51 protein-coding genes, 3 tRNA genes and 3 pseudogenes (1 of these 57 running past the window's edge) are annotated in these 57,019 nt (G+C 55.0%); 38 read left to right on the plus strand and 19 right to left on the minus strand.

The window, feature by feature from the left end; all coding sequences use genetic code 11:
* Both mhpE and mhpT read left to right on the plus strand, forming a co-directional pair.
* Positions 1-681, plus strand: the 3' portion of a protein-coding gene (gene mhpE / locus ABK821_RS18055) for a 4-hydroxy-2-oxovalerate aldolase (protein ID WP_395034007.1). 336 nt of this gene lie to the left of the window's left edge; only the last 681 of its 1,017 coding nucleotides appear in the window; the start codon falls outside the window, past its left edge; it ends in the stop codon at positions 679-681.
* A gap of 74 nt (positions 682-755) precedes the next feature.
* Entirely contained in the window at positions 756-1,952 is a 1,197-nt protein-coding gene (mhpT, locus tag ABK821_RS18060) for a 3-(3-hydroxy-phenyl)propionate transporter MhpT (protein ID WP_395034008.1), read from the plus strand.
* Between the two features lie 43 nt (positions 1,953-1,995).
* Here mhpT and ABK821_RS18065 read toward each other — a convergent pair whose 3' ends face one another.
* Together ABK821_RS18065 and ABK821_RS18070 are read right to left on the minus strand one after the other, a co-directional pair.
* Entirely contained in the window at positions 1,996-3,576 is a 1,581-nt protein-coding gene (locus ABK821_RS18065; RefSeq protein ID WP_395034009.1) for a rhodanese homology domain-containing protein, read from the minus strand.
* A 1-nt stretch (position 3,577) separates the two neighbouring features.
* Positions 3,578-4,174: a cysteine dioxygenase gene (locus ABK821_RS18070; protein ID WP_138358767.1), complete on the minus strand. Its 597-nt coding sequence runs from the start codon at positions 4,172-4,174 to the stop codon at positions 3,578-3,580.
* A 313-nt stretch (positions 4,175-4,487) separates the two neighbouring features.
* Between ABK821_RS18070 and ABK821_RS18075 the strand changes: the two genes are divergently transcribed.
* The 7 genes and pseudogenes from ABK821_RS18075 (at position 4,488) to ABK821_RS18105 (ending at position 11,526) form a co-directional block, all read left to right on the plus strand.
* Positions 4,488-5,381, plus strand: a complete 894-nt coding sequence (locus tag ABK821_RS18075) for a LysR family transcriptional regulator (protein WP_138358769.1) — start codon at positions 4,488-4,490, stop codon at positions 5,379-5,381.
* 145 nt (positions 5,382-5,526) lie between these two features.
* Positions 5,527-6,631 (plus strand): annotated as a pseudogene (locus tag ABK821_RS18080) (LLM class flavin-dependent oxidoreductase).
* Between the two features lie 34 nt (positions 6,632-6,665).
* A complete protein-coding gene (locus ABK821_RS18085) occupies positions 6,666-7,754 on the plus strand; it encodes an acyl-CoA dehydrogenase family protein (RefSeq protein ID WP_395034017.1) in 1,089 nt (362 codons plus the stop codon).
* 11 nt (positions 7,755-7,765) lie between these two features.
* On the plus strand, positions 7,766-8,734 hold the full coding sequence (locus ABK821_RS18090) for an ABC transporter substrate-binding protein (RefSeq protein ID WP_138358773.1): 969 nt from the start codon (positions 7,766-7,768) through the stop codon (positions 8,732-8,734).
* Positions 8,731-9,768, plus strand: coding sequence for an ABC transporter substrate-binding protein (locus tag ABK821_RS18095; protein WP_138358775.1), 1,038 nt, complete (start codon positions 8,731-8,733; stop codon positions 9,766-9,768). The genes ABK821_RS18090 and ABK821_RS18095 overlap by 4 nt, the downstream gene beginning before the upstream one ends.
* Positions 9,749-10,744: an ABC transporter permease gene (locus ABK821_RS18100; protein ID WP_395034010.1), complete on the plus strand. Its 996-nt coding sequence runs from the start codon at positions 9,749-9,751 to the stop codon at positions 10,742-10,744. Before ABK821_RS18095 ends, ABK821_RS18100 begins: the two co-directional genes overlap by 20 nt.
* On the plus strand, positions 10,738-11,526 hold the full coding sequence (locus tag ABK821_RS18105) for an ABC transporter ATP-binding protein (protein ID WP_395034011.1): 789 nt from the start codon (positions 10,738-10,740) through the stop codon (positions 11,524-11,526). The genes ABK821_RS18100 and ABK821_RS18105 overlap by 7 nt, the downstream gene beginning before the upstream one ends.
* A 60-nt stretch (positions 11,527-11,586) precedes the next feature.
* Here the strand turns inward: ABK821_RS18105 and ABK821_RS18110 are convergent, their stop codons facing one another.
* A complete protein-coding gene (locus ABK821_RS18110) occupies positions 11,587-13,659 on the minus strand; it encodes a TonB-dependent siderophore receptor (protein WP_142501860.1) in 2,073 nt (690 codons plus the stop codon).
* A gap of 505 nt (positions 13,660-14,164) precedes the next feature.
* Between ABK821_RS18110 and ABK821_RS18115 the strand changes: the two genes are divergently transcribed.
* The 8 genes and pseudogenes from ABK821_RS18115 (at position 14,165) to ABK821_RS18150 (ending at position 21,321) form a co-directional block, all read left to right on the plus strand.
* Positions 14,165-14,983: an ABC transporter ATP-binding protein gene (locus ABK821_RS18115; RefSeq protein ID WP_138358781.1), complete on the plus strand. Its 819-nt coding sequence runs from the start codon at positions 14,165-14,167 to the stop codon at positions 14,981-14,983.
* A complete protein-coding gene (locus tag ABK821_RS18120; RefSeq protein ID WP_142501402.1) occupies positions 14,980-16,008 on the plus strand; it encodes an iron ABC transporter permease in 1,029 nt (342 codons plus the stop codon). The genes ABK821_RS18115 and ABK821_RS18120 overlap by 4 nt, the downstream gene beginning before the upstream one ends.
* Complete coding sequence (locus ABK821_RS18125; protein WP_343178295.1) at positions 16,005-17,057, plus strand: iron ABC transporter permease; 1,053 nt, start codon at positions 16,005-16,007, stop codon at positions 17,055-17,057. Before ABK821_RS18120 ends, ABK821_RS18125 begins: the two co-directional genes overlap by 4 nt.
* Positions 17,048-18,024, plus strand: a pseudogene (locus ABK821_RS18130) (iron-siderophore ABC transporter substrate-binding protein); the annotation flags it as partial. The gene ABK821_RS18125 and the pseudogene ABK821_RS18130, both read left to right, overlap by 10 nt.
* Positions 17,990-18,920 (plus strand): annotated as a pseudogene (locus ABK821_RS18135) (MurR/RpiR family transcriptional regulator). The pseudogenes ABK821_RS18130 and ABK821_RS18135, both read left to right, overlap by 35 nt.
* 95 nt (positions 18,921-19,015) lie before the next feature.
* On the plus strand, positions 19,016-19,783 hold the full coding sequence (locus tag ABK821_RS18140) for a basic amino acid ABC transporter substrate-binding protein (RefSeq protein ID WP_138358791.1): 768 nt from the start codon (positions 19,016-19,018) through the stop codon (positions 19,781-19,783).
* A 64-nt stretch (positions 19,784-19,847) separates the two neighbouring features.
* On the plus strand, positions 19,848-20,612 hold the full coding sequence (locus tag ABK821_RS18145) for an amino acid ABC transporter permease (protein WP_138358793.1): 765 nt from the start codon (positions 19,848-19,850) through the stop codon (positions 20,610-20,612).
* Entirely contained in the window at positions 20,599-21,321 is a 723-nt protein-coding gene (locus ABK821_RS18150) for an amino acid ABC transporter ATP-binding protein (RefSeq protein WP_138359015.1), read from the plus strand. Before ABK821_RS18145 ends, ABK821_RS18150 begins: the two co-directional genes overlap by 14 nt.
* A 53-nt stretch (positions 21,322-21,374) precedes the next feature.
* Here the strand turns inward: ABK821_RS18150 and ABK821_RS18155 are convergent, their stop codons facing one another.
* On the minus strand, positions 21,375-22,580 hold the full coding sequence (locus tag ABK821_RS18155) for an MFS transporter (protein WP_138358795.1): 1,206 nt from the start codon (positions 22,578-22,580) through the stop codon (positions 21,375-21,377).
* A gap of 280 nt (positions 22,581-22,860) precedes the next feature.
* On the opposite strand from ABK821_RS18155, the gene ABK821_RS18160 reads away from it, so the two are divergent.
* Positions 22,861-24,012: a M20 aminoacylase family protein gene (locus ABK821_RS18160; protein ID WP_395034012.1), complete on the plus strand. Its 1,152-nt coding sequence runs from the start codon at positions 22,861-22,863 to the stop codon at positions 24,010-24,012.
* Positions 24,013-24,145: 133 nt separating this feature from the next.
* Here the strand turns inward: ABK821_RS18160 and fdhF are convergent, their stop codons facing one another.
* Positions 24,146-26,296, minus strand: a complete 2,151-nt coding sequence (gene fdhF, locus ABK821_RS18165) for a formate dehydrogenase subunit alpha (RefSeq protein ID WP_138358799.1) — start codon at positions 26,294-26,296, stop codon at positions 24,146-24,148.
* A gap of 234 nt (positions 26,297-26,530) precedes the next feature.
* Positions 26,531-27,610 (minus strand): malate/lactate/ureidoglycolate dehydrogenase, encoded by a 1,080-nt coding sequence (locus ABK821_RS18170; protein WP_142501398.1) that lies wholly within the window; start codon positions 27,608-27,610, stop codon positions 26,531-26,533.
* A 235-nt stretch (positions 27,611-27,845) separates the two neighbouring features.
* Here ABK821_RS18170 and ABK821_RS18175 point away from each other — a divergent pair, with 235 nt between their 5' ends.
* The gene (locus ABK821_RS18175; protein WP_138358803.1) at positions 27,846-27,971 is read left to right on the plus strand and encodes a small membrane protein; all 126 of its coding nucleotides are present in this window, start codon (positions 27,846-27,848) and stop codon (positions 27,969-27,971) included.
* A 22-nt stretch (positions 27,972-27,993) separates the two neighbouring features.
* On the opposite strand, the gene ABK821_RS18180 is transcribed toward ABK821_RS18175, so the two are convergent.
* Positions 27,994-28,959: a helix-turn-helix domain-containing protein gene (locus ABK821_RS18180; RefSeq protein ID WP_138358805.1), complete on the minus strand. Its 966-nt coding sequence runs from the start codon at positions 28,957-28,959 to the stop codon at positions 27,994-27,996.
* 174 nt (positions 28,960-29,133) lie between these two features.
* Here ABK821_RS18180 and ABK821_RS18185 point away from each other — a divergent pair, with 174 nt between their 5' ends.
* From ABK821_RS18185 to ABK821_RS18245, 13 genes are all read left to right on the plus strand, one after another.
* Entirely contained in the window at positions 29,134-29,265 is a 132-nt protein-coding gene (locus tag ABK821_RS18185; RefSeq protein WP_260607786.1) for a hypothetical protein, read from the plus strand.
* A gap of 7 nt (positions 29,266-29,272) precedes the next feature.
* Positions 29,273-30,034, plus strand: a complete 762-nt coding sequence (nqrC, locus tag ABK821_RS18190) for an NADH:ubiquinone reductase (Na(+)-transporting) subunit C (protein WP_138358807.1) — start codon at positions 29,273-29,275, stop codon at positions 30,032-30,034.
* 242 nt (positions 30,035-30,276) lie between these two features.
* The gene (locus tag ABK821_RS18195; protein WP_142501395.1) at positions 30,277-32,220 is read left to right on the plus strand and encodes an FTR1 family protein; all 1,944 of its coding nucleotides are present in this window, start codon (positions 30,277-30,279) and stop codon (positions 32,218-32,220) included.
* A gap of 27 nt (positions 32,221-32,247) precedes the next feature.
* Entirely contained in the window at positions 32,248-32,775 is a 528-nt protein-coding gene (locus tag ABK821_RS18200) for an iron transporter (RefSeq protein WP_138358811.1), read from the plus strand.
* A gap of 225 nt (positions 32,776-33,000) precedes the next feature.
* Positions 33,001-34,380 carry a Fe-S-containing protein gene (locus ABK821_RS18205; RefSeq protein WP_395034013.1) on the plus strand — a complete coding sequence of 460 codons (1,380 nt, stop codon included), beginning with the start codon at positions 33,001-33,003 and terminating at the stop codon, positions 34,378-34,380.
* A gap of 2 nt (positions 34,381-34,382) precedes the next feature.
* Positions 34,383-35,666, plus strand: a complete 1,284-nt coding sequence (locus tag ABK821_RS18210; protein WP_308561499.1) for an ABC transporter permease — start codon at positions 34,383-34,385, stop codon at positions 35,664-35,666.
* Positions 35,656-36,786, plus strand: a complete 1,131-nt coding sequence (locus ABK821_RS18215; protein WP_395034014.1) for an ABC transporter permease — start codon at positions 35,656-35,658, stop codon at positions 36,784-36,786. The genes ABK821_RS18210 and ABK821_RS18215 overlap by 11 nt, the downstream gene beginning before the upstream one ends.
* Positions 36,787-36,791: 5 nt before the next feature.
* The gene (locus tag ABK821_RS18220; RefSeq protein WP_138358819.1) at positions 36,792-37,487 is read left to right on the plus strand and encodes an ABC transporter ATP-binding protein; all 696 of its coding nucleotides are present in this window, start codon (positions 36,792-36,794) and stop codon (positions 37,485-37,487) included.
* Positions 37,474-37,959 (plus strand): TlpA family protein disulfide reductase, encoded by a 486-nt coding sequence (locus ABK821_RS18225; protein WP_395034015.1) that lies wholly within the window; start codon positions 37,474-37,476, stop codon positions 37,957-37,959. Before ABK821_RS18220 ends, ABK821_RS18225 begins: the two co-directional genes overlap by 14 nt.
* An 838-nt stretch (positions 37,960-38,797) precedes the next feature.
* Positions 38,798-39,985 carry a PLP-dependent aspartate aminotransferase family protein gene (locus ABK821_RS18230; RefSeq protein ID WP_138358823.1) on the plus strand — a complete coding sequence of 396 codons (1,188 nt, stop codon included), beginning with the start codon at positions 38,798-38,800 and terminating at the stop codon, positions 39,983-39,985.
* Positions 39,978-41,396, plus strand: a complete 1,419-nt coding sequence (locus tag ABK821_RS18235; RefSeq protein ID WP_138358825.1) for a Na+/H+ antiporter NhaC family protein — start codon at positions 39,978-39,980, stop codon at positions 41,394-41,396. The genes ABK821_RS18230 and ABK821_RS18235 overlap by 8 nt, the downstream gene beginning before the upstream one ends.
* A gap of 25 nt (positions 41,397-41,421) precedes the next feature.
* Positions 41,422-41,808, plus strand: a complete 387-nt coding sequence (locus tag ABK821_RS18240) for a RidA family protein (protein ID WP_138358827.1) — start codon at positions 41,422-41,424, stop codon at positions 41,806-41,808.
* A gap of 62 nt (positions 41,809-41,870) precedes the next feature.
* A complete protein-coding gene (locus tag ABK821_RS18245) occupies positions 41,871-42,062 on the plus strand; it encodes a hypothetical protein (protein WP_343178302.1) in 192 nt (63 codons plus the stop codon).
* A gap of 12 nt (positions 42,063-42,074) precedes the next feature.
* Here the strand turns inward: ABK821_RS18245 and ABK821_RS18250 are convergent, their stop codons facing one another.
* The 3 genes from ABK821_RS18250 to ABK821_RS18260 form a co-directional block, all read right to left on the minus strand.
* Positions 42,075-43,385, minus strand: coding sequence for a serine dehydratase subunit alpha family protein (locus ABK821_RS18250; protein WP_138358831.1), 1,311 nt, complete (start codon positions 43,383-43,385; stop codon positions 42,075-42,077).
* Positions 43,386-43,678: 293 nt separating this feature from the next.
* Positions 43,679-43,819 (minus strand): hypothetical protein, encoded by a 141-nt coding sequence (locus tag ABK821_RS18255; protein WP_138358833.1) that lies wholly within the window; start codon positions 43,817-43,819, stop codon positions 43,679-43,681.
* Between the two features lie 90 nt (positions 43,820-43,909).
* Positions 43,910-44,557: a CatA-like O-acetyltransferase, family 1 gene (locus ABK821_RS18260; RefSeq protein ID WP_142501858.1), complete on the minus strand. Its 648-nt coding sequence runs from the start codon at positions 44,555-44,557 to the stop codon at positions 43,910-43,912.
* Positions 44,558-44,766: 209 nt separating this feature from the next.
* On the opposite strand from ABK821_RS18260, the gene ABK821_RS18265 reads away from it, so the two are divergent.
* On the plus strand, positions 44,767-45,402 hold the full coding sequence (locus tag ABK821_RS18265) for a carbonic anhydrase (protein ID WP_138358835.1): 636 nt from the start codon (positions 44,767-44,769) through the stop codon (positions 45,400-45,402).
* A gap of 184 nt (positions 45,403-45,586) precedes the next feature.
* On the opposite strand, the gene ABK821_RS18270 is transcribed toward ABK821_RS18265, so the two are convergent.
* Complete coding sequence (locus ABK821_RS18270) at positions 45,587-46,471, minus strand: SDR family oxidoreductase (protein WP_142501389.1); 885 nt, start codon at positions 46,469-46,471, stop codon at positions 45,587-45,589.
* A 460-nt stretch (positions 46,472-46,931) separates the two neighbouring features.
* Between ABK821_RS18270 and ABK821_RS18275 the strand changes: the two genes are divergently transcribed.
* Both ABK821_RS18275 and ABK821_RS18280 read left to right on the plus strand, forming a co-directional pair.
* Positions 46,932-47,324: a YdeI family stress tolerance OB fold protein gene (locus ABK821_RS18275; RefSeq protein WP_138358839.1), complete on the plus strand. Its 393-nt coding sequence runs from the start codon at positions 46,932-46,934 to the stop codon at positions 47,322-47,324.
* A 21-nt stretch (positions 47,325-47,345) separates the two neighbouring features.
* A complete protein-coding gene (locus ABK821_RS18280) occupies positions 47,346-47,477 on the plus strand; it encodes a hypothetical protein (protein ID WP_241675605.1) in 132 nt (43 codons plus the stop codon).
* Positions 47,478-47,491: 14 nt separating this feature from the next.
* On the opposite strand, the gene ABK821_RS18285 is transcribed toward ABK821_RS18280, so the two are convergent.
* Entirely contained in the window at positions 47,492-49,102 is a 1,611-nt protein-coding gene (locus tag ABK821_RS18285) for an FAD-NAD(P)-binding protein (protein WP_395034016.1), read from the minus strand.
* Positions 49,103-49,355: 253 nt separating this feature from the next.
* Between ABK821_RS18285 and ABK821_RS18290 the strand changes: the two genes are divergently transcribed.
* Complete coding sequence (locus tag ABK821_RS18290) at positions 49,356-49,847, plus strand: GNAT family N-acetyltransferase (protein ID WP_138358843.1); 492 nt, start codon at positions 49,356-49,358, stop codon at positions 49,845-49,847.
* Between the two features lie 99 nt (positions 49,848-49,946).
* Here the strand turns inward: ABK821_RS18290 and ABK821_RS18295 are convergent, their stop codons facing one another.
* The 5 genes from ABK821_RS18295 to mdtK form a co-directional block, all read right to left on the minus strand.
* Positions 49,947-50,516, minus strand: coding sequence for a DJ-1/PfpI family protein (locus ABK821_RS18295; RefSeq protein ID WP_185929212.1), 570 nt, complete (start codon positions 50,514-50,516; stop codon positions 49,947-49,949).
* Between the two features lie 348 nt (positions 50,517-50,864).
* Positions 50,865-50,941 (minus strand) — tRNA-Val (locus ABK821_RS18300).
* A 4-nt stretch (positions 50,942-50,945) separates the two neighbouring features.
* A tRNA-Val gene (locus tag ABK821_RS18305) sits at positions 50,946-51,022 on the minus strand.
* Positions 51,023-51,026: 4 nt separating this feature from the next.
* Positions 51,027-51,103 (minus strand) — tRNA-Val (locus ABK821_RS18310).
* A 211-nt stretch (positions 51,104-51,314) separates the two neighbouring features.
* Positions 51,315-52,688, minus strand: coding sequence for an MdtK family multidrug efflux MATE transporter (gene mdtK, locus ABK821_RS18315; RefSeq protein WP_138358845.1), 1,374 nt, complete (start codon positions 52,686-52,688; stop codon positions 51,315-51,317).
* Between the two features lie 229 nt (positions 52,689-52,917).
* Between mdtK and ABK821_RS18320 the strand changes: the two genes are divergently transcribed.
* Complete coding sequence (locus tag ABK821_RS18320; RefSeq protein ID WP_138358847.1) at positions 52,918-53,553, plus strand: riboflavin synthase subunit alpha; 636 nt, start codon at positions 52,918-52,920, stop codon at positions 53,551-53,553.
* Positions 53,554-53,763: 210 nt separating this feature from the next.
* On the opposite strand, the gene ABK821_RS18325 is transcribed toward ABK821_RS18320, so the two are convergent.
* A complete protein-coding gene (locus ABK821_RS18325; RefSeq protein ID WP_138358849.1) occupies positions 53,764-55,005 on the minus strand; it encodes an OFA family MFS transporter in 1,242 nt (413 codons plus the stop codon).
* A gap of 215 nt (positions 55,006-55,220) precedes the next feature.
* Here ABK821_RS18325 and ABK821_RS18330 point away from each other — a divergent pair, with 215 nt between their 5' ends.
* Positions 55,221-55,763, plus strand: coding sequence for a PadR family transcriptional regulator (locus ABK821_RS18330; RefSeq protein ID WP_138358851.1), 543 nt, complete (start codon positions 55,221-55,223; stop codon positions 55,761-55,763).
* 41 nt (positions 55,764-55,804) lie between these two features.
* On the opposite strand, the gene cfa is transcribed toward ABK821_RS18330, so the two are convergent.
* Positions 55,805-56,953 carry a cyclopropane fatty acyl phospholipid synthase gene (cfa, locus tag ABK821_RS18335; protein WP_138358853.1) on the minus strand — a complete coding sequence of 383 codons (1,149 nt, stop codon included), beginning with the start codon at positions 56,951-56,953 and terminating at the stop codon, positions 55,805-55,807.
* Positions 56,954-57,019 lie beyond the last annotated feature (66 nt).

The following is a 57,019-nucleotide window of genomic DNA, read 5'->3' on the forward strand; positions in this document are numbered from 1 at the left end:
TGTACTGAAGCGGATGTTTCCGCGCAGCATATTGCCTTTGCCCGGGAACTGGGAATGGACACCGTTGGTTTTTTGATGATGAGCCATATGATCCCGGCGGAACAGCTGGCGCAGCAGGCGCTGAAGATGGAATCGTACGGCGCGACCTGTATCTATGTGGTCGATTCCGGCGGCGCGATGAATATGAACGATGTTCGCGATCGTTTCCGCGCCCTGAAGACGGTACTGAAGCCGGAAACCGCTACCGGGATGCACGCGCACCATAACCTGAGTCTTGGGGTCGCCAACTCAATAGTCGCGGTGGAAGAGGGCTGCGACCGGATCGACGCCAGCCTGGCAGGAATGGGCGCTGGCGCGGGTAACGCGCCGCTGGAGGTATTTATCGCCGCGGCCGATAAGCTTGGCTGGAACCACGGTACCGATCTCTACGCGTTAATGGACGCTGCCGACGAACAGGTGCGCCCGCTACAGGACCGCCCGGTGCGCGTTGACCGGGAAACGTTGGCGCTGGGCTACGCCGGAGTGTACTCCAGTTTCCTGCGCCATAGCGAAGTGGCGGCGGCCCGTTACGGGTTGAGCGCGGTCGATATTCTTGTCGAGCTGGGCAAGCGGCGGATGGTGGGGGGACAGGAAGATATGATCGTCGATGTCGCGCTGGATCTGCTTAACCAGCATAAATAAAAGAAACGCGCGGCTGGCAAGGTATCAGCCGCCATTCACCTGTTCCGATTATCAGGATATCTCCTGGGTACACTATGATGACGACCAATACTGCACGCGCTTCACGCCTGATGTTAACCGTCGGGCTCTGTTTTATGGTGGCCCTGATGGAAGGTCTGGATCTGCAGGCGGCGGGTATTGCCGCCGTGGGTATGGCGCGGGCGTTCGCGCTGGATAAAATGCAGATGGGCTGGGTTTTCAGCGCCGGGATCCTCGGCCTGCTGCCCGGCGCGCTGATTGGCGGTATTCTGGCGGACCGCCATGGCCGCAAGCGGATTCTGCTGGGTTCGGTTTTCCTGTTTGGCCTGTTCTCGATTGCCACTGCGCTGGCGTGGAATTTCCCGGTGCTGCTGTTGGCACGCGTGTTTACCGGCATCGGGCTGGGGGCGGCGTTACCGAATCTGATTGCGTTAACCTCGGAAGCCGCCGGTCCCCGCTTTCGCGGCAGAGCGGTCAGCCTGATGTACTGCGGCGTTCCCATTGGCGCGGCGCTGGCGGCGGCGCTGGGTTTTTTCGGTCTCGCGAACGCCTGGCAGACGGTATTCTGGGTTGGCGGTATCGTTCCGCTGTTGCTGGTGCCATTATTGATTCGCTGGCTGCCGGAATCGCCGATTTTTCAGCATCGCACGACAAGCGTGCCGCTGCGCACGTTGTTCGCACCGGATAATGCCACCGCTACCTTGCTATTGTGGTTGTGCTATTTCTTCACTTTGCTGGTGGTGTATATGCTGATTAACTGGCTGCCGATGCTGTTAGTCGGCCAGGGATTCAGCGCCAGCGAGGCGGCGGGAGTGATGTTTGTGCTGCAGTTTGGCGCCGCCTGCGGCACGCTGCTGCTGGGCACGCTGATGGATAAGCTCAGTCCGCTGTGGATGTCGCTGCTGATTTACAGCGGTATGCTGACGTCGCTGCTGGCGCTGGGAACCGCCACATCGCTGGGGGCGATGCTATTTTCAGGGTTCGTCGCCGGACTGTTCGCCACCGGCGGGCAGAGCGTGCTCTATGCTCTGGCTCCGCTGTTTTATCGTAGCGAAATCCGCGTCACCGGGGTGGGTAGCGCGGTGGCGATTGGCCGTCTTGGCGCGATGAGCGGCCCGCTATTGGCCGGGAAAATGCTGGCATTGGGTACCGGTACTGTTGGGGTGATGGCCGCCTCCGCCCCCGGTATTTTGCTGGCCGGCGTGGCGGTATTCTGGCTGATGAAACGCCAGAAGCGTTCGGCGGTGGCCTGAGGTTTTCCGGTTAAGCGCAGCGCCAGCGGGGGACTTTCCCGATTTACAGCACCTTAAATCCGTGTGTGCCATCGCGTGCCAGCTGTTCAACGAGGCCGAACTCCCAGTCGAGGTAGGCCTGCATTGCCGCAGGCGAATTATCGGTCCCTTCATACGGGCGTCGATAGCGATCGCTACGCGGCGTGGCCAGATGCGTCTCGCCATGTTCCAGCGCCAGCCCGGCGTTAATCCACGCCAGCGTTCCGCCATTCAACAGTTGCACCGGTTTACCGGTTAATGCCGCCACTTCGGGCACCGCATATCTTGCCAGCAGGCTGCTGCCACAGGTGACAACGTAACGCTCAGCTGTAGGGAGCACCTCCAGCGCCTGGCGCAACTGTGAACGGACCAGCCAGTAAGCGCCGGGAATATGACGGGAGACATAGTTGGCGCTGGTGGTGAAATCCAGCACTATGGTGCCCGGTTCCCGCAGCTGTTCCGCTAACTGGCGCGGGGAAATTTCCACGGCCTGCGGCCCCGGCGGTACGCTGGCGGCGGGATTGCCGCGTTCGCTAAAGTCATCCAGGCGCGCATTGTTTAATACGGCAACCTCCCAGCCCATCTGCGCCAGCCAGGAGGCGGTAATTGGCGCACGAACGCCATCATCAGCGATAAGCACGATTCTCGCTCCGCGTACGCTGGCGAAATGATCGGTTTCCTGTACCAGTTGCCCGCCGGGCGCGCTGATGCTCTGTGGCAGATGGCCTGCGGCGTACTCCTCCGGGCTACGGACATCAAACAGGTAAGTGGTACGCGCGGGCTGCTGCTGCCAGCGCTCAAGGGTATGGCTGTCAATAAAGACAACCCCCGCGCGTTCGGCGAGTTGCGTTACCTCCGCCACCCGCTCAGCCGAGGCGCGAAAATCTGCGTCGTAGCGCCGCTGCTGGCCGTGCTCAAGTTCGAGTCCCGCCAGGCTCCAGCCGATAGTGCCGTTGCGCAATGCATAAACCGGATTTGTCAGACCGGCATTAAGTAACGATTGGCTGCCGATAATGCTGCGTGTACGCCCTGCGCAGTTGACGATAACCGTCGTCTGCGGCGAAGGAATCAGTCCCTCAATGCGCAGCGCCAGTTCCCCGCCAGGCACGCTGATGCTGCCGGGAATATTCATGGTTTGATACTCATCGAAACGGCGTGCATCGACGATAATGACTTCCTGCCCGTTATCGATTCGCGCTTTCACCTCTTCGGCGCTCAAAGAGGGCGTATGTCGCTTGCTCTCTACCAGTTCCCCGAACGCTTTGCTCGGCGAATTGACGTCCTGAAACAGCTCTCCGCCGCTACGCTGCCAGCCCTGCAGGCCGCCTTCCAGTAAAGTCACATCCTGATAACCCCAGCGATGCAGGCGCTCAACGGCCTGTTCCGCCAGACCTTCACCGTCGTCGTAAACGGTAATTGCCGTCGTCAGGCGCGGTACGCGGCGAAAAATTTCCAGTTCCAGCTTGCTGAGCGGCAGACTGGCGGCGAAAAGTGGATGATTGCGCGCAAATTCGGCCTCTTCACGAACATCGATCAGCGCCAGCTCTGCGCCGTCAAGCAGCGCCTGGCGCAGCTGTGCCGCCGGGCGATAAGAGTATGTGGACATATTAATTATCCTTAGAGAGATCCCAGATATTGGGTAAGTGACGATTGGAGTAGCCGGAGACAAAAGGTTTGACGAGTCCTTCCGGGGTATAAACCGCGCGCCTGACGCCGCCGATATTGCCGCCGTAAACGTGAATACTGATAGAAACCTTATCCGCCAGCGCGTTGCTTACCCGGTGAATATCGCCATCCTGGGAGGAGACTTTTTCCACTTCGCCAGGGGAGAGTTGTTGGGCAAGGCCGCTAACCACCGGTTGTCCGCTCTTGTTCAGGCGGTAGCGCTGATTCACCTCTGCGCCGCGCAGCATACCGATAGCCCCCCACACCCGATGGTCGTGAATTGGCGTCGATTGTCCGGGCCCCCAGACGAAACTCACTACGGAAAAGCGCTGACCGGAATCGGCATGTAACAGATACTGCTGATAATGGTGAGGATGGGGCAGAGTGTACTCTTCCGGTAGCCAGTCATCTTTTTTCACCAGTTCGCCCAGACGCCGGGCCACGGCATCAAGCAAAGCGGGCTCATCGGCAAACTCGCGATGCAGGGCGTCAATGTCCTGAATAAACTGGCGTAATTTTTCCACTTGCGGTGCGGTCATGGTCGCTTCCTGTTATCGGGACTGGTCTTTACGCTAGCAAAGGCGTTAATATAATTAAAATGCAATTTCTGAATATATTAATATGCAAAAATAACATTGATAGCCTACCCATCAAGCGTCATTGGCGCAGCCAGTTTGAACACGGCCAGCGCGGAAGAACCGGAGCGTACACGTAGTACGTGAGGATTATTCGCTACGCTCACCCTTCGGGCCGCCCTGAGGGCGTTCAAAACTCTGTGAGTTTTGTCTGAGCACTGCCCAGGTTCAAAATGGCAAGCAAAATAGCTCTGATGGGCCAGGCTTTAAGGACGCTATGCGCATTGACGACATCGACGCTCTGCTGGCCACCGTACAGTTTTCTTCCCTTAACCAGGCCGCAGACTATCTTGGCATTACCCAATCGGCGATCACTCGTCGCCTTCAGCGTCTGGAACAAACTCTGAACGTCACATTGCTGGCGCGTCAGACCCGACCGCTTACCCTGACCGCCGCCGGACACCGGGTTTACGAACAGTGTCTGAGCATCAAGCGGGAAACTAAAAAGCTGTATGGCCTGCTTGATCCCGAGGCGGAACCGCAAGGCATCCTGCGGCTCGGCGTGCCGCAAAGCGTGGCGGAAACTGCGCTGCAACCGGCGCTGACGGCGCTTCGTCAGCAATTCCCCGCTCTGCAACCGCAGGTCACCTGCGGCTGGAGCGGACTGTTGCAAAGACGGCTGGCGAGCGTCGAGCTGGATGGCGTGCTGGCGATGGGGCCTGAACAACAAAGTTTTGCTGAAGGATACAGCGGGCGACTGCTGTGCCCGCTGGATATTGTGGTGATTGCGGCGAAAAGCTGGCGTCTGCACGCCGGCGCGCTGCGGGATTGCGCGGAGAAGGGCTGGGTGCTGAATGCTGATGGCTGCGGCCTGCGGGCCGGGCTGATCCGTGCGCTGCAATCACAGGGATTGCGCCTAACGCTGAATGTGGAAACCGCAGGGGCTCAGTTGCAAATTGGCCTCGTGGCTCAGGGGCTGGGACTTGGCCTGGTGCCGCGCGCTGCGCTGGCCGCCAGTCCGTGGCGCGATGACGTTACGGTATTGACGCTGGAGGATTTTCATCCCGAGGTTCATCTATGGCTGGTTCATGCGCAGAATCTGGCGAACCTCAGCCAGCCGCTCACTTTTTTTGCCGGTAAAATCGTTCAGCAGCTTAATGTATCTGGTTGAAATACATATTTAATTTATTTAAATGCCGATATCGCATATTAAGATATGATAAAAATGCATTTTGTTCATTAAGGGCCTGTGTATAGGGTAATGAAAACGCGCCGCCGCTGCGGCCCATTCGTTATCCTGATACAAGGAGTTCTGTATGAGCATTCAGTTTCTCGGCATGATTGGCCACCGTCTGTCGTCCGAAACCATTCCTCCGGCGGGGCCGATCTTCGATCGCGATTACATCGTACGCTTTGCGCAAGCCCATGAAGCTGCGGGTTTTGACCGCCTGCTGGTCGGGCACTGGTCCGATCAACCGGACGGATTTCTGGTGACTGCGCTGGCTGGGCTATCGACGCAAAACATCAATTTTCTGCTGGCTCATCGTCCCGGTTTTATCTCGCCAACCCTTGCCGCGCGTAAATTCGCCACTCTTGAGCACCTGCTGGGGGGACGCCTTGCGGTGCATATCATTAGCGGCGGCAATGACGCAGAGCAACGCCGCGATGGCGATTATCTCGATCATGATCAGCGCTATGCGCGTACCGATGCTTTCCTCGACACCATTCGCAAGGTCTGGACCGCTGAACAGCCGGTGGATATCGCCAATGATTTTTATCAGGCGGAGCAGGCCTGGTCGGCGATTCGTCCGTTGCAAAAGCCGCATATTCCCCTCTATTTCGGCGGCTCATCGGACGCGGCTATTGCGGTAGCCGGCAAACATGCCAACGTCTTCGCCCTGTGGGGAGAATCGCTGGCGCAAACCCAGGAAACTATTCAGCGCGTGCGGGCCGAGGCGGCGAAACATCAGCGTGAAATTGGCTTCAGCGTCTCATTCCGTCCGATTATCGCCGATACCGAAGCTGAGGCCTGGGAGAAGGCCGAACATATTCTCCATGTCGCTACCGAGCGGGCGGCGCAGACCGTGGGCGGTTTTAAAGCCAAACCTGATAGCGTCGGGGCGCAGCGCCTGCGGGCAACGGCAGAGCAGGGCAAGGTGGTGGATAAACGCCTGTGGACCGGGATTGCGCAACTGGTGGGCGGAGGGCACAACTCCACCGCGCTGGTTGGCACCCCGGAACAGGTCGCCGATGCGCTGCTTGATTACTACGATCTCGGCGTGCGTAATTTCCTGATCCGTGGATTCGATCCGCTCAACGATGCCCAGGACTACGGTAAAGCGCTGCTGCCGATTACTCGCGAAAAAGCCGCATTACGCGCCGTAGCGGAGCGCGCATCGTGACCACTCAGACTACCGATGACTGGGCTCAGCAGCTCCCGGAGATTCGTCAACTCATGGCGGAGCAGGCGGCCAGCCTCGACGTCAGCGGCGACTTTCCGCGGCACAATATTGACCGTCTGCGCCAGCGCGGGTTTTTAAGCCTCGCCGTGCCGCAGCAGTACGGCGGGGCGGGGGTCGGTTTGCCAGGGCTTCAGCAGGCCATCGCCGCCATTGCCTGGGGCGAACCGGCGACGGCGCTGATCGTCTGCATGCAGTATCTGCACCATCTGCGGCTGGCGGAGAACGAAAACTGGGCTGAACCGCTACGCCAGCGGGTTTTTCAGGATGCCGTCGAACGAGGTGGCTTAATCAACAGCCTGCGCGTGGAGCCGGAACTGGGCTCTCCGGCACGCGGCGGTCTGCCGCAAACCGTGGCGATCCGCAGCGCAAAGGGCTGGCAAGTTAGCGGTCATAAAATCTATACCACCGGGATCGAGGGTCTCAGCTGGCTGGCTATCTGGGGGCGCAGCGACGACAGTCCGCCGCTGATCGGCACCTGGCTGGTTCCTCGCGATAGCGACGGCATCAGCGTTGTTAAAAGCTGGGATCACGCCGGAATGCGGGCAACCGGCAGCCACGAAGTCATTCTGAAAAACGTGCGGGTGGCCGCAGAGAACGCGGTGGACGTATGGTCTTCCGATGCGCCTCCGGCTCAGGATGCCGAACAGTTCCGTCTGTTTGCCAACCGCCATACGGCGCTACTCACGGCGATTTACGACAGTATCGCTCGCGCGGCGCACGACTGGCTGGTGGCATGGCTCAACGCGCGGATTCCCGGAAATCTTGGACAACCGCTTTCCAGCCTGCCGCGTGTACAGGAAAAAGTCGGGCAAATTGACGGGCTGTTACTGGTGAATCGCACTCTGCTGGAGAAGGCCGCGGAGCTGGATTTTTCCGTCATCGAGTCGAACCTCGCAAAAGTCACCATTACCGAGAATGCTATTCAGGCGGTGAATCTGGCGCTGGAGCTCACCGGCAATCATGGTCTGAGTCGGCAAAACCCTCTGGAACGCCACTATCGCAACGTGCTGTGCGGACGGGTTCATACCCCGCAGAACGACAGTGCGTGGCTGGCGGCAGGTAAATATGTTTTTAAAAAATAAGGATAATTCATATGCGCATACTCAATTTTACCCGTTTAGCCGGGGCGGTCATCCTGCTGGCGCTGAGCGGCTATGCGGCGGCCCAGGAACGAATCACGCTGCGAATCGCCGATCAAAAAGGCGGAATGCGTTCGCAGCTGGAGGCCGCCAATGCCTTACAAAATCTCCCTTACGATATTAAGTGGTCCGAGTTCCCGGCCGCCGCGCCGCTGGCGGAAGCGCTCAATGCAGGTGCCGTGGATGCCGGGATTATCGGCGATGCGCCGTTGCTGTTCGCACTGGCTAACGGTGCGCCGGTCAAAGCTATTGCCGTCGATAAAAGCAACCCGGCCGGTACTGCTGTGCTGGTCTCTCCCGGCAGTCCGTTGAAAAACGCGGCGGATTTAAAAGGCAAGCGTATCGCCACCGGTAAGGGGTCGATTGGCCATTTCGTGGCGCTGAAAGCGCTGGAACAGGCGGGTATTTCGCCGAAAGATGTGCAGTGGGTATTTCTCGGTCCGGTGGATGCCAAAGTGGCGCTGCTTAGCGGCTCGGTTGATGCCTGGGCGACCTGGGAGCCGTATACGACCCAACTGGTCAAGACCGGTGCCGGGCAGATCCTGGTCACCGGTAAAGGGCTGCTGCCGGGCAATACCTTCCTGGCGGCAACGAATGATGCCCTTAAAGATCCGCAAAAGCATGCGGCGCTTCAGGATTACCTTAATCGCCTGGCCACGGCCCAGCGCTGGGCCTACGACAACCTCGATAGTTACGGCAAAACATTGGGGGAAATTATCCGTTTCCCGGCGGATATCGCCCGCGCGCAGTTCGCCAATCGCCATTCCCAGTGGCTGCGTCTGGACCCGCAGACGGTAGCCCAGCAGCAGTCTACAGCGGACTTTTATTTCACCAATGGGCTGATCCGCGCAAAGCTGGACGTGAAGCCGACATTTGATAATGGTTTTAGCGTGCCTGCCGCGCAGGTGGAGGTGGCACCATGATGACATCCGGTTTTTCCCGTCGTCGTTTCTTACAGTTGACCGGTAGCGCCGCGTTGGCGGGAGTATCTTTGCCGCTATGGGCCCATGATATGGCAGCCGCAGGCAGCGGGCTGGCGCATCCGGCTCTGCGCCTGGCGGAACCGTACAAAATTAAACTGGCGATCAACAAAAACGCGGTATGCCTTGCCCCCGTCGCGGTGGCGGAGCAGCAGAAAATTTTCAGTAAGTATAATCTCGATGTTGAGTTCGTTAACTTCGGTAATTCGACGGATGTGCTGCTGGAGGCGATTGCCACCGGCAAGGCCGACGCCGGAGTGGGAATGGCGTTGCGCTGGCTGAAGGCGCTGGAGCAGGGATTTGACGTTAAGCTTACTGCCGGGACTCACGGCGGCTGTTTGAATCTGCTGACGGCAAAAAATTCGCCGTTCGGCGGCCTTGATAGCCTGAAAGGGCAAACGATTGGCGTCACCGATATGGCCGGACCAGATAAAAACTTCTTCGCGATTTTACTTAAGCGCCACGGCATCGATCCGATAAGCGATGTGCAGTGGAAAGTCTATCCGGCCGATCTGCTCAGCGTGGCGCTGGATAAACGCGAAATCGCCGCCATTAGCGGCAGCGAACCGTTTAGCTATCGCCTGCTGAAAACCGGTAAATATCAGCTTATCGCCAGCAATATGACCGGCGATTACGCAAATCTGAGCTGCTGCGTGCTGGGCGTCAGCGGGACCCTGGTGCGTGATCATAAACCTGCGGCGGCCGCGCTAACTCAGGCTATTCTTGAGGCGCACAGCTATGCCGCCGCGCACCCGGAAAGCGTGGCGCAATCCTTCCTCGCCCATGCTCTGAATACCAATGAAGCGGAGATTAGCGGCATCCTTCACGGCCAGGGGCACGGCCACCACGCGGTGGGCGAGGCGTTTGTCAAAGAGCTGACACAGTACGCCGTGGACCTTCAGCGCGTTCAGGTGATCAAACAGGGCGTCGATCCTCACCAGTTTGCGGAGAGCATTTATGCCAACGTATTCGCCTGAACGGGTGCTATCGCGCCAGACAAGTCGCAGGTCGCTGTGGCGGGAAGGCGGGCTTGCCGCCGCGCTATGGCTGCTGGGCGGCCTCTTTACGCAGGCCTGGCCTGATGCCGGGCGACGTTGGCCGTTTAGCGAAGCGTGGGCGCTGGCGCAGCTGACTATCGGCGGCGGACTGTTGCTGCTGGCGCTGAGCTACCGCTACTGGCGGCAGCGGGGCGCGCGTTTGCAGCATGCCGGAAAGTGGCTGGCGCTGCTGCCGGTGCTGTTTGCGCTATGGGAAGGTCTGACGGCGAAAACGGCGTTGCTGCCTGTGCCGTTTTTCGCGCCGCCGCAGGCGCTGATTGAAGTGCTGCATGATGACTGGCCGCGTCTGCTCGATAGTCTGCTGCATTCATTGGGGTTACTCGGATTCGGTGTTTTGCTTGGCACCAGCAGCGGTTTTATCAGCGGTCTGGCGATCGGCTGGTCCCAGCGCATCGGCTACTGGGTACATCCGGTTTTACGCCTGCTGGGGCCGGTGCCGTCCACCGCCCTGCTGCCTTTATGTCTGTTTATCTTTCCCTCAAGTTTCGGCGCCAGCGTTTTTCTGATTGCGCTCAGCACCTGGTTTCCGGTCACGGTACTGACCTGGTCCGGGGTTATCGGTATCGATAAGGCGTGGTATGACGTGGCGCGGACTTTGGGTGCCAGCCAGCGCTTTCTGATCCTGCGAGTGGCGATTCCTGCCGCTTTGCCGAACGTATTTGTCGGCCTGTTTATGGGGCTTGGCGCATCATTTTCGGTATTGATTGTCGCCGAAATGGTGGGGGTGAAATCCGGGATCGGTTTTTATTTGCAATGGGCGCAGGGTTGGGCGGCATATCCCAATATGTACGCGGCGTTGCTGATGATGGCGCTTTTATGCTCTGGCCTGATAAGCGGGCTGTTTGCGGTACGTGACCGGCTGCTGAGCTGGCAGCGGGGAGGGATGCAATGGTAACTGCGACGGTAACGTCCCAGGCGACATCGATCGGGGCTGAAGTGTCGATAAATCATCTTCATCATGCGTTCACCCTCGGTAAACAGACGGTTCCGGTTCTGGAGAATATCAGCCTGCAACTACGGGCAGGAGAGAGCGTTGCGCTGCTCGGGCCATCGGGCTGCGGTAAATCGACCCTGCTGCGGCTGCTGGCGGGGCTGGAGCCGCAGCAGAGCGGGCAGATCCAGATCGATCGTACAACGATGGGCGGACCGGGGCCCGAGCGGATTCTGGTGTTTCAGGACCCGACGCTTTACCCGTGGCTGACGGTGCGGCAAAACGTGCTGCTGGGGCCGCAGGCGCAGGGGAAGAAGGGGCTGGAGCCAAAGGCCGACGCGCTGATTTCGCGAATCGGACTCCAGGCATTTAGCGAGGCGTGGCCGCGTCAGCTTTCCGGCGGGATGGCGCAACGTGCGGCGCTGGCGCGCGCGTTGTTAAATGAACCGCGCCTTCTGTTATTAGATGAGCCGCTGGGAAAACTCGATTCGCTCACACGCATCAGTATGCAGCGGGAGCTGATCGCCTTGTGGCAGCAGCAGGGCTATACCAGCCTGCTGGTGACCCACGATATCGAAGAGGCGTTACTGCTATGCGAGCGGGTACTGGTCATGTCGTCGCGTCCTGGGAGAATTATCGCCGAATTTGCGCTACCGCTTGAATTTCCTCGCCATCGTGACAATCCGCTGCTGTTGCAGCATCGGCAGGATATTTTGCGCATTCTGGGGCAGGCAGAGGATTGGTAAGGCATTGACCGGTAACCCGGATAAGGCGTTTTTACGCCTTATCCGGGAACCTGCAACTGCTTAAAAATCCATCTTCACCGTGAACTGTACTTCACGTGGGTCGCCAATCTGGTTACTGAGATTATTGGAGCCGATCGATGAGGTGTAATAGGTCTTATCGAACAGGTTCTTCACGTTAACCTGTAGAGTGACCGGATATTGCAGCTTCATCTTATAGGCCGCGAATACATCCGCTACCGCATAGCCCTGCAGATAATAGTCCGCGCCGTTGGTGCCGGAACGTTTGCTCACCGCGTGACCGCCGCCGCCGATGGTCAAGGTGTTACTGTCATAAACGTTATGAATGTCGTAGCTCAGGAACAGCGAGCCGGTGTGCTTCGGCACGTTTGGCAGCGGTTTGCCTTTGTAATCAGGGTCATCGGTCACTTTCGCGTCGGTATAACCGTAGCTGGCAATCACGCTCAGGTTATCGGTCAATGAGCCGGCAACATCCACTTCGACGCCGCGCGAGCGCACTTTCCCGGCGGTTTTGGCAATGGTTTCATCACCCACCGATTCGGTATAGAGAACATTACGCTTATCAATATCAAACAGCGCGATATTGGCGGTTACCCCGTTGAACAGCTCGAACTTAGCGCCCAGTTCGTAAGCGGTGGACTCTTCCGGCGGCAGGTTGCCGATATAGCTGGCGATGGAGGATTGCGGCATAAACGACTGCGCCACGTTACCGAACAGCGAGACAGAGGGCGTCAGCTTATAGACGAGGCCGACTTTCGGCGTCCATTTCTGGTCGCTGCTGTCGGTATTGGCGTTAAACGGACGGCCTTTACCCGCGTACTGGGTGTAATACTGATAGCGCACCCCGGCAACGGCAATCCAGTTATCGGTGAGATATAGCGCGTCCTGAACATAACCCGCATAGCTCTCCTGCCGAATACGCTGATCGCTATCGGAGGCCGAGACGCTGGAGCATTTGCCGACCGTGCCATAAACCGGGTTATAGATATTGAATCCCTGCACTTTCTTACAGCGGATCATATCGGTCCGCAGCAGATCGTAATTCTCGTAAGCCACGCCGGTAAGGATTTCGTTGTAGAAGCCGCCAATGACCACGTTACCCTGTAAATCCGCCCGCGTGGCGTGCATTTTTTGGGTTGAGCCGTGGGTAGCGTCGACGCGACGGGTCAGGTCACCGGTCGCGGAATCGTAGGCCATCACGCGGGCCTGGTTATCGTTGTAGTGATCCTGGCTGTAGCTGTAGTCAAATCGCGCGGTCCAGGCGTCATCGAGACGGTATTCCGCATTCAGCTGCGCGAGGTCGGAGTAACCCTCGGTAATGTTAAACGGTTCATCAAAACGCGTTTTGCGATCGACGTTAACCGCATGGCCGGTGTTCAGATCGAAGATGGTACCGCGATCGAACGGCGTGCTGTAGTTACGGTGGGAATACGACACGTTAACCGTCGCCCGATCGCCGAACCAGGTCAGGGAAGGGTTGATAAAGCTGCTCTTCTGCTTGCCGAAACTGCGCCAGTAGTCTTCGTTCTGGTATTCGCCAATCAGGCGATACGCGAGGCGCGTGCCTTCGACAGGGCCGGTGACATCAAACTGACCGGTGCCGCCGCCAAAGCTGGTGGAGGTGGCGGAAATCGAGCCGCCAAAGGTACGCGCCGGGCGTTTGGTGACTACGTTAATCAGTCCGCCGGGATCGAGAATACCGTACAGCGTTGACGCCGGGCCTTTAAGGACTTCGACGCGTTCGGTCGCGGCGGTAAAGCTGCGCGGTAGCACGGTGCGCAGCCCGTTGGTCATAATCGAACCGTCGCGGTTAGCGCCAAAGCCGCGGCGGGTAAATGCATCCTGAGTCCCGCCGAGGGTATTGGTCTGTACAACGTTGGCGACGTTATACAGCGCCTCGTCGAGGTTGGTGGCGTGCTGATCCTGTAGCACCTTGTCGCTCACGGTATTGACCACCTGGGGAATGTCCAGCATCGGCATCGTGGTCAGGGTAGCGGTTGAGGTGTTGACCGGTTGATAACCGTTGGTGGCGTTCTGTTGCGTGTTGTCGGCCACCACCGTAATGGTTTCATCGGCGGTTTTTTTCTCTTTATCGGCGCTATTTTCCGCAGCCAGGATCCCCGGAGAGGTTAAAAAAATCAGTGAAAAAAGCGCACGCCCTTTTAATGTCGAAAAAGGGACATTTAATGGAGTCATTTTCTGTTTCTCGTGAACGAACCTCGCCTTTGCGGGGAGGTAAAGCCAATAAAATCATTGCCCTGAAATATAGGTCTATCTGTTTTTACGCCAGTTTACGGCCAGATATGTAATTGAGAATCATTCAATCACGAAGGAATGTAGTAGTAAATGTTATGTAAGATAAAAAATCAGCAAAAGAAATAATCAATGAGTTACCGGAAAATATTAAAGGTGAATGTTATTTATTTTATTGTTTTTAATGATAATTAAATCATAGTGATGTTATGTGTTTTTGAATGATGTTTCGCTGTAGCCGGGATGCTAATGGGGTATTGACTACTACATTCATCCGCCGCATGATCAAAAGAGAATGAGAGTTATTTTTGTTTGAGTGCGGAACGCGCGGGCCTGTCGCCACGCCGTTGCGGCGCGGGAGTAAGTTATGCCACAGCGGGTGTTGCCTGCAGAGCAGGGGATTGTCCTGGATTCCCTGTCGGCCGGATATGGCCAGACGCGAATTGTCGATAATATTCAATTGACGATCCCCCACGGGAAAATGACGGTACTGGCCGGCGCCAACGGCTCGGGTAAATCAACGCTGCTGTCGACCATCGCCAGGATGCTCAGGCCGCTGGGCGGCTGTGTGCGCCTGGACGGTGAGGAAATTCATCAGATGCCGACCCGGGAAGTTTCCCGTCGTTTAGGTATTTTACCGCAATCGCCGCTGACGCCCGAAGGGCTGACGGTCTTTGAACTGGTCTCGCGCGGGCGTTATCCCTGGCAGGGGCTGATGCGTCAGTGGTCCGATGCCGATGAACAGGCAGTCGAAGAGGCGCTCCGGCTCACCGGCACCGCCGAATTCGCCCATCTGGCGGTGGATAGTCTTTCCGGCGGCCAGCGTCAGCGCTGCTGGATTGCAATGGCCCTGGCGCAGCAAACGGCGACTATTCTGCTTGATGAGCCTACCACCTGGCTCGATCTGCGCTATCAGGTGGACATTCTCGAACTGCTGCAAACCTTAACCCGCGATCATGGCCGCACCGTGGTGACCGTGCTCCACGATCTGAACTTTGCGGTGAACTACGCCGACATGCTGGTATTTCTCAAAAAAGGGCATATCGCTGGCGTGATCGGTGAAGGTGAGCTCTGTACGCCGGAGCTGATTAAAACCGTCTTTGACGTTGACGTGCAGATGTCCCTCAACCCGCTGACCGGTAAACCCTTTTTTATGCCCTTTCGCGCACGCGGGGAGGGGGCATGACGAGCGCCTCCGTGCGGCTCCTGCCGCGCCGACAATCCCGGCCGCGGCTGACGCTGGTACTGCTGAGCTTACTGCTGCTCGGCGGTTCGCTGGTGCATCTTGGTCTTGGTGCGCGCTGGATTGCGCCGCACACGGTGCTTCAGGCGCTGTTGCACTACGACCCGCGCAATTTCGATCACCGCATTATTGTTGATTTACGCCTGGTCCGGCTGGCGGCGGCGCTGCTCACCGGCGCGGCGCTTGGCGTGGCGGGGCTGCTGCTGCAGACCGTGATCCGCAATCCGCTGGGTGAGCCGCATATTCTCGGCCTTAACGCCGGGGCCTCGCTGGCGGTGGTGGCGACCTCTGCGCTGGGGATAAGCTTCGGCGGCGTCGCACTGGCACGCCCCCTGACCGCCGTCTGCGGCGCGGCGCTGCTGTTTGGTGGCGTGATGCTGCTCTCTTCCTCCGGGCGCGGCGGGGTGACGCCATTACGTATTACCCTCTGCGGGGTGGCGCTGTCGGCGTTTGCCTCGGCGGTGACGGCGGCGATTCTGATCCTCGATGAGCAAACGCTGCTGGCGATACGTACCTGGCTGGCGGGCGACCTGGCCGGTCTGAACTGGCGCACGCTGCGTTCAGCGCTGATCCCGGCCCTGAGCGGGCTGATCATCGCCCTGGTGATAGCGCCGCGTCTGAACGTGCTGGCGCTGGGCGATAAAGTCGCTCTGGGGCTGGGGGTCAGGATTATGCAGACCCGACTGCTGGGACTGGCGGCGATTGCTTTACTCTGCGGCTCGGCGGTGGCGGTGGCCGGACCGATTGGCTTTGTCGGGCTGGTGGTGCCGCATGTGGTGCGTCGGCTGGTTAGCGAAGATATTCGCCTGGCGCTACCGCTGGCCGCCCCGGTTGGCGCGCTGCTGCTGTTGCTGGCGGATATCGCCGCCCGCACGCTGGTGGCGCCCCAGGAGCTGGCGACCGGCGCGATGACCGCGCTGGTGGGCGCGCCGGTGTTTATTTTTATCGCCGCGAGGTTTTTTAAATGAAACGCGCCGTCCGTCGCGCCGGATTTCGTCCCCTTGCTATCGGCTACCGGCATATTTTACTTCGCCCGGCGGCGTTAAAAACCGCCGCTGGATTGCTGTTCGCCATCCTGTTACTGGCGCTGTTCGGCCTGACCCGTGGCAGCTTTCCGATGCCATCAGGAACCTTACTTCGCGCGCTGCTGTCGCCAGAAAACGTGGCCGAACAGCAGCGCTTTATTCTGTTTGATATCCGCCTGCCAAGGCTGTTTATGGCGCTGCTGAGCGGGGCGATGCTTGGTCTGGCGGGTGCGGCGATGCAGAGTATTACCCGCAACGGTCTGGCGGACCCCGGCCTGATCGGCGTGAAAGAGGGAGCCAGCATTGTGGTGCTGGCGCTGGTGCTGTTCTTTCCGGCGGTGGGATTAGTCTGGCGGCCGCTGGCGGGGATGCTCGGCGGCGTGCTGGTGGCGCTGCTGGTGTTGCTATTGGCGCGAGATTGCTCGCGTCCGCGTTTTATTCTTATCGGGATCGGCGTGTCGTGGACGCTGGCTTCAGCGGTTGGCATTTTTATGACCACCGCCGACGTGCGCGACGTGCAGACGGCGATGATCTGGCTGGCGGGGAGTCTGCACGCGGCGACCTGGCCGCTGTTGGCCGTGGCCTTCTGCTGGGCGTTGCCGGGGGCGCTGATTCTGTTTCTTACCGCGAGGGCCGCCGATGTGGCGCTGCTGGGCGACCGTACCGCAATCGGTCTTGGCGTTCGTTTACAGCAACTGACGCTGCTGCGCTTTTTTGCGCCGGTGCTGCTGACTTCGGCGAGCGTCTCCTGCGTCGGCAGTCTCGGTTTTGTTGGTCTGATGGCACCGCATATGGCGCGCTTTTTGCTGCGTGGCGGCCAGGTGGCGCTGCTCAGCGGCAGCGCGTTAGTTGGCGCGCTGCTGGTACTGGTCACCGATACCATCGGCCGACTGGCTTTCGCGCCGCTACAGATCCCGGCGGGAATCGTGATTGCTCTGGTTGGTTGCCCATTTTTTATTGTGCTGCTCTGGCGTCGCCGTGACGCCCTGTAAATCAAAAAGGATTGCTATGCGTTGGTTCGTTTCTCTGCTGCTGCTGTTGGCGGGCGTCGCCGCGGCCGCCGATACGCAAACTTTCACCGACGATTCAGGTCGCACGGTGACGGTTCCGCTGCATCCGCAGCGTATTGTATCGATGCACGATCTGGATATTACCATTCCGCTTATTGAGCTTGGGGTTCCGCCGGTGGCCAGCCACGGGCGCACCCGCCCGGACGGCAGCCACTTTTTACGCGCCAGCGCGCAGTTGACTGGGGTTGATTTCGATAACAGCGCGATTCAGTTTATCGGCACGGCGGACATCGACCTTGAAGCAGTAGCCGCTGCGAAACCAGATTTGATTATCACTGAACCCAGTCGTCATGTCCCGATAGAACAACTGGAGAAGATTGCGCCAACGGTAAGTATCGATCATTTGCAGGGCAGTGCGCCGCGTATTTATCGCAAGCTGGCGCAGCTGACCGGCACCCAGGCCAGGCTGGCGATCCTTGAGCGCCGCTATCAGGCGCAGATTAAGCAACTGAAGGCGACGGTCGATACGCAGAAGATCGTCGTCTCGGTGATTCAGGCTAACAACGGCAAGGTGACCGTACACCATTCCTATCATGCGCTGGGGCGCGTACTGCGCGATGCCGGGTTCCGTTTCCCGCCGCTGATCGACAAGATACCCGATGGTCAGCGGATTGACGTTAGCGCCGAGCAGTTGCCGGAGCTGGATGCCGATTTCGTGTTCGCCACCTGGCGTTCCGATACCGGCGGTAAACCGCAGGATGAACTGCAGGCGATGGAAGGCGTTATGCCTGGCGGCTGGTGTGACTTTATGCGCGCCTGCCGGAGCGGGCGCTATATTTTGCTGCCGCGTGAGGATGTGATTTCTAACTCGTTTGCCGCACTGACGCTGATGGTTGCCGAGGTGCAGTCGCATATTGCCGGTCGGCCAATGCCCGAGGGGGAGAAATGAAAACCGCGGAGAGAAGAGAGAGAGGGCGGGTCGACCTGTTCGGCGAGCGTTTTCGCGCCCGTGCGCATCAGCTTTCGCCACGCCTGCTGGCGGTAGCCAGCTATATCAATGATAACCGCGAAGTGGTGCTGGAGCGCACGGCGATGGAGATCGCCACCGCGACCCATACCTCGGATGCCACGGTCGTGCGCGCGATCCAGGCGCTGGGTTTCGCCGGACTGCGCGAACTGAAACAGACCATGGAGCGCTGGTTCGGTCCGTCGCCGACCTCGGCGGAAAAAATGCTCTCGACGGTGAGCGAACTGTCCAGCGATATCAATTCAAGTATTAATTTCGTGCTTGAAGGGCATCAGCGGGCTTGCGAGGTGCTCTCCCGGCCTGATAACCGTACGGCGATGGCGCAGGCGGTGGCGCTGCTGACCGACGCCCGTCAGGTGGGAATTTTCGGTATCGGCGCATCGGGTATCCTGGCGGAATATACCGCGCGGCTGTTGAGCCGCATTGGTTTGCCTGCGTATGTGATGAACCGCACCGGGTTCAGTCTTGCCGAGCAGTTGATTAGCCTGCAGCGTGGCGATGTGCTGATTATGATGGGGCAAAAATCCCCGCACCGTGAGGGGATGACAACGCTACGTGAAGCCCGGCGGCTCGGGATCCCGACAATCTTGTTAACGCAGGCGGTCGATTCTCGCTTTAGTCAGGAGGCGCAGGTGGTCATCGACGTGCCGCGCGGCGGCGATAACGGACGAGTGCCGTTACACGGCACGGTTCTGGTGTGCCTGGAGATGATTGTGCTATCGGTCGCTTCTACCGCGCCGCAAAAGACGGTGAAATCGATGAAGCGGATCAATGAATTGCATCGCGCGATTGGTAAATCCGGCGGTAAACGGAGCTAAACGACAGATAATCCACTATCAGAAAGGTTTTTGGTTGCATGCCATACTAAGCCTGTGTATTTTTATGCAACATAAATGCATAAAAAGGAGTTTCTATGATTAAGCACTGGCTGAAAGCAGGTTGTCTGATGGCGGCGCTGATGGGCAGCGTTCAGGCGGCTCAGCAAACGTATGTGGTTGGCGCGGGCGGCACCTATCGCCCGTTTGAGTTTGAAAATAGCCAGAAACAGCTGGAAGGTTTTGACATTGATATCATTAAAGCGATCGCCAAAGCGGAAGATTTTGATATCAAACTGGTTAATACGCCGTGGGAAGGAATTTTCGCCACCCTGAGCACCGGCGATCGCGATATTATCATTTCCGGGATCACCATTACCGATAAGCGTAAGCAGATGGTTGATTTCTCGGCCCCTTATTTCCCGGCAGAGCAGTCCATCGTTGTTCCGGCGGATTCGAAAGTCACCTCGCTGGCGGCGTTGAAAAACGAGAAAGTTGGCGTGGTGAACTCCAGCACCGGTGATATCGTGGTTTCTGAGGTGCTGGGAAAAAACAGCACCGCTATCAAGCGCTTTGATAACACTCCGCTGATGTTGCAGGAGCTGTTTGAGGATGGCGTAAGCGCGGCGGTAGGCGATGTTGGCGTAGTGAAATATTACATCAAGCAGCATCCAGAAAAGCAGTTCAAACTGGTGCCGGACGCGAAATTTGAGCGTCAGTATTTCGGTATCGCGGTGGCGAAAGGCAACAGCGAACTGCGGGCGAAAATCAACGCCGGATTACAGAAAATCATCGCTGACGGCACCTATGCCAAAATCTATAAAACCTGGTTCGACGACAACGTTCCGACGCTGCCAGCGCAATAATCCGCAGTTTGTTTTCATCACGGCTATCGACTCTGGCGATAGCCGTATTTTTTAGGGAAGAATTATGACGGGATTCCGTTGGGAGATCATTGAGGAGTACGGTCCGTTGTTTATCGACGGCGCCTTGATGACCATTAAATGTACCATTATCTGCGTGATCCTCGGCACCCTGTGGGGGCTGACTCTCGGGCTGGGGCGTATGGCGAAAGCCGAACACGGCGTGTGGAAATACGTTCTGCGTTACCTGGTGCAGTTTCCGGTACGTTTCTACGTTAGCGCATTTCGCGGCACGCCGCTGTTTGTGCAAATTATGGTGGTCCACTTCGCGCTGGTGCCGCTGTTTATCAACCCGCGCGATGGGCTGCTGGTTACCAGCGGGATAATGAGCGCCGATTTGGCCCGTGAACTGCGTTCTGACTATGGCGCGTTTCTTTCCTGTGTCGTGGCGATTACGCTGAATGCCGGCGCTTATGTGTCGGAAATTTTCCGCGCCGGTATTCAGTCGATCGATAAAGGACAAATGGAAGCCTCTCGCGCCCTGGGGATGCCGTGGTGGAAGACCATGCGTCAGGTGATTCTGCCCCAGGCGTTTCGCCGCATTCTGCCGCCGCTGGGCAACAATGCTATCGCCATTGTGAAAGATTCTTCGCTGGCCTCGGCAATTGGTCTCGCCGATCTGGCCTACGCCGCGCGTACCGTTTCCGGCGCTTACGCCACCTATTGGGAACCGTATCTGACGATCTCTCTGGTTTACTGGGTGATTACTTTCCTGCTGGCGCAGCTGGTTAACCGTCTGGAAAAGAGGTTTGGCAAAAGTGATTCATATTAAAAATCTGCATAAGCGCTTCGGCGACAGCCATGTTCTGCGCGGCATCAACTGCGATATCAAACCACAGGAAGTGGTCTGCATTATCGGTCCGTCAGGTTCGGGGAAAAGCACCTTTCTGCGCTGTATGAACGCGCTGGAAACCGTCAGTGAAGGTGAGGTTGAGGTTAATGGTTTTGCCGTTCACGATCGCGCTACCGATCTCAATAAGATGCGTGAAAGCGTCGGCATGGTTTTTCAGCGCTTCAACCTTTTCCCGCATAAAACGGTGCTGGAAAACCTGATTATGGCCCCGATAAGCCTGCGCGGCATGGTGCGAACGGAAGCGGTACATCTGGCTGAGGAACTACTGGCTAAGGTGGGGCTGAGCGATAAGCGCGACGCCTGGCCTTCCAGTCTTTCCGGCGGTCAGCAGCAGCGGGTGGCGATTGCGCGGGCGCTGGCGATGCAGCCTTCGATTATGCTGTTTGATGAGCCCACCTCGGCGCTGGATCCTGAGCTGGTGGGCGATGTACTGGAAGTGATGAAAAATCTCGCCAGCGAAGGGATGACGATGGTGATCGTGACTCACGAAATGGGGTTTGCCCGCGAAGTGGCCGACCGGGTTATTTTTATCGACCAGGGCATTATTCAGGAAGAGGGTAAACCGGCGCAGATCTTTAGCGCGCCAACTAACCCGCGCACCGCCGCTTTTCTGAGTAAAGTGCTGTAACGGTCTCCGTCCCGGCGTAGGTGCGCCGCCGGGGGCGGCCCGATAGTTAAAATCTATTGCGCCGCCTCGCTAATATCATTAATTTTTTCTTCACGTTCATTCGCGTCCGCTAACAGCGTTTTTTCGTTTGTGCCAAGGCACTGGATCAACAGGAACAGCACGCCGCTGGCCAGCAGCGCCATCACCAGCCCATCATAACCGACGACGCTGATCAGGAGTCCGCTGACTACCGGACCCGCTACGCTGCCCGCCGACCAGAAGAAGCCTAATAGCGCGTTGATCATAATTAGCTTCTGCCCGGAGAAGGTTTTCCCGGCACGAACCAGCGAAAGGGTATAGAGCGCCCCCGCCGCGGCGCCGAGAATCAAACAGCCGCTAATCAACGGGATATGCGACGACAGCAGGAAAGGCAAGGCCAGCAGAGCGAGGCAGAAGACCACCGCGCAACTGAGATGCACGCGGCGAATGCCAAAGCGGTCGGCAATCCAGCCCAGTGGCGCCTGAAACACGGCATCGCCGGTTAATACCACCGTCACCAGCAGTACCGCCATCACATCATTTAATCCTTTATCCATACCGTAGAGCGGCAGCAGCGCCAGAATGCTGGCGTCGAAAAAGGCAAAGCAGAATACGCCGGAGGCCAGCACGGGTAAAAAGGCGCCAAGGCTGCGCCAGCCGGGGCGTTCGGCGAGCCGCTCTCGGCTGCCGGAAGGTAAATGGCGGAGCATCAGCAGGCAGGCGAAGGTCACGATGCCGACCAACAACAGCGTCCAGAGCCGATATGCCTCTCCGGCGGAAATCAACAGCGGCCCCGCCAGCTGGCAGCCGGTAAACGCGGAGGCATAAATGCCGGTAAGCATCGCCCGGTTTTTGCCCGCCGCGCCGCCGGTGATCCAGCTTTCGCCAAGTACGATAATGACCCCCGAAGCCAGGCCGGTAACCAGTCGCGGCAGCAGGAGATGAGCGAGAGATAAAGCGAGGCAGGAGGCGATTGTCGCCAGCGCCAGCGCCACCAGGCTGACGGAAAGCAGCGTTCCCATCTCAAAACGCCGGCATAAGGCCGGCGAGAGGAAGGAGGAGAGCATCATTCCCGCTGGCGGCAGCGCGGCCAACAGGCCGACGTAGAAGGCATCAATCTGCTGCTGCGCCAGCGCAAGACTGATTAAGGGCACCGTATAGCCAGTGATAAATCCCACTAATGACGCCGCCATGATCATCGCCAGCGTGGGGGCCAGACGATTCTGCTCTGGGTTAAACATTTTATTTCCGATAACGGAGAAGTGAAGAGTGAATTATTCGGTAAAATTACCATATGGCTGCATAATAATTAATCATGAGCCGTATGTCACCGGGGATCTGACTGTAAAAAGGGTGAACTGGCGAAATACCATATGAAAACGGATTGTCGTTGAATTGAGCGGAAGTTGTCAGGGCGCTGGCGAAAGGATATAACCAACAGGCTGGCGGGGTACCTGTAGCCCTAACTTATTGATGAAAAGACGCGTTCAGCGCTGACGCTGTGCGGAAGAGGAGTAAGACATGGCAGTATCCCCTTCATTGATCGCCGAGGCTATTCGCTGGCGACGTGATTTTCATGCTTGTCCTGAGCTGGGGTATCAGGAACAGGAAACCTCACGCCGGGTGGCCGAACTGCTCGTCTCATTTGGTCTTCAGGTGCATAGCGGGCTGGCGGGTACGGGCGTGGTTGCGACGCTGGAAAACGGCCCCGGACCGGTGATTGGCCTGCGGGCAGATATGGACGCTCTGCCGATAACCGAGTTGGGAGACGTGAGCTATAAATCGCGCAATCCTGGGGTGATGCACGCCTGTGGTCACGATGGTCATAGCGCGATGCTGCTGGCGGCAGCGGCGCATCTGGCGCAGACCCGACGTTTTCGCGGCACCGTCCACTTTGTGTTTCAGCCCGCCGAAGAGAATCTTGGCGGCGCGCGTAAAATGGTTGAAGAGGGGCTTTTCGAGCGCTTCCCGATGGACGCCATTTACGCCCTGCATAACTGGCCGGGCATTCCGCTGGGGCAGGTGGTGATTAACAGTGGTGCGATGATGGCATCGCTTGATGCATTCGAAATTACCCTGACAGGTAAAAGCTGTCATGCGGCGATGCCCGAGCGCGGCGCGGACCCCGTCGTGGCCGCCGCGCAGTTGATTATGGCGCTGCAAACGATCCCTTCGCGCCGCCTGTCGCCCCAGGAGGCGACGGTAGTGAGCATTACGCAGATTGCCGGTGGCGAGGCGATTAACGTGCTGCCGGACAAAGTGGTGCTCCGCGGAACCTTTCGCTGCCTGAACAACCAGGTGCGCGAGCGGGTCAGGGGGCTGATCGAAAGCTATGTTGCCGCTCAGCCTCAGGTCTCAGACGTTGAAGGGCAAATTTTATGGTATCCCGGTTATCCGGTGACCACCAACCACGCTGTGGAAGCGCAGAAGGTGCGCGAAGCGGCAACCACTCTGCTGGGCGAATCAGCGGTAAGCTGGAACGGTAATCCATCAATGGCGTCGGAAGATTTTGCCTGCATGCTGGAGGCCTGTCCGGGAGCCTATTTCTGGATTGGCACTGACGGTGAAACGCCGTCGAAGCCGCTGCACAATGCCGGGTATGATTTTAATGACGATCTGATCCCACATGGCGTGGCGCTGTGGACGGCGCTGGTGGAGACGCTACTGGCGTAAGATGCGGTACTGCGCGCCTGTCCGGGATACAAGGTCGCGAATGCGGCAGGCTTGCCGGACGGGCAAGACACCAGCCGTCGCCTTGCGAAGACGCAGGATACAGAGGGAGAAGCTTCCTTCTCCCTCTGTCGTATTACACGTTAACTGCGGCTTTCAGCCGGGCTTTCATTTTGCTGTAGCTTGTGCTGGCGTACTGCTCGGCCCAGCGCTGATCGGCAATGGCTTCCACCTTCACCGCACAGTATTTGGTTTCCGGCGTCTTCGAGATCGGGTCGAGGTTATCCTGAGTCAGCTCGTTACAGGCGCCCACCCACCACTGATAGGTCATATATACGGCACCTGTGTTAATTCGATCGCTGATATCGGCGCGGGTCATCACCTTGCCGCGTCGGGAACTGACCCACACCAGCTGTTGGTCGGCAATCCCCAGACGCTGCGCGTCGGCGCTGTTGATTTGTAGCCGGCCGGGTTCATCGGCAAGCGCTTGCAGGGCGGCGCAGTTACCGGTCATTGAACGGCATGAATAGTGGCCGACTTCACGCACGGTACAGAGAACCAGCGGATACGCTTCATCCGGCGTTTCGGCGGGGGCACGCCACGGCGCGGCAAACAGCTGGCCCTTGCCGGTTGGCGTATCAAAGCGGTTATCTTTATACAGCCAGGGTGTGCCGGGATGATCGAGCGTCGGGCACGGCCACTGCACATGGTTCATCTCGCCCATTTTTTCATAAGTGGCGCCGTAAAATAGCGGGCAAAGTTCGCGCATTTCGTCCCAGATCTGCTGATTATTGGCGTAATGCATCGGGTAGCCCATTTCCTGCGCCAACAGGCTGATGATTTCCCAGTCGCGTTTAACGTTGCCGCTTGCTTTAATCGCCTGTTCGAAGCGCTGGAAACCGCGATCGGCGCAGGTAAAGACGCCGCCGTGCTCGCCCCACGAGGTGGCGGGCAGCAGCACATCGGCGATTTCTGCGGTTTTGGTCATAAAGATATCCTGCACCACCACAAAATCGAGCGCCTCGATACCTTTACGTACCAGCCCCAGATCGGCTTCAGTCTGCAGCGGGTCTTCGCCCATGATGTAGTAAGCTTTGATATCGCCGGTCAGCGCTTTATGCGGCACTTCGGTGATGCGGGTCCCGACCTTATCGTCCATGATCGCCGGATCAATTCCCCAGGCTTTGGCGAATTTAGCGCGAACGCTGGCATCGGTCACGTATTGATAACCGGGGAACATATTCGGCAGAACCCCCATATCGCAGGCCCCCTGCACGTTATTTTGTCCGCGCACCGGGCCGACGCCGACGTTGGGGCGTCCAAGATTGCCGGTTAATAGCGCGAGGCTCGCCAGTCCTCTGACCACATCCACCGCCTGACCAAACTGGGTCACTCCCATTCCCCACATAATGGTGGCGGAAGGCGCGGCGGCATACATGCGCATGGCCTCGCGGATGACACTTGCCGACACGCCCACGATGCCTTCGACAGCTTCGGGAGAATAGTCTTTGACCATGTCACGATAGGCATCCAGCCCTTCGGTAAAACGCGCAACATAATCGTGATTGTAGAGATCCTCTTCCAGCAGGACGTGGGCGAAGGCGTTAACCAGCGCCATATTGCTGCCGTTATTGAGCTGAAGATGACGATCGGCGATGCGGGCGGTTTCGATACGGCGCGGATCGCAGACGATGATTTTCGCGCCGTTTTCGCGCGCTTTAATCACCCGCCGGGCGACGATAGGGTGGGAGTCGGCGCAGTTATAGCCAAATACCAGCAAACATTTTGAGTTTTCGATCTCGCTAATCGAGTTGCTCATCGCGCCGTTGCCGAGCGCCAGTTGCAGCCCGGCGACCGAGGGGCCGTGACAAACGCGGGCGCAGCAGTCGACGTTATTGGTATTGAGTACCGCACGGGCGAATTTTTGCATCACATAGTTGGTTTCATTGCCGGTGCCACGGGAAGAACCGGTCGTCATAATGGCGCGCGGGCCATATTTCTCTTTTATTTCGCGCAATTTTTTCGCCGTATAGCGGATAGCTTCATCCCAACTGACCGGGGTGAATTTACCGCCTTTCTGATAGCGAATCATCGGTTGCTTCAGGCGTGGCGTCAGCAACTGGGTATCGTTGAGAAAATCCCAGCCGTAGTAACCTTTGAGGCACAGCTGATTTTGGTTGGTTAAGCCATCAGCGGCTTCGGCACGGATAATTTTATTGTTATCGACAACCAGCTTAAGCTTGCAACCGGCTCCGCAATAAGGACAAACGCTCGTGATTTTTTTCATCAGTAACAGACCTGTTAACAGAGAATAAACAACAACGGACAGGCCGATCCGGCCAGCCATTGTCAGGGCGTCATTCACCAACGCACGGGCAGATGACGAGAGCGTAATGCACAGAGTGTGCCAAATTTAATTGATTGATTTTAAATAAAATATTGATGCTTGCAGACCGGAGTGGCAATGATGTCGACACTAATGACGATGCCATGACGCCCGCAGGGGCGTCATGATGGCGGTTCAGGCCAGCGTCTGTAGCGCTGAGAGCGTTTCGTCCGGTAAACCCACCTGTCGGGCGGCGGCGCAAATCGCCTGCCAGCTCCCGGCATCCAGTGGAATACCCTGTGCAAGGCGTTGCTGGCGGTTAGCTTCCTCCCACTCGCCGGGCGCCAGAATCGGCGCGTCTGCATCATGCGGCGACTGTTTACACCAGTCAATAAACGCTTCGGTCTCGCGTTGCATATCCGGGGCATCGAACGCTGCCGGGCTGAGAATGACGGTGGTCATACAGTTGAAAATCGCGTCAACGCTGGTCTGCAGCGTCTCCTTATGGGAGGTTTTCCCACCGGAAACCGCGCCGCCGATAACTTCACATAATGTCGCCAGCGCGTAACCTTTATGTTCGGCAAAGGTCAGCAACGCGCCCAGCGGTGAGGTCTGCATTACTGCCGGGTCGGTGGTGGGGACGCCCTGGGCATCGATTAACGAACCAGCCGGTACCGGGACGCCTTTATGCCAGGCGACGCGGGTTTTACCAAAGGCGATGGCGCTTGTGGCGTAATCGAGCAGCAGCGGCGGATGTCCCTCACGCGGAAAAACCACGCACAACGGGTTGGTGCCAAAACGGCTGTCTTTCCCCCGAAATGGGGCGACCATAATGTTGCCGATGACGTTAACGAAGTGAATGGAGATCATCCCGGCCGCCGCGCACTGTTCCGCCCAGTAACCGATGCGGCCAATATGGTGGGCATTGCGCAGCGCGACGGCGGCCATACCGTGCTGTTTTGCTTTCTCAATGCCGATCTGCATGGCTTCGTGCGCCACCACCTGCCCGAATCCCCGGTTGCCATCGAGAGTCACGACGGCGCCAGCGTCTTTCATCACGCTGACATGGCGGTTGAACTGTAAATAGCCCTGGGCGTGGGAGCGAACGTAACTCGGGATCATCCCTACGCCGTGAGAATCGTGTCCGGCAAGGTTGGCGGCGATCAGATGGTCGGCGATCAGCGATGCTTCGGTTGGCGCGCTCCCCATATGCGTGAAAAGGGTTTCAACAAACTGCCGCAGTTCGGTGGCCTGAAAGCGATATCCTGTTTGCACTGATGTCCTCCTGTTATTGAGTGCGGGATGATTATTTTATTGTGTATGCGTTTCCATGCTGCGCGCCATGCCGGAGAAGATCAAGGTTTGAACGCCGCAGAAAAGAGGCGGGGTGAGGGAGAGAGAACAGCGTTGAGGCCCGTAAGTCTGGTCGTAGTGCGAAGAATCCTTATGATTAAAGCCTCATAATCAATCACCCATGCAGTGTTACAGGGATATATAAGAGAATACAATAATGAATACGAGTGCAATCCTGTTGTTGACCATCGCGATTTCCCTGTTGGGCATTTCAGTCTATAGCTTGTTGAGCTATATTAAAGAACGCAGGGCTAAACGTTTTCGTCCTTTTCGCCAGCGATAAGATAACCTTATTACACGGAGTATTAGCTGGCCTTATTATAGTTGTCGCGCCATGTTTTTGGTGAGACAAGATATTTTTCGCGAAATTGCTTGCTAAATAATGGATGGCTGACAAAACCGCAAATCCATGAAATCTGTTCGATGCGGAGATGTCGATTATTCTCCAACATCTCGCGTGCCGCCTCCAGACGTATTTCTTTAATCAGCGTCATGACGGATGTTTTCTGTTCATTAAAAGCTCTGTCGAGGCTGGCGCGTGAACAGCGAAGGTGTTGCGTCAGAACGTTCGGCGACAAGTTATGTTGATGATAATTCTGAATAATAAACGATTTTGCGCCATTAAAAAGGTGACTCAGTTTACCGGGCGTGAATAAGCCTTTTTCTTTTGCTACATCGGCAAGCATAATTAACGCTATGTTATGTAATCCGTCAACGATGGTGGCTGTCTCTTTACTCGAAAGCATGGCGGATTGCCGGTCCAATAATAGCATATGTGATTTCAGAAAGTTGGCCAGGTGGTGGTTTTCGAGTGATACGATCGGACTGCGTAATTTGCCATTAAAGACGTCATTGGTCATATCACTGCGTGGAATAACATAGAGTTGCTTAACGTCATTGCACTGATAATGGTAATAATCGTTGCGTTGATGAACAATTAAGGTTCCCTGATTTAGCTGCGTGGTGGCTGAATTGTTATGACTGTGAATGATCTGATTACCATGAACGATCAGTGAAATATAAATCGAGGATGCCGTAGTCTGATGTGGGTCGAATATTGTCTCGTTTCTGGAGCCCATTGCACTACAATAATCGCCATTAACGCCGGAGATTGTTTTATGATTAGCGACAATGTCTTCCGGCCGTCGGTTGTTAACGACATGAAGCCCGTAGCAGCGAATATCTTGTGAGAGTAGCTGATAGCGCGCATCCGGAGCGATATCCTCCGTGGATAAAACATGTGGAACGTACAGCGCCGTAGGTCTGGACATCGTAGTCTCTTTTCCCAGGGGTGACGGTTACAGGTGCGTGTTTTTATCCTCTCATTATAAGATTAATCTTAGTAAGATCCAGAGGTGAAACAATTTTTTTACATGTTGTTGATGGTTTCAGCGAAGTGCTGTTGCTGAATACTATTTTATAAGTATAAAACCTGGATTACTTTCGTGAAAAGACGTACTGGAATGGCCTTACTCAGTGGTCAATATCTTGCCGGGAAATACTGCTTGCCCAAGGGACTGGACAGTGAGGTAGAAATAGCGGCACTCTATATTACCTATGCCAACCGACAGAGTTGATAAGCGCATGCGTAAAGGTAAACTTATTGTTTTAATTTTGATGATTGTTTGTGTTTTAATTTTTGCGATTGTTGTTGCCTGGTTTTTATTATCCAAAGACAATTTCGCCGTGCCGGATAATGCAGCAACAGACGCTGCTGTTCTTCAGGTCGCCGGTTTAACCCGTAACGGACAACGCGATCCGCAGGCGCTGAAATCGCTTTATCAAAAACGTATTGTGGTGCGCCAGGTTAATCTTGACAGTGGTGAGCTCTTAGCGCCGGGAGCGGACAGCCGTGAGCAGAAACGCTGCGTCGAACTGGCCGCAGCGCGCGATCCGGCACAAATTCGTCAGCGCTGTTCGCTGGGCGAGGTTTATCTTGTTCGTGATAATAACAATGAAATTCAGCAGGTTATCCTCCCCATTTACGGCAAAGGCGCGAAGTCGATGATGTATGCGCTAATCGCCCTTGCCACGGATGGTCGCACGGTAAAAGACCTGCTGTATTATCAGCAAAATGAAACCCCGCTGTTGGGGGCCCGCGTGGAAGATCCGCAATGGCGCAGCCAGTGGTCAGGGAAGAAAATACGCGATAATAACGGCAAACCGACGCTGAAGGTTGTTCAGAATAACCCCGGCAAACATGATGATTATACGGTTGATGGAATTAGCGGGGCGACGTTAACCTCAACCGGTGTCGAGAAGAGTATTAATTACTGGGTGGGCGAGCAGGGGTATGGTAAATTCCTGCAGCAGTTACAACAACATCCAGATATATTAACCCGTTAAACAAAGAAATTTGTCAAATATCCTCGAAAAACCGATGTCATTCCGACATCGGTTTTTTTATCGGCCGTCATGGGGTAATTGTCCGTAGAGATTTGGCTAATAACTGAGGGTTATTAATATCTGTTTCTTTGCAACATTTTACACAAACTGTCACAGTTTGACACTTTCATGATCCAGGTCATGTACATCACGAGTAAAAATGACAACGATAATCGTTATCATTAAAACTGATGGAATGTGTCATGACCGCCCCTCGTTCTTTCCTGCTGCTCATGCTGTTTAGTCTTTTGCTTTTTGGCAGCGCGCGCGCAATGGCGCAGACTCACTATGCGCCTTATATCGAGGATATTGAGCAACGCCTTGATAAAACAGCAGAACTCTATCAGCAACAAAAAAATACTGAGGCGCGCCGCGAGGTGCAGGGCGCGTACTTTGAAGTGTTTGAAAACCTCGAAGGGCCAATCCGTATCAATATCTCGGCGCGCAAAAGCTATGAGATGGAAAGCACCTTCGGCGAAATCCGCCGCATGATCGGTGAGGGTAAACCGCTGAGCGAAGTGCAGGCGCGCATTGACGGGTTGAAGCAGGCGCTGCGTGAGGTGGAACCCATACTGGATGGCGGGCATCGGCTGGTGGCGGAAGAGCAGCATACCGCACTGTCGCGCGATGATATTGCGCTGCACTGGCAAAACAGCTTTCGCACCATTGACGATTTGCTGGCCCAGGCGGTAACGGCGTATCAGGCGGGAAATTATGCGCAGGCGAGCCAACGTGTGCAGCAGGCGCACTATCAGGGATTTAAAAATTCCGAAATGGAGACGTCGGTGCGGCAAAATCGTTCGGCGAAAGAGGCCGCCGCCATTAACCAGCAGTTTTCCGCATTGATTACGCTCACTGCCCAGCCGGATCGCATGAATGATGTCGCCTATCAGGTCACAACGTTATTACAGGATCTGGAAGATATTCTTCCGGGATTACCGACGACCCGCGACGATCAGCCGGTGAACGCGCCTTCCGCGGCGGATAACGCCGTATCAACTGACGCAACGACCGATCGTGCGGATTGGGCCAACGTCGCGGCGGGGATCAATCAAAGCATCAATGCCGCGCTTAAGCGCTATCAAAGCGGGGAAGGACAGGACGCGATCCTGGATATCCAGGACACCTATTTTGACCGCTTCGAAGCTACCGGGATGGAGAACAAAATCGGCTCCCGGGATGCGGCCTTTAAAACCGCCCTTGAGGCCCATTTTACTCGCATGGTCAGTCTGATGAAGGCCGGTCAGCCGCAGGAGAAGCTGGCGGCGGAAGCCGCTGCTCTTGAGCAGGATCTGCAAAAAGCAGTGACTATGCTGGGCGAAGGTGAAGAGACCCAGTGGAGTCTGTTGATCTACAGCCTGATGATCATTGTGCGAGAGGGGCTGGAAGCGCTGCTGATTGTGGCGGCCATTGTGGCTTATCTGGTTAAAAACGATCACCACGACAAACTGCCGCTGATTCGTCAGTCGGTCATCGTGGCGCTGGTGGCAAGCGTGGCGACGGCATTTATCTTCCAGTTGATGTTTACCAACTCCGGCGCCAGCCGCGAGCTATTGGAAGGGATCACCATGCTGATTGCCGTGGTGATGTTGTTCTTTATGAGTTACTGGCTGCTGTCGAAAGTGGAGGCCCGCCACTGGAAGGCCTGGCTTGAGGGAAAACTCTCCCATTCGCTGTCGCGTGGTTCGTTGGTAGGGCTGTGGCTGACCAGCTTCCTGGCGGTTTACCGCGAAGGCGCGGAGACGGTGCTGTTCTATTACGCCCTGATTGGCGATGCCCAGGGGCTTTCGGGACATCTCGCCATTGGCGGCGGGTTTATTATTGGCTGCGTGGTGTTGCTGATCGCCTGGCTCATCATGCGTTATTCGGTGGTTCGTTTACCGCTTAAGCCTTTCTTTATGTTTACCGGCAGTTTCATGTATCTGATGGCGTTCGTTTTCGCCGGAAAAGGGGTACTGGAACTGGTGGAAGGCAAACTGTTCCAGCCAACGCTGATTAATGGCATGCCGGAAATCAGCTGGCTGGGGATTTACCCCTACGTGGAAACGCTTTTACCGCAAGTGGTGTTGCTGCTCGCGGCGCTGGTTGCATTCTGGATCATGCGCCGCCGACAGGCGCCGGGTGAGACTATAAAAACAAATTTCTAATCATTGTAAGACGAGAGGATGAGTCAGATGACCATTAAGAATACCCTGATTATCAGCGCGACCGTAGCCAGTATTTTTACCGCCCCAGCGGCGCTGGCTTTTAAAGAATATCCGGCCGGTGAGCCGGTCACCATGAATGAGATGGAGATCGCTGCGGTTTACCTGCAGCCGATCGATATGGAACCACGCGGTATGGGACTGCCGGCGGCGAAATCGGATATCCATCTGGAAGCCGATATTCACGCGGTGGAAGGCGGTAAAAATGGTTTTGGCGCGGGTGAATGGATTCCCTATCTGACAATTTCCTACACTCTGGTCAACAGCGATACCGGTGAGAAACAAGAAGGTACCTTTATGCCAATGGTAGCGAGCGACGGCCCGCACTACGGCGCGAATATCAAGATGATGGGCGTCGGTAACTATAAAGTTACCTACCATATTGATCCGCCGTCAAAAGCCGGGATGCACCGCCATACCGATAGTGAAACCGGCGTGGGCCGCTGGTGGAAGCCGTTTGATGTGAGCTATGAGTTTAAATATGTTGGCCTGAACTGATTGTCGGTTTCGTCAGGCTATTCTCTTTGCCCTTTTGGGCGGAGGCGCGCCCGGGCCACACGCATAATGTGCAGGCGGCTCCTCCGTCGGTTCACATCTAAACAACCCGCAGCAGAGACGCCTGGTGTGACAGATCCATCGCCGCCAGATGCTTGTGTTGTTACGCGGGGTGGCCGGGGGGTCATCCCGCGGTGTGTTATTCACCCGCCGTACTGAGTTGAAGTCATGAGCTATTTTTTCGTCACGACGCTACAGGTCTTTTTCTGCATTGCGCTGCTTTCCGCTGTTCTATGGGGACGCGGCGAGCCTCCCGCACTGCGAACGCTGGTCTGGACGCTGCTCTCCGCACTGGCGGGCGGCTTGCTCACCGGGCTGTTTCTTCACCCGAGCCAGTCTCTGGAACTGATTCTGGTTGGCGCGGAAATTCTCGTTTCATTGCTCTTTTTACTGAGCTTCTGGTGGTCTTCGCGAAGGGTGCGTTATTTGTGGCAATGGCTCCTGACCTTCGGCGCGGCGCGTCATTGGGGGCTGGACCCGAACCTTGGCGGGCTGACCTCCACACATGTTCTGAATACCGATCTGCTATTGAATATGACCGCGCTGGTGCTGGCCTTCGCGCTGTTGTGCCTCGCGGCCACGCTTTGCGCCATGCTTCTGCGCAGAATGCGCTGGTGCTACTGGCCGCTGACCCTGCTGATGATTGTCCTGCTCTGGTTACCCCTCAGCGGTAACCTGCTGCTGCTGATGATGAAGCTGCAGGTCATCCCGCTGCTGAAACCGTTGCTGAGTTTTGTTGCGAAAGTGACCAATAATGCGGCGCTGTACAACTGGGTCACCGCCGCGATACTGCTACTGATGTGTCTGTGCTGGCTCCCTGCGTTATGCGGTTATTTTTGGGCGGTGAGCGCGACGGACGAACCGATTGCCCGACGCCTGGCTCAGGCTGAACGCCGCGGGGCGACCCGACTGTGGCTCACAACGCTTTGCTGCGCGCTGGCGATTGTCGGTGGTCAGCTCTGGTGGGATCTGGTCGCGTCACAGCCGCCGCGTTTATCCGAAGCCCAGCCCGTGACGCTGGCGGCCGACGGCCAGGTGCACATTCCGGTTGAACAGGTTCGCGATGGCAAACTGCATCGTTTTGTCTGGGTGGCGGATGATGGTAAAGCGATTCGCTTTTTCATTATCAACCGTTACCCCGATAAGCTGCGCTTTGGCGTGGTTTTCGACGCTTGCCTGTTGTGTGGCGATCAGGGATATGTGATGGAAGGTAATCAGGTGATTTGCGTCGCCTGCGGTGTGCATATTTTTATTCCCTCGATTGGCAAACCCGGCGGCTGCAACCCGGTGCCGATTGACGGCTGGCACAATGATGATAAAACGCTGACGATACCCGGTGCGGCGCTGGCCGTGGGGGGAAACTATTTCTCCACCGTTCTGACGATCAAAGTGACCGATCCGGTGGACGGCTCTGTCCTGACGAACACCCGCGCTGACTTTAAATACAGCTATGGCGGTAAAACCTGGTTCTTCTCTTCTGAAGCGAATTATGAGCGTTTCCGTAATGCGCCGGAGCAGTTTATTCCCGGTGCGGTGAAGGAGGAATAGCAATGCTGTGGCGAATGATCTACCAGTCCTGGGGACGCAATCTGCGGCGCAAAGCGCTGGCGATATTGACGGTGTTTCTGGCGACCAGCCTGATTTCGGCGCTGCTGGCGGTGTCTATCGACATCGGTGACAAAATGTCTCGCGAGCTGAAATCCTACGGCGCCAATATCCTGATTGAACCGGCCGGGCAGGCGGCGCTGCCCGCGCTGTTCAGTGAGCAAAGCAACCCGCTGGCCAGCGATGATTTTCTGGATGAATCCGAATTGCCGAATATCAAAGATATTTTCTGGCGCAACAATATTGTTGGCTTTGCCCCGATGCTCGGGGGCGAGGCGAGCGTGCAGGGGCATGATATCCGCGTGCTGGGGACGTTTTTTAGCCAGCCGGTAGTGATTCCGGATGAAGAAGGGTACGAGACCGGGCAGCGCACGGTAAGCCCATTCTGGCAGGTGACTGGCGAATGGCCGAAGGAGCCGGTTGGTGATACGCCGCAAACCCTGGTCGGCCATGCTCTGGCGCGAAACTATGGCTGGAAGCCGGGCGATCGCCTGACGTTAAAGGCGGCGAATAGCGTGGTGAATGTGCAGGTGAGCGGTATTTTGTCCAGCGGCAGCGACGAAGATAACCAACTGGTGATGCCGCTGAGCGTGGTGCAGCGGCTGCTGGGGCTACCGGGAAAAGTGCAGGCGATCCGCGTATCGGCGCTGACGGTGCCGGAAAATGAGCTTTCGCGCCGGGCGCGTGAGGATCTCGAAGCGCTGAATGCTGAAGAGTACGATCTGTGGTACTGCACCGCGTATGTCTCATCTATCGCCCATCAGCTTGAAGAGGCGATTTCCGGCGCGGAGGTCCGCCCGGTCTGGCAGGTCGCCGCCTCGGAAGGGGTGGTTATTGATAAGATTCAGCTCCTGATGGGTGTGGTGACCTTAGCCGCGCTGGCAGCCGCCGCGATGGGCATCGCCTCGCTGATGACCAGCACAATCATGGAACGGGCCAAAGAGATTGGCCTGATGAAAGCGCTGGGGGCGCGACAGTGGCAGATTCTGCTGTTGTTCTATCTTGAAGCGGCGATGGGGGGCCTCGTCGGCGGGGCGCTGGGCTGCCTTGCAGGGTGGGGGCTGGCAAAGGCGATCGGCATGATGCTGTTTGCCACACCGCTTAATTTTGCCTGGGTGGTGGTGCCTTGCGTGCTGGTCATTGCGGTGCTGATTTCGTTAATCGGCACCTGGTTCCCGGCCCGTCGTATTGCCCGTCTTTATCCGGTGGAGGTGCTGTATGGCCGTTAAGCGTGACATGCTATGGCTATTGGTGTGGCGGGCGTTGCGGCTGCGTATGCAGCGGGTCAGCGTCGTGTTTGCCGCGCTGGCGGTTGGCGCGACCATCGTGACGGCGCTCTCTGCCGTGTGGTTCGACATTAATAGTAAAATGAGTGAGGAACTGCGGACCTTCGGCGCCAATTTCTATATCGGGCCGGGCCACGGCACCAGTATGCCGCAGCCGACGCTGCAGGCGATTCTCGACGGCGCGCCGACTGGCCTGATTCACGGCGCCAGTCCGTGGCTATACGGGACCGCGCGCACTGAACTGGAAAAAGTGGTGCTGGTCGGCGTGTGGTTTGAGTCGCTGCAAAAGCTGGTGCCTTACTGGCAGGTCAACGGCAACTGGATTGGCGTCAGCTTTGACGATCGTAATGCGATGATTGGCGTGAAGCTGGCGCAGCGGCTGGATCTGAATATTGGCGATAGCGTGACGCTGGTTGACCACGCCCGGCGCAAGAAGCTGTTGATTAAGGGCATCGTGGAGTCGGGTGACGCGACCGACAATATGCTGATTGTCAGCCTCGATGTGGCCCAGTCATGGCTGCAAAAGCCGGGTCTTATCAGCCACGGTCTGCTCAGCGTCAGCAACGATCTTGGTCAGGTGGAGAGCTACGCCAGCCAGCTACAGCGGCAGTATCCCGATCTTGAGATTCGCCCGGTACGGAAAGTGTCGGCATCCGAAGGGCAGGTGCTGGAGAAAATTAAAGGGCTGATGGGGCTGGTGTCGATAGTCATCCTTGCGCTCTCGTCATTGTGCGTTAACACCACGCTGATGGCGATTGTCGGTGAGCGCGCCAGCGAGTTTGCGCTGCAAAAAGCGCTGGGCGCCAGCAACGGCGACATTACCCGTCAGATGCTGCTGGAAACCAGCATCATCACGCTTGCTGCGGTGGTTTGCGGCTGGATGCTGGGCTATTTGCTGGCGCAACTGCTGGGATTAACGGTGTTTAATGCCAGTATCTCGCTGCGTCTGCCGGTGCTGCCTATTACCCTGATTCTGTCTTTACTGGTCGCCCTGCTGGCGGCCATTGTTCCGGTGCGGCGCGCGGTGAGCGTCGAGCCTGCGAAAGTGCTGAAAGGAGAGTAAACGCCATGACCGTCACGTCTTTGCGTCAGATGGCGATTGAAACGCGTCATTTATATAAGCGATTCGGCGAAGTGACCGCGCTGGAGGATATCAACCTGCGTATCGCGCGCGGCGAGTTTGTCGCCATTATGGGGGCGTCCGGCTCCGGGAAAACGACGCTAATGAATATTCTTACCTGTCTGGATACCGCCAGCGAAGGGCAGGTGATCCTCGACGGTACTGATGCGGCGGCGCTGGATGAAGAGGGACGGCGTCGCTTTCGCGCGCAAAAAATCGGGCTCGTGTTTCAGCAGTTCCATTTGATCCCATTTTTAACGGCGCTGGAAAACATCATGCTGGCGCAACATTACCATAGCGTGGTGGACGAATCCGCCGCCAGGGCGGTACTTGCCCAGGTTGGTCTTGAGCATCGCGTCACCCATTTACCGAGCCAGCTTTCGGGCGGTGAGCAGCAGCGCGTCTGTATTGCACGCGCGCTGGTCAATGAACCGCCGGTTATTTTTGCTGATGAGCCGACCGGTAATCTTGATGAAGAGAACGAACAGCGGGTGCTGGATCTGCTGACCGATTTGCACCGTCAGGGGCGTACCATTGTGATGGTGACCCATAACCCGGCGCTGGGGAAATTCGCCGATCGTATCGTGCGTTTGCAGCACGGCAAGTATTTGGGGGAGGAGGTCAACCATCATGCGCATGCCTAAGGTGGTGTTTGTTCTGTTACTGGTGCTGCTCAGCGGCTGCAAAGAGGAAAAGCTGGCGCGCGGCGAAGCCGCCCCTGCGCTGGCGGCGTTCGATCTGCAGGGTAAACCGGCCAGCCTCAAGCGCTGGGAGGGGAAAGCCGTGTACCTTAATTTCTGGTCATCAGGCTGCGGCGGTTGCCTGGCGGAAATGGATACCCTGCAGGCCCTCAGCCAGCGCTGGCCGGATAAGCTGGTGGTGGTGGGCGTGAATACCGACCCGGAGTCGGTGGATATTGCGCTGCTACTGGCTCAGCACGGTATCAGTTATCCGGTGCTGCGGGATCAGCTTAAAATGACTCAGGAGCGTTATCAGGTCATCGGCACCCCGACATCGGTGTTGATTGACAGCCACGGAGTAGTGCTGGATTTGCACCAGGGCTGGCGTAAGCCTGAGGAGCTACAGACCGTATTTCGCCAGCTGGCGCAGAGATAGCGCCCTTTCGCGACAGAGGCGGGCGCGTCAGAGCATTATCGCCGATGGGGGGGCCGCCGCACCTGCGGGTTTTTATGCTGCTCTCGTTTAGCAATATTGATCTGACGTTTCCGGGCCTCACCACGACCGGGTTATCACTCTCGGGCGTCAGCGTCATTAACGCCGTTCGTCGCGTTGCCTGTTGAACCTTAGTCTTAGCACGGTCCCGTCCTGTGATAGGCCAGGGGAATGTCATCATCAGGCCTGAAATTTTTATAACCCACTGCAGGCTTTATCAGACCCTCGTCGATTTACCCTTATCCGTTTTGACAATATCTATCGCGCAGCGGCCTGATGTTATCCGCAGAAAAAAATCCGCAGATATTCATATCATCTGGAAAGAGTGGTTTTTTCTATTTTTTTTGTGATTACTGTCACCGTCAAAAAATTATAGTTTATTAATCAATTGGTTATAATCGTTAGCGGTTCTCGTAAAGAGAAGTTTTTTCTCCATTATTCCCTGATTAGAGGGAAAATAGGTAAGATTTTCTTCCTCGTCTACTATACATTTTAATTGTGGTTGAAGGGCGTAAACCACACTATCCATTATCCTTCAAACAGCTTCTTTGTTGGCTGTGTGCGGAAATTTTAGCTGCACAGTTCTCTCTGCCGCAGGGAATTTCATTGCTTATTGTTGCAATGTGCCCTGAAGGATTTTGTATATCTGTTGATGATAGCACGGTCATTTATTCTGTGACCCGTAAACGAAATATTGGCTGCTGTTTTATTCACCACGCGCACGAACAATAACAGTATCAGCCACCATATTTTATGACTAATAATAGTTTGAGTGTACCTTATGAAAACCAGAGCTAAAGATATTGCAACCCTGGCCGTTCATGCCGGAACGCAATCCGATCCGGTGAATAACGCGATATTTACTCCGATTGTCACAGCCAGTTCTTTTATACAACAAAATCTTAACGAAGGCGGAGATTTCTGTTATTCCCGTGTGTCTAATCCGACGCGTAAAGCATATGAATCAGCGCTTGCTGAGCTGGAAAGCGGCATTTATGCTACTGCCACCGCCTCAGGAATGGCCGCCACTAATCTTGTTATCGAGTTATTACCCAAGGATGCGCATATTATTGCCATGAAAGGCGTGTATGGTGGAACGTGGCGGTTATTTGAGAAACTAAAGACAGTAACCACCGGTGTCACTATTTCCTATATCGATCTTAATGATGAAAGCAGCCTGATTAATAGCATTCAGAATAATACCACCTTAATCTGGATTGAAACACCGACCAATCCGTTACTGGAACTGGTCGATATTGCCAGGGTTTGTCGTATTGCTAAAGAACGAGAGATTATCACTTGTGTTGATAATACATTCGCCAGCGCCTGGAACCATAAACCGCTCGAAATGGGGGCGGATATCGTTATGCTCTCTACCAGCAAATACGTTGGTGGACATTCTGATTTAATCGGCGGGGCGGTGATAACCAATAATGAAGCCCTGGCAGGGCGTCTGGATTTTATCAAAACCACAATTGGCTCCATTGCATCGCCTTTTGATGCCTATCTTGCTCTGCGCGGCATGAAAACATTGGATCTGCGCATGGCGCGGCAGTGCAGTAATGCACAGCGTATTGCGGAATATCTGGCGCACCATCCGGCGATTGCCAGCGTCTATTACCCTGGCCTGCCGTCGCATCCCCAGCATCAACTGTGTAAGAAACAAATGCGTTCAGGCGGCGCGGTGGTGACCGCGACGCTGAAGGGCGATATGCAAAGTCTGAAGCGCTTTATCGGCGGACTGCACTATTTTGTGCTGGCAGAATCATTAGGTGGGGTGGAGAGCATGATTAACCATTCCGCGTCAATGTCCCACGGGGCAATGTCGAAAGAAGAACGGGAAGCGATAGGGGTATATGACACCACGCTGCGTTTTTCTGTTGGCATTGAACATATTGATGATTTGATCCAGGACCTGGATATTGCCTTTGCCGCCATGGACATCACACAGGATAACCATCATGCATGATTATGGCATCTGGACGATAATTACCCCGCTGGTCACTATTATTCTGGCGATCTTTACCCGGCAGGTGATCCTTTCGCTATTGACCGGTATTTTTGTCGGCTATGCGGTGATTAATCACAGTATTATTAATGGCGTCGGCGGGACGCTGAACGGGATTATTGAGACATTCGCGTCCGCCGGCAATGCGCGAACCATTATTTTTATGGTGATGATTGGCGGCATTATGCGGCTGATTGTGGTCACTGGCGGCGTGCGTAAACTGGTGCAGTTCCTCTCGGAGAAAAATGACTTTGTCACCAATAAAAAGTCGGTACAACTGCTGGCGATGGTGGTGACATCGTTAATCTTTATCGAGAGCTCGATAAATCAGCTTATCGCCGGGGCCTCCACGAAAAACCTGGCCCGGCGCTACAAGGTTTCGCCGGAAAAGATGTCCTATATTATTCAGACTTCCTGCGTTTCTGTCTGTTCATCGGTGATGATCAACGGCTGGGGCGCGGCGATGATGGGGGTTATCGGCGTACAGATTGCTCAGGGCTACCTGACCGGCGAACCGTTTGAAGTGCTGGCCGGTTCAATGGTGTGGAACACGATGGCCTGGTTTTCTCTCGCTTCGGTGCTTTTTTACATTCTTTCGGGCTGTAGCTGGGGACCGATGAAAAAGGCTGAAGTGAAGTTTGAAACGGCGTTGACGGAAATTGAGCAGGAGCAGGGTGAAGAAGACGCTGATACGGTCATCGACCACCCGGCATGCAATTCATTGTTGAACTTTTTTATTCCGATTTTATCCACGGTATTAATGGTACCCGTTGTTCTCTATATCACCGGCGATGGGCAGTTTTCCAAAGGCAGCGGTTCGATGTCGGTTTATTCCGGCGTTATGTTCGGTACCGTAGTCTCTTTTATCTGGTTCAGAGTGCGCGGTATTCTCAACGTTGAGAACTTTTTCAAAGAGCTGTACATCGGCTATGCCAGTATGGTCAAAATTAGCTCAATCATGATTCTTGCTTTCCTGATGGGGCATATTTCAGCGGAGCTGAATACCGGGCAATATATTGCGTCGATTACCTCCGGAGTGATCCCATCCGGGTTCTCGATTGGTTTTATCTTCCTGATTTCAGCGGTCATGTCACTGGCAACGGGAACCTCCTGGGGAACATTTGCCATTATGATCCCGATCGGCGTGCAACTGGGGGTGTCGTTGGGTATTGATCCGCACTTTATGATTGGCGCGGCTATTTCCGGTTCAATTTTTGGCGATATGACTTCACCTATCTCCAGCGACGCTATCGTCGCCTCCATGGCGACTAACTGTGACCATATTGAACATATTCGCACCCAGATGCCTTATGCGCTGGTGACCGGCGGACTGGCGCTGGTTGTCTATTTAATTGTTGGCTTTACTCTCTAACCCAAAGAGTATTTAAGGATTGACGATGACTAAGGTTATTGCGACAGAACATGCCCCGCAGGCGATTGGGCCTTATATTCAGGGCGCGCGAACCGGTAATTTTATTTTTACCTCCGGCCAATTGCCGATTAATCCGCAAACGGGAGATATTCCTGCGTGCGCCGAAGGTCAAACCCGGCAGAGTCTGGAAAATATTCGGGCTATTATTGAAGCCGGAGGACTGACGGTCGACAATATTTGTAAGACGACTATTTTCGTAAAAGACCTGAACGAATTTGCGGTGATTAATCACGCCTATGCGGAGTTTTTCACTCAGCATCATGCTTCATTCCCGGCCCGTTCCTGCGTTGAAGTCGCTCGCTTGCCGAAAGAGGTGAAGGTGGAGATTGAAGCCGTCGCCTGGTGTGGCTAATGTAATACAAATACAATGCTACGGCGGCTTTTAGCCGCCGTTTTCACAGGAAGAGAATAACAATGCCTTCCGGAAGTGGGGGAACCCGCGCCGGACTGGCGGAGGGCCAGGCGCATTGTCTGCCGGAGGTTGCGGTCATCGGGGAGACCGTTTCGCGCGTTGTTGATCAGCAGCGGCCTAACGTGGAGAAGCTACAGCTGCAATTATCCGCACGGCTGCAAGTGAACTCCCCGCCGCCTTCGGGCGGCGGTTAACGTTTAGCCCGGTTAATAGCGCTTATGCGCCATAATTTTGATAATTTGTCGATCGGTATGCTGCATCGCCTGAGCTGCGATCGCACAGAGATTTCGAATGGAATTCTCGACATCGCGCTCGACAATCCCGTCATTGCAGGAAACCACCGAATTATCCAGCGCCAGCAGAATCGCTTTCCAGGCGGAAGCGATACTGGTGGACACTTTCATTGCGCAACTGCCGGAAGCGCCGTCGCAAATCATGCCGCTGACATCGCCAATCATATTATTCACCGCCATGGCGATATTTTCATAGCTGCCGTTCATCAGCCAGAGAATCCCAGACGCTGCGCCCATTGCGGCGGTGGTGGCCGCACACAGGGCTGACAACCGCGGGAGTTTACAGTGGATATAGATAGCGACCAGATGTGAGAGCGCCAGCGCTCGGGCGAGTTGCTGCTGGCTGGCATTAAGCCGCTCCGCGGCGACCACTACCGGCATGGTTGCCGTTATTCCCTGGTTGCCTGAACCTGAATTGGTCATTGCCGGCAGCGTTGCGCCGCCCATTCGGGCATCCGATGCGGCGCTGGTCCGGTAGAGGATCTCGGTAAACATATCATTGGAAACCAGTCCCTTGTCCACCTGACGCTTCAGTGTGGTGCCGATGTGCAACCCCCAGTCTTTAGCCAGACCTTTTTTTGAAAGGGCGTTGTTCATCAAACCTGCGTCGAGAATAAAGCGGAGTTCTTCCGCAGGAACGTCATTAACGAAATCATAGATATCGCGTAGTGAATAACGGGCGAGCCGCTCCAGCGGGTTAAGGGGGGCGTCACAGGTATTGCTTTCAGCTTTGATAAACAGGGAATGTCCCATTTTCTCAATCGCCACCACGTTGGTGTGGTCGCCAGAGATGGTCACCGTGGCGTGTTCATCTCCGGCGTAGACTTTAGCGCGGACATAGAGTATTTCATCGCAAGGTTCCTGCAACACGATGCGCACGGCGCCGACGTCTAGCAGCGCTCTGGCGGCGTCAATCTCCCGTGAGGTGGCTTTTTTCAGCACTTCGAGTTTTGCCTGCGGATCGCCGGCGATAGCCCCTAAGGCAGCGGCAACGGGTAATCCGGTCATTCCTGTGCCCGGGATCGTCACGCCCATCCCATTTTTCATTAAATTTGGCGAGACCGCCGCTTCGATTCGCACAATTGCGCCTGATAACTGTTGCGCCGCCACGGCGCAGGCAAGCGCAACCGATACAGGTTCGGTACAACCCAGGGCGGGTTTAACTTCCTGTTTCAGAGCATCAATAAACGTATTCCATTCAACACGGTTTTCCCGGTGTGACATGACAGGGCCTCTGGAGCGGTGCGGAAAAAATCCGCGAGTGATTGCGTTATTTCTCGAGGTTGATATACGCCGCGGCCTGCATATGTCGGTACGATGCAACACCGAGCGGCATAAACGATAGTAAGAATGTTACCCCGGTTGACAGAGAAAAAAGTTGCATCTTTAGTTTGTAAAGAGGCTATTTGAGAGAAACACTTTCTCTTTTATGGTTATTTTTGGAATTTTTAATTTTGTCGAGGAAGAGCGGGATGAGAGAGGAGAGAAAAACCGGCAATCTTGCCGGTTTATAGTAATTAGATCTTACATGCGTCGCCGCAATCATCATCGGCAACGAGCGCCTGCGCCTTTTTGTCCGCCTCTTCAAGGCGTTCCGCGTTACGCTCTTGCGCTTCCTCTAGTCCGCTAAAAGTCAGGTTGTCGAGATCAATTTCCATACATTATCCACTTCAGTTCAGTTTTGACTGCCGTCAAGTATAGGCAAAATGGCAGGGAGATGCATCCTTACGGAATCGTGCAGAAAGCGATCACGCATCACCGATGGGGGACCAGAGCCTGTCAGGTTCAGCAAAATACTCTTCAACGCGGGAGAAAAAGCGGCTGGCGTGCAGACCATCGACAAAAGCATGGTTGAATTTGCCCGCGACCGGGATAATGCCATTTTTCAGCTTGCCCCAGGTGAGCGCGGGAACCGCTGCACCCACGTAATACTCAGCGTGAGTGATGGCACTGAAATGCAGCCACGGCAGGCAACTGGCGCAGAAATAGTTTTCACCGGTGACGATAAGGGGGGCTGGCGACGTGTGTTTTGCGGCTTCAATCTTCGGGGTCGCGACGCGGCTAAAGGTGGCAAAATCATCGGCGTTATCGCACCATACCTGGCGGAATCCTTCTTGCCCGGTCATCACCGGCGTCATCACTGCCAGTTCATCATATTCGATAATGTCGTCGCCTGAACGGCGTTGTTTAAGCTGTGGGACGCCGTTTACCGCGCGCATCAGCGCGTAGAGCGCCAACTGAAAAAAAGAGACATTCCGGTCTTTTGCGCAGTCGTACAGCCGCTGGGCAGCTATCGGCACGCAGAGATTAAATGCCGGGTTGGCAAAGCGGCGATAAAAATCAAAATGATCTTTGCGCGGCCAGTTTTGTTTATCGATTACGCGGTAATGGGTCATGGTTGTCTCCTGTTTACGGTTTGCCAGCACCTGATGCGACGATGTCAATCGGGTTGCCAACAGCGCGCGATAGCCGCCATCGCGATGTTTTCCGTCGCGAGGCTTACGCGCATTTTCGAATAACAATTCCTATTCCAGGCGTCAGTGTTACACTAACTTAATGTGATCTTTGTCATATTGCGATTAAAACAGAGAGAAGAGATATTGCTATGCAACATATTATTGAGGGCTTCCTCAACTTTCAGAAAGAGATCTTTCCGCAGCGTAAAGAGCTCTTCCGTAGCCTGGCAAACAGCCAGAATCCGAAAGCATTGTTTATTTCCTGTTCAGATAGCCGCCTGGTGCCGGAACTGGTGACCCAGCAGGAGCCGGGGCAGCTTTTTGTGATTCGTAACGCCGGTAATATCGTTCCCTCTTTTGGGCCCGAACCCGGCGGGGTTTCCGCGACAATTGAGTATGCCGTTGTTGCCCTTGGCGTTACCGATATTGTAATTTGCGGCCACTCTAACTGCGGTGCAATGAAAGCTATCGCCACCTGCCAGTGCCTGGATACGATGCCTGCCGTGTCCCATTGGTTGCACTATGCCGACGCGGCGAAAGCTGTCGTTGAGAAAAAAACCTGGGATAATGAGACCGATAAAGTGAATGGAATGGTACAGGAAAATGTTATCGCGCAGTTGAATAATATCAAAACCCACCCGTCGGTTGCTGTTGGCCTGCGTGATAATACCCTCCGCCTGCACGGCTGGTTCTATGATATCGAAAGCGGGGATATTCGTGCGCTGGATAAGAACAGCAAAAATTTTGTTTCGCTGTCTGAAAACCCGGACGTCTATTTCGAGTAAACCCGTCATCGACAGGGCACGGACGCCCTGTCAGTTTTACTTCCCGATCGTGACATTCTTATCGGTCATATGTGCCTTCTGACGCTGAAAACGCGCATTATTCTCTGGGGCGATATACACAGGCGCATTCGCACGACACGCCCGTCAACATGTGTCGATAAGCGGCGGTTCCGCCGCTTGTGGCTTATAATACGCCGTCGCCGCCATCGGAGCACCAGACCTGACCGGAAGTGAAGGAGCAGGCGTCGGACGCGAGGGTAACGTACAGTGGGGCAATCTCGACCGGCTGACCGGGGCGGCCCAGTGGCGTATCGGCACCAAACTGGCGCACTTTCTCCGCCGGTTGTCCACCGCTGGACTGGAGCACCGTCCAGTAAGGGCCTGGCGCCACGGCGTTAACCCGAATGCCTCTGGGTCCCAGTTGTTTGGCCAGCGATTTGGTAAACGCCACCAGGCAAGCCTTCGTTTGCGCATAATCCAGCAGAATGGGGCTCGGCTTAAAGGCCTGTACCGATGATGTATTAATAATTGCGCTATGTTGTTGAAGATGAGGCAGGGCGGCTTTGGTTATCCAGAATGCCGCGTATACGTTTGTTTTGAAGGTGGCGTCAAAGTCCTCGGTCGAAAGCGCTTCCAGCGATTGACAATATTGCTGGCGTCCGGCGTTATTGACCAGAATATCCAGGCCGCCGAGTTCGCTGACGGCCTGTTCCACCAGCTGTTGACAAAAAGATTCGCTACGAATATCTCCCGGTATCGCCACGGCCTGGCGTCCTTCCTCCTGAATCAACGTCATCACAGCTTTAGCATCCGATTCCTCTTCCGGTAGATAGTTTATCGCCACATCGGCACCCTCACGCGCGAAGGCGATGGCAACCGCACGTCCAATTCCGGAGTCCGCGCCGGTAATCAGCGCGCGTTTTCCCGCCAGCCGACCAGAACCGACATAGCTTTGTTCACCATGATCGGGTTCCGGTTGCATCTTATGTGCCAGACCCGGCGGGAATTGGGGCTGATCGACAAAAGGCGGGCAGGGATAGCTGGCGGTATTTTTAGTGCTGTCGTGCATACAGACCTCCTCATGCTAAAAGATGAATAGCCTGTCCAGGCTGGACGTCTTCCACTTGCCATTTTGTCGGGCGTTTGCGGACGGCCCGGACTGCCACGCATCTGTAAGGATAGACGCTAAGCCCCGGTCTTCAGCCAGCCAGAAAGTTTTTAACGAGCGATAACTGGACGAATTTTTTATTATTTCAGCCAGTTTGCGGGTTAATTAATGGTAATTTACTGATTATCGGGAAGCTTTTCTAAATGTGACGATGTAGCGTCAGAGATGATTTTAAGATTATTCTAACGAAGCGCGCTTTTCATCGTCAGGCCAATTTTACGTATGCCAGTGGATATATTTAAGCCGGGCGAGAGAGGAATAAAAAATATTTTTTTCGGTTGCCGGATAAATTCTTCAGGTTGTGAAAATAAGCATTAGCGACCAGACTGAATAAGACATGAGTAAAATGTCGGAGGGACTGATGAAAAAGTTACTGCTTATTATTTTCTGCTGGCTGATGGTTCCTGGCGTTTATGCCGAAGCAGAGGGGGGATTTAAAAATGACACCGTTCCACCCCCTCCCCATAAGCTTGATGACGGCTATCGTGGAACCGAAGATAGCCGGATTATGACCGTGCGGCAGGCCCTGAGCATGCATGACGGGGCAACCATCTCTTTACGCGGTAATCTTATTGAGCAGTATGGTGATGACCGCTATCACTTTCGCGATAAAACCGACACCATTGCGGTCACTATTCCCGCCGCGGTTTTCGCCGGTCGGGAAGTGAGGCCCGATCAGATGATCAGCATTAATGGCAGTCTGGATAAGAAAATGACGCCGCCGATGGTGCGAGTGGACAGAATACAGAAATAACCGCTGAGACAGGAGAAAAAAATGTCCGTACAGAATCCAGCCGATCCCGATAAACGCGGGCGGCATCCGGCGAAAAAGGATCCCCGCGAGCAGGGGGAAATACCGCGTAAAAGAGAGGATAGCGAGGCGCATAACCCGCGGAAACATGGATAAGGCGCGACGTGGCGTTAAAGATCCAATAACGGTAAACGTCTGCGGGCACGTCGGGCCTGGTGAGATATCGCCTTTGCCATTGCCGCGCCGATCTCCGCGCAGGCGGTGATCCCCTGGACAAAGGGTTGGTCATGCATCAACCACGGGATGGCGCCGAATGCAATACGCCCGCGAATCGCCGGGGGATCCTGCAACGTATAATCATCGCCGACTTCCGGGATCTCATCACCCGTCGCCAGCAACTGCGCTCGTAAATGAGGAAACGGAATATCTTTGTTTTTCAGCGGTTTTTGCCCACGGGCATCGACAAACACATCGTAGATATAGTGCTTATCCCGGCTGGAGATCAACGTTTTTTCCGGCTGGATGGCTATTTCATAATCCTGTCCCAACGAGAGAATGCTGATCACACCCGCTTCGCGTAGCGCCAGTAAGCGGCGAATAGATTCCGGGGGAATGGCGGCATAGCAGTCGATAAACACGCGGGCAAGACCTGCGCTAAAACGTGTCCGATCCCTGTCATTGAGGTGGGGAACTATTGCCTGGACGGCTTCATGCAACCGCAGGATGACGTAACGCCAGGGAACGGTGTATCTCTCGCGTTTGTTTCGCTCGACTTCCTTGAGGTTAGCCTGCGCCCAGTGAAAAGGATTCTTCTGCTGACGTTGATAAAACCAGGTTTCGCTAAAGGTGTCCGCATCAAGGTCGCAAAGGGCGATCTCTTCGCTCCAGTGCGGATCGGCGAGCGCGATTTCCTGAGCAATCAGATTAAATACCCGGTCGAGCAAGCCATCGGCCCCGACGGCGATTTCCTGGTCGAGCGCGTGTTGGGTAACGATCTGCAGCGGCTCCCAGGGGATTGGGCAGTAAAAGTCGGCCTCCGGCAAAATGCCGGAGCGGGACATGAGCACAATTTTAAGGGACTCACAGCCATCGTTCAGCCTGAAAATCAGCGTGTCATCATCCGGCTCGCTAAAGCTGCCATGCTGAACCGCAACGGCCATTGCCGCATCAATCCCGCTCAGTGAGGTTCCCATGATGCCCACCCGGCAAGGCGGGATCTTCGCTTCCATCAGGCCTGACCACGGACTGGGAAACCAACTGCGGGTTGATTCTTCTTCCGCGGGCCAGACGTGACCAGTGGCGATGACTGCGAGATCAAAGGATTCGGCGGTCGGTTCATTTTGTCGCCAGAGCCTGACACCTGCTTCGCTGGCCTGCAGGTCGGTAACAAGGCAGGATTCATTGACCTGTATCCGAAAGCCTTGTTCTTTGGCTTGCGCAACCAGTGCAAGAAACCGATCGCGAAAATATTCGCCAAGCAGAATGCGCGGCAGAAACTGGCGGTCATGAAGCGTATCGTAATCTACGCCGTAGCGCGAAAGATTAGCTTTGCTTTGGGTTTTTAGCCAGTCAAGATAAGTGCACTGAATGGGCGGTATTTCAATACTGGCGATGTTTGCCAGCATCATGGGGGAATTATCTTCGTCACTGTAGGGCATGCCTACGCCTGCTTCATCTGCCTGCTCATAAATCGACACCTCGAACGGTTCGTTATGTTTAAGTAATGCGTACAACGTATAAATACCGGTTGGACCTGCGCCGATGATAGCAATTTTCTTCATATTGACTGACCCGTCGCTGTTATTACATTTGTTATCGGTGGCCTTCCGTGAGTTGAAAAGCGCCACGAGATAGTCTGTCCCGGTGAGGTAAACCTGGCAGAATAATTGTGGTGCAAAATGGCGAAGAGGGCCAACTGGCGATGCGGGCGTTGTACCGAGGCGAATTTATTCTCATACCCTTGTAGCGGTGCGTGATGAACGGCCTGAATGGTGTACTATGTCGGCACATCAGGGACGCTGAAGAGGATAAATTATGTCTACCCCCGTATTTCGCCAGGCCACGCCATCCGACGTTGATCGCTGCTATCAGATTGAAATCACCGCGTATGAAGGTGACGAAGCGGCGACGAGAGAAAAAATCGCCACCCGTATCAATCTGTATCCGCAAGGGTTTATGTGTATGGAACTTGGCGGAGAAGTGATTGGATTTATTAACGCGGGCTGTGCGTGGGACGTGGTGATGTCCGACGAAGAGTTCAAAGAGCTTATCGGGCACGACCCGGCGGCGCCGAATGTGGTGATTATGTCGGTCGTGGTAGATCCTGATTTCCAGGGGCAGGGCTACGCCACGCTGATGATGCGTGAGTTTATCTCGCGGATGAAGGTCATGAATAAGCAAACCATCCATCTTATGTGTAAAGATCGTCATGTGGATCTCTATGCGCACTTTGGCTATCGCTATATTAAACCGTCAGCGTCCGATCATGGCGGCATGGCCTGGCATGAGATGATGATGACGCTGTGATCTTATGCTTATTGATGCGCTAAAGTTAAATTCAGGCTTTAGCGCATCGGTTCATTTCTCTTTTTTTTACCATTACGAACGTCGCGAATATTTGACAGGTTACCGCTGTAACACTTCAGCAAATTTCGCCAGCCATTGCGGATGAGCGGGCCAGGCAGGTGCGGTGACCAGGTTGCCATCGACGTGTGCCTGATCGATGCCAATATCGGCATAATGTCCACCCGCGAGCCGTACTTCCGGCGCGCAGGCGGGGTAGGCGCTGCAGGTTCGGCCTTGCAGAATGCTGGCGGCGGCCAGCAGTTGTGGGCCGTGACAAACGGCGGCAATTGGTTTGCCCGCGGCGTTAAATGCCTGTACCAGTGTTATTACGTCGTTATTTAATCGCAAATATTCCGGCGCCCGCCCGCCGGGAATCAGTAGGGCATCGTAGTCCTGTTCTTTCACTTCGGCAAAGTCGGCGTTAAGGGTAAAGCGGTGACCCGGTTTCTCGCTGTATGTCTGAGCGCCATCAAAATCATGGATCGCCGTCGTGACGTAGTCCCCTTTGACCTTATCGGGGCATACCGCGTCGACCTGATGGCCAATCATCTGCAGCGCCTGAAAAGGCACCATCGTTTCATAATCTTCGGCGTAGTCGCCGACCAGCATCAGAATTTTTTTACTTATCATGATCGCTCCTGCATATGGGAAGATGCATAAGATATATAACCATCATATTCAGGTTGCAGGCGGTCTGGCAGGGCCTCTCTCCGCCTCCTGTCTGCTCATGTGAGGCCGACGCAAACACGGTTAAGCGTTATGTCCTGCAACACGAATTAGTTAGGGTATAGACCATGAGCGGGGAATGGGAAATTGGCAGGATGCTTCTTTAGACTGAGAATGCTCAGTTGCTAACAAATATCGAAATTTTCAGCCGGGATAAAGCGTAAACCCGATTTAAAATATCATTGGCACAGGGATGATTTATGGGTGTTACTGACGAGAGGATAAAAGCGCAGCACTCAATTATCAACTGAATGGTGCGTCCGAGTGGACTCGAACCACCGACCCCCACCATGTCAAGGTGGTGCTCTAACCAACTGAGCTACGGACGCAATATGGTGCGTTTAATTGGACTCGAACCAACGACCCCCACCATGTCAAGGTGGTGCTCTAACCAACTGAGCTATAAACGCATTATGGTGCGTTCAATTGGACTCGAACCAACGACCCCCACCATGTCAAGGTGGTGCTCTAACCAACTGAGCTATGAACGCAATGTTGTGGTAACAACGGGGACGCATATTAACGGCAGGGCGGGGTTGTGGCAAGAGGCAAACGTCACTTTTCTTCCAGATTTGACGCGATCGCAGAAGTTTTATCCATGTTGCTTATATTTTACTGATGCAAAAGAATATTTGTTCATCAGGTTCGGATAACGGCGCGCTATCCGCGCCGTTTTTTCATCCAATATCGCGCCGAACAGGCTTAACGCGCAGCACGCTGTAGAATGATGCTGGAAGGCTGACGCTGCAGGAAACGCATACGCAGCATCATCATGATGGCAGCGGAGGTTAAACCAATAATAAATCCCCACCAGAAACCCGCGGGCCCCAGGCGCGGGACAACGACGTCGGTCAGCGCCAGCAGATAGCCGCTCGGCAGCCCGAGCACCCAATAGGCGATAAAGGTGATAAAGAAGATGGAGCGGGTATCTTTATAACCACGCAGGATCCCGCTGCCAATCACCTGAATGGAGTCGGAAATCTGGTAGATCGCCGCTAACAACATTAACTGGGAAGCCAGCATAACGACCTCAGGGTTGTCGTTATACAGCAGCGCAATTTGCTTGCGCATCAGAATAGTGAAAATGGCGGTGATAACGGCCATACACACGCCAACGCCCAGGCCGGTTCTGGCCGAAGTTTGTGCTTCCAGCGTTGAGCCCTGCCCAAGACGGAAACCGACGCGAATCGTCACCGCCGCGCCCAGGGAGAGCGGTAACACGAACATTAGCGAACTGAAGTTAAGGGCAATCTGATGTCCGGCGACATTGATGATCCCCAGCGGAGAGACCAGCAGCGCCACCACGGCAAACAGGGTCACTTCGAAAAACAGCGCCAGCGCAATCGGCAGGCCCAGTTGTACCAGGCGCTTAAGAACAGCTACGTCCGGTTTGCCGAAACCTTCGTGGCTGCGAATATCCCGCATTGAGCGCGCGCGGCGCACCCAGAAGATCATACTGAAAAACATCACCCAGTAAACGGCAGCCGTCGCCACGCCGCAACCAATACCACCCAGCTCTGGCATACCGAAATGACCGTAGATAAAGATGTAGTTCACGGGAATGTTGACCAGCAGGCCGATAAACCCCATAACCATGCCCGGCTTGGTCTTCGCCAGACCTTCACACTGGTTACGCGCGACCTGAAAGAAGAGATAGCCGGGCGCTCCCCATAACAGGGTGCGCAGGTAGCCAACGGCTTTCTCCGCCATCGCCGGGTCAATATCATGCATGGAACTGATGATGTAACCTGCGTTCCACAGGATAACCATCACCAGCATTGAGACGAAGCCAGCCAGCCAGAAACCCTGACGCACCTGATGGGCGATACGGTCGCGACGACCTGAACCATTAAGCTGAGCAATGATCGGGGTCATCGCCAGCAGCAGACCATGGCCGAAAAGGATCACCGGTAACCAAATGGAGGTACCGATAGCCACGGCTGCCATATCGGTGGCGCTGTAACCGCCCGCCATTACGGTATCGACGAATCCCATAGCGGTCTGGGCAACCTGAGCGAGGATAACGGGTATTGCCAGCGCTAACAACTGACGCGCTTCAATAAAGTACTTCTGCACGTGAACACCTTTATATTGTTGTTATTTTTGGACTAAAAAAGCCGCTCTACATAGCAGCAAGAAGAAAAACAGGGGGATTTTCCAGACCATTGTAGCGAGGATTGGCTATTTATCCAGTGAAAAAATCCCAGTAGACGTTGTCCGCTGGCAACCTGTTTTACCACCTGTTATTGTTCCATATAGCCTAAAACGGTAATGATACCGTCATGAGTTTATACAGGAGCAAAACATGTTTACCGGTATTGTGCAGGGGACCGCGAAAGTGCTGTCCATTGACGAGAAACCCAATTTTCGCACCCACGTAGTGGAATTACCTGAGCATATGCTTTCAGGGCTCGAAACGGGGGCGTCGGTGGCGCACAATGGGTGTTGTTTGACCGTCACGCATATCGACGGCGCACGGGTGAGTTTTGACCTGATGAAAGAGACACTGCGAGTCACCAACCTGGGCGCAGTCCGTGCAGGCGATAGCGTGAACGTTGAGCGTGCGGCTAAATTCAGCGACGAAATTGGCGGTCATCTGATGTCCGGTCATATCATGACCACCGCCGAAGTGGTGAAAATTCTGACCTCGGAAAATAACCGTCAAATCTGGTTTAAGGTTCAGGACCCGGCGTTAATGAAATATATCCTTTATAAAGGATATATTGGCGTGGACGGGATCAGTCTGACCGTCGGCGAAGTGACCCCGACGCGCTTTTGTGTGCATTTAATTCCGGAAACGCTCCAGCGCACCACGCTTGGCGCGAAAAAGCTGGGCGATCGGGTGAATATTGAAATCGATCCGCAGACGCAGGCGGTGATTGATACCGTCGAGCGCGTGCTGGCGGCGAAAGAGGCGGCGCAGAAAACGGCGACAGAGTAACCCGGTACGCAGCCCGACAGGCGTGATCGGGCTGCCGATTGACATACTAACCGTCAGATATCCATTGCCGCGTGATGGCCCTGATAAATTGCGGTTGTAATTGTCGGGATCTTCACGTAATCACCCACCTGCGCCACCCACGGCGCGCAGTCGCGCAGTTGATCGATTGTCTCGCGGCGCGCGCTTTTGTCATGGGGTTGTTCTCCGGCGTTATTTAAGCAGAATATTTTTATTTATCAGGCGAAAAATTAAGGCGAGCACCAGCGCGGTGACGCTAAATGCGATGCCGACGGGAAAGGCGCTGTGGTAACTGTGAGTGGCGGCAAACGTTGAGGACATAATGGTTGGTCCGACGTAACCGGCGATAGCGAAACCGCAGAACATAATGCCGAAGTTCACGCTGTTGTGCTGTGCGCCGAATTGGTCGGCGGTGAAGCCAGGAAAAACACCCATAAAGGCACCAAAACAGATACCGATAATGGAAATTCCCGTGTAAAACAGCGCATCGTCGCCGATGCCCGTGTAGTAGAGAGCACTGAGGCCTGGAATAGAGAGGATACAGGCGAGCATCAGGGTATTAATGCGGCCGATTTTGTCGGAAATCATGCCCGCCATGACCCGTCCCAGGACGTTGAAAAGAGCGAGAACGGAAACGGCCAGCGTTGCGGCGGCCGTGGACATCCCGACCATGATTTTTGCCAGCGGAGAGGCCAGAGAAATGCACATGAGTCCGGCAACTGCGCCGCAGGTCAGCATGATGAGCATAAGATAAAAATTGAAGCTGGACATCATTTGCCGCCAGGTTTTATTCCCTGAAGGCATGATGTTTCGCGCGTGTTGCGGCGGTTGCCAGCCGTCCGGACTAAAGCCATGCGGGCATTTATCGATGACGAAAGCGCAGGCGCAGATAATAACCGCGAAACCCAGTCCGATGATTTTAAAGGCAGACAGAATACCGGCCTCGGCGGTAATTATCCCGGCAATCGGCGGAATGATCACCGAACTGATGCCAAACAGGGCAGTGGTGACACCGCCGACAAAACCGCGTTTATCGGGGAAAAATTTGATAGAGGTGCTAATGGTCGCCCCGTAGACCATTCCTAATCCCAGACCGGTTAATATTCCATATGCCCAGATCAGATGACTGATTTGCGAGGCAAAACCGCAGAGGATCATCCCGCCGCCAAACATGAGTCCGCCAGTGAAAATCACCATACGGGGGCCAAATGTATCGTTTATTTTGCCCCCGCTGATCATCGTTATGGGACCAACAGAGTTGCAGATGACAAAAACGATAGCCAGATCGGCAGAGGTGATATTGGCGTTGTGAAGTTGTGAGAGGTAGTCAGCCATCGGCGTGGCAAAAACGCTCCAGGCGTACATCGAGCCTACGCATAGATTGATAAAGCAACTTGCTATCAGGATCCGCCATCTTTTTTTTGAGTAATCCATGTTTTTATCCTCGATGAAATTTTCTATTAAGCAACAAAATCAATGTTTTATTAACAATTCTTGCGTGGTAATCGTTCTGATCAGACGCTAAACCACGTTATAAATCATGTCAATGATTACATGTTTTATTTGACATGGCTGTTGACGTGGCAAGAAGGCGTAATGCGGAGAGTGACGCGTGCTATACTGCGCACAGAGATCACAGGTGAGGCGAAATGAGAGTTTTAACTTATGCCATTCTGGGCTTACTTAACCGTACGGCAATGACCGGCTATGACATCAGCAAGGCGTTTAACCATGAACTGGCAAAGTTCTGGCATGCGAAACATAGCCAGATTTATGGTGAGCTAAAGCGCATGTATCACGATGGACTGGTCACTTACGACATCGAAATCAGCGGCGATATTCTGGAAAAAAAGAAATACAGCATTACCGATACCGGAAGGGATGAACTGCTGAAATGGCTACATAAAGATGAGCCAATAGAAAAAACGGCAAAAGATGTTTTTCGGGTTCGTATGTATTTTTCCCACTATCTTGATGTCAGTACGCGTATTCATCTGTTGGAAAATCAGCGCATACAGCACCTCGAAAGGTTAAATGTTCTGCAAAAAACAATGGAACAGTACGCGCAGGTTCCACCTCTTGAAAGTGACAGATTTGGTGATTTTATTGTGCTTGAAGGGGCGATATGTCGTCAGGAGAGCGTTTTGCGCTGGATTGATAAATGTATTGGTTATTGCCGTCGCGGTGAATAAAAGAGAAAACACCTGCGCCAGGGGCGCAGGTGGAGCAGAAATTAACGAGCAACGCGAAGACCGTGCTCTGCGCCGCGAGAAAAAACGACCTGCCAGAGCTGAATATCGCGCGCGCGGAAAGCGCCGGCACAGGCATTTAGATAATAACTGAACATGCGTTTGAATCTATCCGAATAGTTATCGGCAATTTCCGGCCAGCTATTAAGGAAACGCTCATACCAGGCCATCAGGGTAGTGTCATAATCGGCGCCGAAATTATGCCAGTCTTCCATCACGAAATGCGTTTCACTGGCTTCGGCAATATGACGTACCGACGGCAGACACCCGTTAGGAAAGATATATTTATTGATCCACGGATCAACGCTGTGGCCGGTTTTTTTCGAACCGATCGTATGCAGCAGGAAGCGACCGTCAGGTTTTAAATTATGATCGACCACTTCAAAATAGGTATTGTAGTTTTTAGGCCCGACATGCTCGAACATCCCGACCGAAACGATACGGTCGAAACTATCGTGCAGATCCCGATAGTCCTGGAGTAAAATCGTCACGTCCAGCCCTGCGCAACGCTGTTGAGCCATCTTCTGCTGTTCCGCGGAGATCGTGACGCCAACAACGCTGACCTGGTAGTTTTTCGCCATGTAGTACGCCAGCCCGCCCCAGCCGCAGCCGATATCCAGTACCCGCATTCCGGGTTCAAGCTGTAATTTTCGGCAAATAAGATCTAATTTTGCCTGCTGAGCGGCGTCCAGATTCTGCGCATCTTTCCAGTAACCGCAGGAATATTGCATATAAGGATCGAGCATGCGGCTAAAGAGATCGTTGCCTAAATCGTAGTGTTCTCTACCGACAATCCATGATCTTTTTTTGCTTTGCAGATTGAACAAACGAGCGCCAGCAATACGTAGCGTATCTTTAAGATGGTGCGGGAGTTGATTCTCCAGACCGGCCCGCAGGACCTTATAGAAAAATATATCCAGTCGCTCACAATCCCACCAGCCGTCCATATAACTCTCGCCTAATCCCAGTGACCCTTCCTGCAGGACGCGTTTAAAAAAATGCGGATTTTTAATCTGCAGATCGGAGGGGGCGGGGCCGTTGATCTCAATATTGGCACGGCCTAACAATTCAGCTGCAATCCGGTACCAGTCATCATTTGGTACACTTACTTCTTCTATACACGATGAACTCATAGCTTCTCCATCACGCCCAAGTGATCAGAACCTTAAAACAGCGTAGACGTTTTTTTGGTTTTGTGA

The sequence above is a fragment of the Klebsiella sp. KE9456 genome, assembly GCF_043832615.1.
In the GTDB taxonomy this organism is placed as follows: Bacteria; Pseudomonadota; Gammaproteobacteria; order Enterobacterales; family Enterobacteriaceae; genus Klebsiella; species Klebsiella indica.

Excerpts from the sequence above, each read along its gene's own strand:
- mhpT (WP_395034008.1), top strand. The coding sequence starts at position 756 with ATGATGACGACCAATACTGCACGCGCTTCACGCCTGATGTTAACCGTC.
- ABK821_RS18065 (WP_395034009.1), bottom strand. The coding sequence starts at position 3,576 with ATGTCCACATACTCTTATCGCCCGGCGGCACAGCTGCGCCAGGCGCTG.
- ABK821_RS18070 (WP_138358767.1), bottom strand. The coding sequence starts at position 4,174 with ATGACCGCACCGCAAGTGGAAAAATTACGCCAGTTTATTCAGGACATT.
- ABK821_RS18075 (WP_138358769.1), top strand. The coding sequence starts at position 4,488 with ATGCGCATTGACGACATCGACGCTCTGCTGGCCACCGTACAGTTTTCT.
- ABK821_RS18085 (WP_395034017.1), top strand. The coding sequence starts at position 6,666 with ATGGCGGAGCAGGCGGCCAGCCTCGACGTCAGCGGCGACTTTCCGCGG.
- ABK821_RS18090 (WP_138358773.1), top strand. The coding sequence starts at position 7,766 with ATGCGCATACTCAATTTTACCCGTTTAGCCGGGGCGGTCATCCTGCTG.
- ABK821_RS18095 (WP_138358775.1), top strand. The coding sequence starts at position 8,731 with ATGATGACATCCGGTTTTTCCCGTCGTCGTTTCTTACAGTTGACCGGT.
- ABK821_RS18100 (WP_395034010.1), top strand. The coding sequence starts at position 9,749 with ATGCCAACGTATTCGCCTGAACGGGTGCTATCGCGCCAGACAAGTCGC.
- ABK821_RS18105 (WP_395034011.1), top strand. The coding sequence starts at position 10,738 with ATGGTAACTGCGACGGTAACGTCCCAGGCGACATCGATCGGGGCTGAA.
- ABK821_RS18115 (WP_138358781.1), top strand. The coding sequence starts at position 14,165 with ATGCCACAGCGGGTGTTGCCTGCAGAGCAGGGGATTGTCCTGGATTCC.
- ABK821_RS18120 (WP_142501402.1), top strand. The coding sequence starts at position 14,980 with ATGACGAGCGCCTCCGTGCGGCTCCTGCCGCGCCGACAATCCCGGCCG.
- ABK821_RS18125 (WP_343178295.1), top strand. The coding sequence starts at position 16,005 with ATGAAACGCGCCGTCCGTCGCGCCGGATTTCGTCCCCTTGCTATCGGC.
- ABK821_RS18140 (WP_138358791.1), top strand. The coding sequence starts at position 19,016 with ATGATTAAGCACTGGCTGAAAGCAGGTTGTCTGATGGCGGCGCTGATG.
- ABK821_RS18145 (WP_138358793.1), top strand. The coding sequence starts at position 19,848 with ATGACGGGATTCCGTTGGGAGATCATTGAGGAGTACGGTCCGTTGTTT.
- ABK821_RS18155 (WP_138358795.1), bottom strand. The coding sequence starts at position 22,580 with ATGTTTAACCCAGAGCAGAATCGTCTGGCCCCCACGCTGGCGATGATC.
- ABK821_RS18160 (WP_395034012.1), top strand. The coding sequence starts at position 22,861 with ATGGCAGTATCCCCTTCATTGATCGCCGAGGCTATTCGCTGGCGACGT.
- fdhF (WP_138358799.1), bottom strand. The coding sequence starts at position 26,296 with ATGAAAAAAATCACGAGCGTTTGTCCTTATTGCGGAGCCGGTTGCAAG.
- ABK821_RS18175 (WP_138358803.1), top strand. The coding sequence starts at position 27,846 with ATGAATACGAGTGCAATCCTGTTGTTGACCATCGCGATTTCCCTGTTG.
- ABK821_RS18180 (WP_138358805.1), bottom strand. The coding sequence starts at position 28,959 with ATGTCCAGACCTACGGCGCTGTACGTTCCACATGTTTTATCCACGGAG.
- nqrC (WP_138358807.1), top strand. The coding sequence starts at position 29,273 with ATGCGTAAAGGTAAACTTATTGTTTTAATTTTGATGATTGTTTGTGTT.
- ABK821_RS18195 (WP_142501395.1), top strand. The coding sequence starts at position 30,277 with ATGACCGCCCCTCGTTCTTTCCTGCTGCTCATGCTGTTTAGTCTTTTG.
- ABK821_RS18200 (WP_138358811.1), top strand. The coding sequence starts at position 32,248 with ATGACCATTAAGAATACCCTGATTATCAGCGCGACCGTAGCCAGTATT.
- ABK821_RS18205 (WP_395034013.1), top strand. The coding sequence starts at position 33,001 with ATGAGCTATTTTTTCGTCACGACGCTACAGGTCTTTTTCTGCATTGCG.
- ABK821_RS18210 (WP_308561499.1), top strand. The coding sequence starts at position 34,383 with ATGCTGTGGCGAATGATCTACCAGTCCTGGGGACGCAATCTGCGGCGC.
- ABK821_RS18215 (WP_395034014.1), top strand. The coding sequence starts at position 35,656 with ATGGCCGTTAAGCGTGACATGCTATGGCTATTGGTGTGGCGGGCGTTG.
- ABK821_RS18220 (WP_138358819.1), top strand. The coding sequence starts at position 36,792 with ATGACCGTCACGTCTTTGCGTCAGATGGCGATTGAAACGCGTCATTTA.
- ABK821_RS18225 (WP_395034015.1), top strand. The coding sequence starts at position 37,474 with ATGCGCATGCCTAAGGTGGTGTTTGTTCTGTTACTGGTGCTGCTCAGC.
- ABK821_RS18230 (WP_138358823.1), top strand. The coding sequence starts at position 38,798 with ATGAAAACCAGAGCTAAAGATATTGCAACCCTGGCCGTTCATGCCGGA.
- ABK821_RS18235 (WP_138358825.1), top strand. The coding sequence starts at position 39,978 with ATGCATGATTATGGCATCTGGACGATAATTACCCCGCTGGTCACTATT.
- ABK821_RS18240 (WP_138358827.1), top strand. The coding sequence starts at position 41,422 with ATGACTAAGGTTATTGCGACAGAACATGCCCCGCAGGCGATTGGGCCT.
- ABK821_RS18245 (WP_343178302.1), top strand. The coding sequence starts at position 41,871 with ATGCCTTCCGGAAGTGGGGGAACCCGCGCCGGACTGGCGGAGGGCCAG.
- ABK821_RS18250 (WP_138358831.1), bottom strand. The coding sequence starts at position 43,385 with ATGTCACACCGGGAAAACCGTGTTGAATGGAATACGTTTATTGATGCT.
- ABK821_RS18255 (WP_138358833.1), bottom strand. The coding sequence starts at position 43,819 with ATGGAAATTGATCTCGACAACCTGACTTTTAGCGGACTAGAGGAAGCG.
- ABK821_RS18260 (WP_142501858.1), bottom strand. The coding sequence starts at position 44,557 with ATGACCCATTACCGCGTAATCGATAAACAAAACTGGCCGCGCAAAGAT.
- ABK821_RS18265 (WP_138358835.1), top strand. The coding sequence starts at position 44,767 with ATGCAACATATTATTGAGGGCTTCCTCAACTTTCAGAAAGAGATCTTT.
- ABK821_RS18270 (WP_142501389.1), bottom strand. The coding sequence starts at position 46,471 with ATGCACGACAGCACTAAAAATACCGCCAGCTATCCCTGCCCGCCTTTT.
- ABK821_RS18275 (WP_138358839.1), top strand. The coding sequence starts at position 46,932 with ATGAAAAAGTTACTGCTTATTATTTTCTGCTGGCTGATGGTTCCTGGC.
- ABK821_RS18280 (WP_241675605.1), top strand. The coding sequence starts at position 47,346 with ATGTCCGTACAGAATCCAGCCGATCCCGATAAACGCGGGCGGCATCCG.
- ABK821_RS18285 (WP_395034016.1), bottom strand. The coding sequence starts at position 49,102 with ATGAAGAAAATTGCTATCATCGGCGCAGGTCCAACCGGTATTTATACG.
- ABK821_RS18290 (WP_138358843.1), top strand. The coding sequence starts at position 49,356 with ATGTCTACCCCCGTATTTCGCCAGGCCACGCCATCCGACGTTGATCGC.
- ABK821_RS18295 (WP_185929212.1), bottom strand. The coding sequence starts at position 50,516 with ATGATAAGTAAAAAAATTCTGATGCTGGTCGGCGACTACGCCGAAGAT.
- ABK821_RS18320 (WP_138358847.1), top strand. The coding sequence starts at position 52,918 with ATGTTTACCGGTATTGTGCAGGGGACCGCGAAAGTGCTGTCCATTGAC.
- ABK821_RS18325 (WP_138358849.1), bottom strand. The coding sequence starts at position 55,005 with ATGGATTACTCAAAAAAAAGATGGCGGATCCTGATAGCAAGTTGCTTT.
- ABK821_RS18330 (WP_138358851.1), top strand. The coding sequence starts at position 55,221 with ATGAGAGTTTTAACTTATGCCATTCTGGGCTTACTTAACCGTACGGCA.
- cfa (WP_138358853.1), bottom strand. The coding sequence starts at position 56,953 with ATGAGTTCATCGTGTATAGAAGAAGTAAGTGTACCAAATGATGACTGG.